This is a genomic window from Alkalibacterium olivapovliticus, from assembly GCF_003003275.1.
In the GTDB taxonomy this organism is placed as follows: domain Bacteria; phylum Bacillota; class Bacilli; order Lactobacillales; family Carnobacteriaceae_A; genus Alkalibacterium; species Alkalibacterium olivapovliticum.
In genome coordinates this window covers 1-57,671 of record NZ_PVTO01000005.1, presented here as the reverse complement: position 1 = coordinate 57,671, position 57,671 = coordinate 1, and the positions used below count along the sequence as shown (strand labels likewise).

The window sequence follows — 57,671 nt, the reverse complement described above, 5'->3', positions numbered from 1 at the left end:
AAGACCAAACAGCAGAACACCGAACCCAATCAGTGAATGCCTTATCGATACCCAGTCGATCGTCGGGTTACTCATCGGCAGAACATCTGTCAACGTCAATAAAGCAATGGGGATCACTAAAATCGATCCGACAAACAGGCCATAGAAAATAAAATGCCATGAGAGCGTGTCGACTATCCAACCGCCCATAGCGGGTCCAAGAGTTGGCCCTAAGCCCAGTACGACGCCCATCAGCCCTAGAGCACTCCCGCGCTTTTCAGGCGGTGAAACAGTTAATATGATTGTCTGCATAAGAGGAATGACCATCCCTGCCCCAACACCCTGAAGAAGCGTTCCGAAGAGCACGACAATGAAGTGGAATCCGAGTCCCGCAATAAAAGACCCGATCCCGAAAATGATCATCATCAGAATAAACAAATTTCGGGAACGGAATTTGTTCATTGCGAAGGCAGTGATGGGCACCATAATCCCTTTTACGAGAGTATAGCCTGATACTGTCCACTGGCCTATAGAAGGTGAGACATTTAAATCATTTATCATCGTCGGTAAGGCCGTTTTAATAGCTGTCTGATTCATGATCACCATTAGAGATCCTGCAAATAAAGCAGTGTAGACCATCCAGTAAGGCACCTCATTATTGTCACGTCTGTCAAGCTGTCTTGTGATGAGACGGATGCCTTTGCGTCCCCATTTCGTTTGTCTGATATCCACGGTCTGCTCCTTTAATTAATTAGTTCTGTTCTGTGGGTTGATATGCAAAAAAGGAAATCCTGATCGATTTCCTTTCTGATTTACTATAAACTAGCGTCTTGAAAGAACGAATGCAACTAGGCAAGGAGTTCTGTTAATTTAAAGACTTTTTACGTTTGATTTTGCCGTCCCATTTTGAGTATCCGTCTTTCAGCACGTATATATTATCGAAGCCATTTTTCTTCAGCAGAAGCGCTGAACGGTAACTGATTGTTTTCTTGTCGTCATAAAGGTAGATCGGCTGATCTTTGCGCAGTTCTCCAAAGCGTTGTTTCATTTGCATGTACGGAATGTTTCGAGCCCCTAATATGTGACCCGCATCAAAATCATCTTTTCCTCTAACATCGACAATTTGAACTTTACGCATATTTTGCTTGAATTCATCATTTTCAATTGCAGTTGCTGCATTTTTACGTCTGAAAAACTGAACTAATTCCCAGATTCCCCACGCGATAATACCGATCCATAATATAATTGTTACTATTGTCCAAGTATCCAATAAAAACTCCCTCTCTATTCCCTATTCATATAATAGTTTACAGTAGACAGAGTAAAAATTCTAGTCTATTTTTATGAGGGTCCATTAATTAATGACTGCATATCGCCGGAACGAAGATCAATAATATACTCATATCGCCACCCGAAGAGAACATGACGTTCATCCGGTGAGAGTGAAACAGGTGCATCGTAAGGCAGTTCAACTATATCTTCGGTCGATTCATCGCTGAAATTAAGCTGCTGAAGCGAATAGCTTCCCAACTCTTCTTCCAGTGCTACGGATTCCTCTGCTATTACCCCCAGAATCGTCCCATTACGATTGGCCTGTGTCATGTGCGGTTTCATTGGTTCATTGTTCATAGAAACCTTAGGAATGGTTATAACACTGTCCCCTACAAGAAAAGGGTATTCATGAAAGAGGTAAACTAGATTTTCATTGATATCAGAAGGCACCACTCCGATAAAGGTGTCATCGTGAAGAAAAAAATCCCTCACATCCCGATTAATAATGATATCAGTGTTTTCCTCCCGAATATCACCAACGTATAAATGACGACCTTCCAGTTCATCGACATAGACATATACGTTTGATGTATACCAATGAGGATAAAGTGAAGCGATGGGTCGCTGCTTTAACGAATTATCGGATAAGTCCCAAATCTGAACCAGAATGGATTCAGTTTCTTCTTCAACATTATAGTCATAATGAGATAAAAAAATCAGTTCTGGATTGACTGAGTTCCAGTCCAAAGTTACATATCCGCTGTAGTTGATTGAAAGGGTGTGGCTTATTTCTCCATCTAAATCAATAATGTTTAAAAAAACACCCTCATCGGACACTTCCTGAAACAGAATCTGCTGATTGTTATGACTGATTTCTACACTTAAGAGATAACTTTGATCTTCGTATATTAAGTTGCTCTCGCCCGTAAATAAATTATGTGTGGAAAGATCATGAGACTGATGATCGCCTTTATGAACAAGCAGAGTTTCTCTGTCGAGCCATCCAACTATTTTCTGAAAAGATTCGTATTCCACATCAAGCAGCTGCAGGACTTCTTCTGGTTCATCACTTTCATCAGCTTCATTTTCAGAAGATCTGCAGCCAAAGAAAAAAAGGCAGCAGGCAGCCAGTACGAAACACAAATTAAACCTGTGTTCTTTAATACTGGACATCATGCTCACCTCTTTGTGTAGTTTTATATTACTAATATTACCACACGTTAACATCTTTATTAACTTATATGCTTATATACCGATTCATTTAAGACTAGTGAACTAGCGCCGATTACCCCGGCATCATTGCCAAGCTCTGCAATACGAATATTTGTATGTTCACGGATCGTAGGGAACGCATAAACACTGAACCGCTCTCTGATTTTCTCTGCCAGGAATTCACCTGCTTTTGAGACGCCGCCACCAATGACGATAGTGGAAGGATTAAGTAAATTAGCGATATTACCACAGGCCAGTCCTAAATAATCACTGATTTCATCGACAACAGCTGTTGCAAAAACATCGCCTTCTCTTGCAGCATCCATAATCATTTTTGTATCGACTGTTTCTTCACCCAGTATCTGACTTTTTAAAGCTGACTCTTTTGGATAATCAACTGCACGGTCTTTCGCAACTCTGACCACACCGGTTGCGCTGGCGACTGTTTCCAGACACCCATTCTTTCCGCAGGTACACTCATATCCCTCACGGTCAACTGTCATGTGTCCTATTTCGCCTGCCGCTCCAATCGCGCCATGAAGCAGCTGATTATTCATGATCACACCACCGCCAACTCCAGTACCGAGAGTAACGAATACTACATTAGGTTCATTGTGACCGGCACCGATCCACTGCTCACCAAGCGCTGCCACATTCGCATCATTATCAATAAAAAAGGGAATGCCGGTCGCCTGTTCAATTTGTTCTTTAACGGGCTGTATGGTAACCCAATTCAAATTATAAGCGCCAATAACTGTTCCTTCATGACGATTAACGGTTCCTGGAGACCCCATTCCGATTCCGATAAAGTCTTTAGCCGTGTATCTGTGATCGCTCATGTACGTTTTTAACGAATTAATGATTGAGGGCGTAATATGATTCCCATTATCTGTTATGTCCGTTAGTATGCTCCATTTGTCTATCAGTTCACCTTTAGTCGATACGACTGCGAATTTGACTGATGTCCCACCTAAGTCGATACCGATAATCTTTTTTTCTTCCAACTGTTTTCCTCCTTATTAATTAATTGAATAACTGAGTGATAGGGATGTACCGTGCGTATCCTATTAGTATAAAAAGCGCAACTACCCCGACATAAATTAGTGCATATTTTATCTGCTGCTTTTTGTTTCCCCATGCTCTGGGAGCAGAAATAGCGTAAGCAAGAAGGTATCCACCGATCAGGCCACCTACATGCCCAGCCATATCGATACCCGGACTCATAAGGCCGAATACTAAATTAAGAACAATCAGCAGCGAAAAATTTTTCGCCATCGCCCCTATCTGCATGTTTGAAGGAAACAGTTTGCCTAAAACAAGAGTCGATCCGAACAGACCGAACAAGGCTGTACTGGCTCCAGCAGAAATACTGGTATTAAAGGCGAAACTGGCTGCATTCCCAGCTATTGCGCTGAAGACATATAACAATAAAAATCGCCAGTGACCAAAAATAGATTCAAGCTGAATGCCAAGAAAATAAAGGATCAATGCATTGAATAGCAAATGTGTGATGCCAATATGCAGAAACATAGGGGTAATCAATCTGTACCAGTCACCTAACACAATCAGCTCATTGACTTTTGCGCCTAAACGGACAAGAACTAATGAATTTGTACTGCCACCCAATACCTCCTGAAGCAGATACATAAACCCTGTTATACCGAGCAGTCCATAGGCGATAAGTGGTTTTCTGTTCCATCGTTTAAGTTTCATCTCTGTTTGATAATTCACAATTTTAGCTCCCTTAAATCTTTAAGAATAGTATAGCACACTCTTAACAGTCAACCAATTTAGAAAATGTGTTTTTAAAGTGAAAAAAAGCATTAAAGGGACACTTAATCACATACCGGAGTATCTGACACTTCCCTAAAATGCTTTCGGTTTATTCCATGTTACCGTCAAGATCTTTCTTGAATTCTTTGGCTGCCTTCAGGTTGGCATCTTTTCGGTTTTCATCTGCAACAGGATCCGGTTTGTCTGATGTCGAGACATCCATATTGCTCATCTCACTTGTTTCTACTGCAATTATATGAGCAGGATTGACCAGCACTTCTTTGCCGTTTACTAGATGAACCTTTTTTAGCAAATCTCCAGACTGGTTATTCTGACTGAGAGACTCGTGAAGAGATGATGGAGAGCTGTTGACAGTATATGTTTTTCCGTTGGCCATGTAAATAACTGCTGTATCGGACATGTATTTCGCTCCTTTATCTTTAATAGATTCATTTTACCTCAAAGATAAAAAGATGCAAAATCTAACGAACGATCGCTTCGATCAGCTGTTCTCTGTTCATATCAGATTGGACAGTATATCTGCCCGGTCGTAATCGTCTAAACAAATTATTTTCCTCCATATACCGATTGAACCCGTGGAAATCATCAATCAGACCAAAAGACTCAAGTTGAGACGCCACAACACTGCTGGGTTCTCCTTCATTAACGACTACGACATATTCCATCACAGACGGTTCTACTTCTTCTTCGGCTGCCTCTTCTGTTTCTTCTTCTGAATCAGTTTCTTCAGCTTCTTCTAAAGTATCAAATTCTTCCGTCTCTTCAGAATCTGAAGTCGAGTCAGTTTCATTCTCCTGCGCAAGACGAGTATTCTCAGATAAAAGTTGCTCATTTTCCAATTCGAGTGTGACCACTGTATCTTCAAGATATCTGATTTCCGCTTCCAGTTCGTCTGGAATATCCTGATTTGTGGCACCAGTTTCTGCCGGAGCAAAAGTACTCAGAGCAAGCAGGAGCAATCCTGAAAATAAAAAGCCTGATGCTAAAAGTCGTACATTTTTCTTAGACATGTTCCTCCACCTATTCTCTTTATGATTGAATGCCTTCTGTAATATAATCATTGATCACTTCTTGAACAGAAGATTGTGACAAGTCTAACTGTCTGGCAATTTCTTTTGTTGCAACACCTTTAGTGAACAGCGTAATCGTATTGTCTTTCATTAAGCGTGTCATCAAAGTAGACTTCTCTTCTTCTTCGACGGTCATACTCATTTTTGATTCCAGCATATGTATCCGTTCATTCAAATCATAAACTGTTTTAGTCACAGCTAACGAAAATGACTCCAGTTCTTTATACGCAGCGTCTTTCTCTTCTTTTTTTATGAAAGAATAACTAAATAAAACGCCTGATATGACCAGCAGCACTCCTGCAATCATCCATATTTCCATATTGACTATCCCTCTTTTCTTATCGTGTCTGAATTCATTCAACCTATAAAATAGTATCATACTTTCATGATTTGTGAAAGATTATAAAAAGCAGAATACAGGGAGGCCGGTGAGAATAGATGCTGTCTGAAGTGCTGACAATCCGCCTCCTACTAATAAAGTAGCAGCGACGACGCCTTCCATAACGGCCCAGAAAATACGCTGAGGGACCGGGGAATCCAGCTTTCCACCTGATGTCAGGTGATCAACGACTAGTGACCCTGAATCCGAGGATGTGACGAAAAACACTATTACTAAAATAATTCCGACAATCGATAAAACCGTAGACAACTGTAGATTTTCTACTAAGGCAAACAGGGCTAGTGATTCATCAACCGAAATAATGGCAGTTAAATCATTTATACCATTCAGCTGCTGGAATATAGCTGCTCCTCCAAATACACTCATCCATAAAAATGATATAGTCGTTGGGATAATAATCACTCCGACAATAAATTCCTTTATAGTGCGTCCTTTGGAAATGCGGGCGATAAACATCCCAACGAAAGGAGACCAGGAAATCCACCATGCCCAATAAAACACTGTCCAGGTCCCCTGCCAGTTCGTGTCTCTGAATGTTTCAGTCCATAGACTCATCTCAAGAAAATTTGCCATATAATAGCCAATATTTTGGGTGAAGCCGCTCAGGATATATACAGTTGGTCCGGCAATGAGTACAAAAAGTAAAAACACTCCGGCTAGTACCATATTGATTTCACTCAGCCGTTTCACGCCTCCATCGAGTCCCATAACAACTGATATGGTTGCAAAACCAGTGATGACCGCTATCAGTATGACCTGAGTGGTCGTATCGATACTGATACCGTAAAGGTGATTTAATCCTGCATTGACTTGAGCAACACCTAATCCCAGTGAAGTCGCCAGCCCCATCAATGTCGCAAGTACAGATAAAATATCAATCAGGTTTCCCCATAATCCATAAATCTTGTTTCCTATCAGAGGATAGAAAAGAGAACGGATGGTTTAAGGTAACCCTTTATTATAGGAGAAAAAGGCTAAGCCCAGTCCGACGATCGAGTAAATCGCCCACGGGTGAATTCCCCAGTGAAAGAAGGTAGAAGCCATAGCCGCTTGAGCAGCGCTCGCAGAATTAGGTTCAATTGCGCCAAACATAGGCGAGGGTTCTCCCAAATGTAAAATAGGTTCAGCTACACTCCAGAACAGCAGACCTATCCCCATACCAGCACTCAACAGCATGGAGCACCAGGCAAAGCGGGAGAATTCCGGCTTTGCTTTCTTTCCACCAATCACAATCGTACCGTAACGGCTGAACGCAAAGTATAGTGCAGCTGCAATAAAAATATTGGCTGCAAATATCATAAACCAGCCGGTTGTATTGGATATCACATCCAACGCATTTTCAAAAAACAACTGAGCTTCCTGTGGAAAAATAAGGGTGATCAATATGAATGCAACTAGAATGATTGAAGAGGTAACAGTGACTTCCGGATGGATATCGAACCCATAGCCTTTCCAGTTCCGCTCACCTACTTCTTCTCACCCTTCTTCATCAAAAAGTGACACTGTCGGCTTAATTGATAATCCTTTAAACGGTTTCCGGTTTTTAATTGCTTCTTTTCGGGCGGACACTTCTTCTTTACGGAGTTTTTTGGCTAATAGGCGTTCCGATTCAAGACGTCTGTCAAATTCAGTCTCTTCCCTGGTCGGTCTCCGTTTCTTTTCATGCTTCTGTTTCTTTATATCCATCGAATCCAGTCCCTTCAAAATATAAGAGTTTTAGACCAGTTTGGCTGATAGTGATTGTTGTTCTTTCAGCACAGCTAGTCTGCTGATACCTCTATCATAATAAATCTGAAGCCAATAATCTATTCATTACAACTATAATTAGGAAGACTCATATTAGACCAAAACGTTTTAGCCGTTACCCTACTATTTTCAGTTGTAAGAATATTTTCAACAGAAAAAAGATGAATCGTGACAATTTTAGCTTGATAATAAAAAAAGAGTGGCATTTTATAAAAAAACGTGGTATTCTAGTCAAGGCGAATGGCTAGACACCTACCATGTTTGATAGCCTTCAAAACAGGATTACTAGGAGGGACAATCATGCGAGTAAACGTTACATTAGAATGTACAGACTGCAAAGAACGCAACTACCTAACATCTAAAAATAAACGTAACAACACAGAACGTTTGGAAGTTAAAAAATATTGCCCACGCGAACGCAAAACTACATTGCACCGCGAGACAAAATAATTTCTCAAACTAAAAAAAAGAAAGATGATTACAGTCATCTTTCTTTTTTTTACATTTAAACAGTTTGTTATTTTATAAATAAAGCATAACAAAAAAGAGATGACCGAAAATTAGGTCATCTCTTTTTGTATTGAAAGGCTGTATGGATTAAATTTACTCTTCTCCATTATCCTCTTCAACAAAGTCTTCAAGTTCTTCTATTGTCTCAGTAGGATCTGCTACATCCTCCTGTGCGTAATCGCCTACTTTAAAGTAAGCATCCATCACCTGTCTTGCAGCACGCTGGTTTTCCTGATTTGATCGATTCTGGTTAGGTAGGTTTGGTACGACAACCGCGACAGCTATCTCAGGATTTTCAAATGGTGCATACCCAACATATGTCAGATTCGTAACGGAATCTGTGTTTCTACCTAGATCATCATCCCAGTAAAATGTTTCTGCAGTTCCGGTTTTACCAGCTGCAGTATAGTCCGTATCAGCAAAATGAACCCGTGCTGTTCCCTGACTGCCGTTTATTACTTGATAAAACCCTTGCTGAACTCTTTGAAGAGCCTGCTCGTCAACATTGACATGATTCAGGATTTTAGGTGGTATTTCCGTCTTCAACGCACCAACCCGCCCCGTTTCCGTATCGGTGTCTCGTATTTCAGACACTAAACGTGGAGCGATACGTGTTCCGTCGTTTGCAATAGTTGAAATGTATTGAGCCAGCTGCATTGGAGTGTAGGTATCATACTGTCCGAAGGAGAAGAACAAGGCTTCACCCGGGGAACTTCCCGGACCAGCCAGTCCGGTTTGTTCACCGGGCAGATCGATTCCTGTCTGAACACCTAAGCCAAACTGATTAAAGTATCTTCTCTGTTTTTCTAATAATGATCGACCATTAATATTCAAAGAACCTCCTGAAGTGAAATTCCATTCGCCACCCATACGCATAGCCAGTGTGGACATATAGACGTTGGATGAGCGTTCTAAAGCAGTAATGTCATTCATATAAACATTATTATTGCCTGCATAGTTGAATACAGAACGAATAGGCGGACTCTCTCTTACTCTGATCGGTGTATCTAGAATGGTGTTGTTACTGGAGTCAAGCACGCCATCCATTGAAGCCGCAAGTACTGAAGCCCCTTTTATAGATGAGCCCATAGCGAAGCTTTTGTTGATATTACCTAACGCATCATCAACGACTTCGCCGTTTACAATTTCTTTACCTGTCATCGCAAGGATATCTCCGTCACGTGGATCCATTGCAACAATATAAATGCTCTCACTCAACCCTTCTCGTTCAGCGAGCGAATTCAAAGCAATTTGTTCAACTTCTTCCTGGAAATCAATATCCACAGTTAAAATAAGGTTATCACCTTTTTGACCAGAGTACTGCTCTATCTGATTAATGACATCTCCACGACTGTTTGTTTCAGATTCGAGACGGGATTTAGTTCCTCGAAGAACAGATTCATACTGCTGCTCGATTTGACTAGTTCCCACACGATCGTTTCTAGAATACCCTTGAGCAAGTAAGGTCCTTAATCTGCTTTCCGGTATCCCATTGTCTTCTGATGAGACAGCACCAGTTATACTTCTCATCATATTTCCCTCAGGATACGTTCTGACCCAATCTGTACCCGTTGCGATTCCAGGAAGAGCGTCCAGGTTTTCACTGATTTGTGCGATTTCTTCTTGAGTGACGTCTTCATTTTTGATATTGACAGTACTTAATGCATAAGCTGAATTCATTTTCTTGAAAACAGCTGTAGCGACTAGTTCTCGCTCGGTCAACTGTTCGATTTCCTCATCGCTGACACTATCAAGCATGGCTTGATAGGCTTCTGTTCCATCCAGTTGTAATTCTTCATCTGTCAGTCGTGAACGAATCTCTTCCTGATTATTGGCAATAAAGAAATCCTGCAGATCTCTTCTGGTTAAATCAGCTCCAGATTCAACTGCATAATAGGGCTCTGAAGGCATACTGATATAAGCAGCTAGATCATACGCCAGTTCGGTCATTTGACCAACTGGTATGTTTCGTCCCCTTGTATAAGTAATGGTATGTCTTGCTTCATTTCCTACCAATCGTCTCAAATTCGCATCAAATATCTCACCACGTGGGACACTTCCGGTAATAGTCGTGCGTTCCGTCCGTTCTACTTCAGCCTGGTACTCATCTGCACGTATAATTTGTAAATAGCCTAAGCGAAGAATCAAACTAGAGAATAATAAAAATACAATAAAAAACAGTAAATTTAAGCGAAAAGGGATATGGGACTTTTTCTTATCTTTTCTTTTTTGAGCTGGTGTTCTCACTCAATTCCCTCCTAATAATATGACGCTATTATATGTATTTAGGAAAAGTTTAATTGTTCCATAGTTTAAACTGTTCATTATAATAGTCTGGGTAACCAGCTATCAGTTTACCAAATACTTTCAGAAAATACTACATTTCCAGGCAACATTCAGACGGTGATGAATAAACAGTCATTAAATAGTCAAAAACTGTTCCGTTCTGATTCAAATCTTGTCGTTTAAATAAGCTGCTTTCTACCTGACATTGACCATTTAGTAATCAATAGGTCATGAAAAAATCTTCCTCCTGGAGTTGACCACTCCAGAAGAAAGATTGTTTTAATCGGTATCCGATTATTTAGCTGATTTAAAGCGTTTAGCTACTTCATCCCAGTTGACTAAGTTCCAGAATGCTTGAATATAGTCTGGACGCTTGTTCTGGTAGTTCAAGTAGTAAGCATGCTCCCATACGTCAAGCCCTAGAATCGGTGTTTTACCTACTGAGTATGGAGAATCCTGATTAGGAGTATCCATCACTTCCAATTTCCCATCAGAAACAACTAACCATGCCCAGCCTGAACCGAAACGAGTTGCTGCCGCTGTATCAAACTTCTCTTTAAAGTCGTCGAATCCGCCAAATGCATCATTAATGGCATCAGCTAATTCGCCTTCTGGTTTGCCCCCACCGTTTGGTGACAAAATTTCCCAAAAAAGTGAGTGGTTAGCGTGTCCGCCCCCATTATTTCTCACAGCTGTTTTAATATCTTCAGAAACAGAGTCCAGTTTTTTCATTAAATCTTCAATGCTCAACTCAGCCAGTTCAGGATGGTTTTCCAGTGCCGCGTTTGTTTTAGTTACATAACCAGCATGGTGCTTGTCATGGTGTAAATGCATTGTGTCCTCATCGATGTGTGGTGCTAGTGCGTCATACGCATAAGGTAATTCTGGTAAAGTGTATGTCATAGTATACATTCCTCCTAATAAAATTTCGTACACTTCTATTTTATCACTTATGATTATTTTAGCAAATAAAATCACTCTCTTTAAGTAAGTATTTTTAAGATCAGCTCAACCGCAGGGATAATTTATTTTCGGTTCCACGTAAGGTAGGTCAAAAGACTGATTGCTTTTTAGACCATTAAACCGTAAACTGTTCTTTATGATATAACATAGATAAGGAAGGTAAATTGTGAAAGAATATATTCGAATCGGATTCAAAGATCCTAAACAACTAGTACGCGCAAGAAGTATGACAAGAAAGCAATTATTAGCATACTTTGCTTTACTCACCTTTATCCTCACCTTTTCAATGACGTCTGTTTTAACTAACGTGATGACGAATTTGCAGGAGGATGGATCTGAAATAGCTGAAACGATACCCCCCTTTACTATTGAAAACAATCAGCTGATTGCAGAAGAAGACCAGGAATCATACGTTCATCAGACAAACTCCTTTCTTCTCTTTTTTGATCCGAACGGCGCGATTCAGACTGAAGAAATTGATACAAATCTGGAACGGCTGAATGTCCCTATCGGTATTGGGTTAATGCAGGATGAGTTCTACCTGAACGTGACAGGTCAGACGATTCCAGTCTCCTATGAGCAACTCGATGGCGTTGATCAGGATAGGTTTATAGACTTGCTGTCACAGATCGGCAGCTTATCTCCCCTTGTCATTCTGCTGATGTTTATTGTTGCTTACCTTGCAAGCGGGTTCGTTCTCTTGTATGAATGGCTGATTGTTGCATTATTTGCCAATATACTGGTGACCTTACTGCGTCTTCGTTCTCCATTCAAAAAGAATGCTCGAATGGCTCTAGTGAGTTTAAGCATACCGACCTTATTACTCTCCATCATCGAAGCATTCGGCTATATTGTACCGTTCGCTTTCGAACTTAAACTCGGGTTCACGATTTACTTCTTGTTTACATCTTTAAAGACATTAGTGCCTGTAAAGAAAAATAACAACGATCAATAAAAAACAGCTGCTGCTCCCTATTTAAACCTGGGAGCAGCTGCTGTTTTTTTACTGTTAATCGTTATTATTCTGTTTCAATCGTCTTGCTCGTTTTTTCTTCTCTTGTTTTACGCGTTCGATTTTACGTTTATATCCAGGTTTTACATTTTTCTTAGCTTTCTTTCTCATCCCGTGTAAAGTCGGATCAAAAGAAGATTTTGAATCTTTCGGTTTTCTCTTATCTCGTCGATTACGGTCAAATGAATCCACTATTTCACCATTTTTGATATCTTTTGGTTTAAAAGCAATTCCCTTTTTCTCAATGATATTAATATCTTCTTCATCATCAGGCCCGTACAAAGTGATTGCTGTCCCAGGTAACTGATTACGTCCCGTTCTTCCTACTCGGTGAACAAAGTAGTCCAGGTCCTGAGGTACTTCAGCATTAATAACATGCGAAATCCCTTCAATATCGATTCCTCGAGCAGCTAAATCCGTTGCGACAACGTACTGATAATCCAGATTCTGGATCTGGCGCATGACGCGGCGACGTTCTCTTGAAGGGATTCCTCCGTGAACGACTGCTACATTCAATCCTTTTTTCTTAAGGGCCAGAGAAATTTCATCCACGTGTTCTTTTGTATTTGCGAATATTAAGGCTAAATAAGGTTGTCCTAATGTCAGTAAATTATAGATGAGGTCGACTTTATTTTTCCCTTTTGTTGAGATCAGCCAATTATCAACTGTATCAGCAATAACTAGTTCATTATCAACTTCAATATTGAGTGGGTTATGCATGTATTTTTTCAGGAATGGCTGTAATTTCTGAGGAATCGTTGCTGAGAATACCAGCATCTGCCCTTTTTTTGCCATACGAGAAGCTATTTTATCGACATCTTCAAGGAATCCCATGTCGAGTGTCATATCTGCTTCATCTACTACCATGTAAGGTGCAGTGTGCGTCAAAAGTGAGTTTGATGTGATCAAATCAAGTAAACGTCCAGGCGTTCCAATAACGACGTGAGGTTGTTTATTCTGTAATTTACTGATCTGACGATTCTTATCTGTTCCACCAACAAATAATTGAACGTTCACTTCTTCTTCTGAATGTTCAGCTAACTGGAACGCAGCATTATATAACTGTTCCGCGAGCTCACGACTCGGAGCAGTGATTACAATCTGTACTTCCTGTTTGCTCGGGTCTAATTTGTTAAATAACGGGAGCAGGAAAGCATGTGTTTTTCCAGAACCAGTCTGGGATTTTCCAATGATGTCTCTGCCTTTTTTCACTTCTGGAATAACCTTTTTTTGTATGTCAGTCGGTTCAGTGAACCCTATCTCTTTGATCGCTTCGATCAAATAAGGGGATAATTCAAATGGTTCAAATGGGTGTGTCATATTCTATTCCTCTTTTCTATTCTCTATGCATTGTACCAAAGGTTAAGCTTTCAAGCTACATTTAATTAAAATAGTGGACAGTCACTAGCCAAATGTTCACTCATTCTTCATTTGCCCTGGAAATAGAAAAAGAAAAACAATCCAGACAGACTGGAATATGTTAAAATTCCTGACTGATCCAGATTGTTTTATTTTTAATTTATTCCCTTTAACGAATGACTTGTGACTCTATGTTTTATTTAATCAAACGGATACTCTCTTGGTTCTTCCTGCACAGAGATCCATTTCCATGTGGTAAATTCATCAAGTGAATGTTCACGACCGAATCGGCCGATACCTGATGCTTTTTCTCCACCAAAAGCAATATATGGTTCGTCATTAACACTCTGATCATTAATATGAACCATACCTGTTTCCATTTTTTCAGCAAATGCAAAGGCTCGTATTTCATTGCTTGATGAAACAGCCCCACTTAAGCCTTGTTCTGTATCATTGGCCAGTTCTAAAGCATGCGCTTCATCTCTAGCTGGAATCAGCGTAATAACAGGCCCAAACATTTCATTTTGAGCTGTAGACATATCGTTAGTTCCTTTTAAAACGTAAGGAGTTAGAACGTTTCCTTCTCTTTTTCCTTCAAGCAGAACTTCTGCCCCTTCGCCTTTCGCTGTTTCGACTTCTTCCAGTAAGCGCTCAACCTGGTCGCCATCAATCAGTGGGCCGATCAGCGTGCCTTCCTGCGTTGGATCTCCATGTTTCAGTGATTTAGCTTTTTCAACGAATTTGTCAGCAAACTCATCAAAGACTGACTCATCTATAATAATTCGATTGGTTGCCATACAGATTTGACCACTATGCATGAAGCGTCCGTAAATAGCGCCTTTGACAGCGGTGTCGATATCTGCATCATCGAGAACGACCATTGCGTTGTTTCCGCCAAGTTCCAGTATCGTTTTCTTGACTTCACGTCCGCACACTTCACCGATCTGTTTCCCGATACCAGTTGAACCAGTAAATGAAATAACATCTGGAACAGGGTGTTCATAGAACGCGTCACCAATTTCAGAAATTTTCGGATGAACGACCTGCAGGACACCTTTAGGCAATCCGGCTTCTTCGAATATCTTAGCAATGACATTCCCACCACTAATCGGCGTCTGATGACCCGGTTTTAACACGACAGCGTTACCTGCAGCGAGTGCAGGGGCTACTGAACGCATCGACAGGTTCATTGGGAAGTTAAATGGGCCAATGACGCCTACCACACCTGCAGGCTTTCTCGAAACATAATTCTTTTTACCTGGAATCATGGACTGATTAACAATCGTTTCCATTTGGAAAGGAAACTCTGCTGCCAGATGCATGATTGCAATGACGATGTCAATTTCCAGCTGTGCTTTAGCCACGGTAGAACCGGCATCTTTAACCAGCATATCTGTGATTTCTTCTTTTCTATCTTCAGTTATCTTGATAGCTTTTCTAATAATCGCTGCTCTTTCAAATGGTCCAGTCTTTTCCCATTCTTTCTGATGTTTTTCTGCACTTTTATAGGCTTTGTCTAAATCCTCGTATGAGGCTGCCTGAACTGTCGCATAGACTTCCTCTGTGTAAGGATCAATCGATTCGATTACTTCATCACTGCTGCCTTTGACCCATTCTCCGTCAATATAGTTCAATTCAAGATTATCGTATTTACTCAATTACCTCATCCTTTCATATTTCGTTACTATTACCTTATCGCAAACGTTTTCGATTGTTCAAATGATATGATTAGGCTATGATAAGGAAAGACTTCTTTCACAATAAAGTTGAATGCTAATCGAATTAAAAGTAAAATAGATAATAGAATGTAACCGACATGCTATTTACATGTAGAAAAGAGGAAACTAATGTCTGAAGATACGAAAGCATTATTCATCATTTTTGGAGCCACTGGAGATTTGGCTCACCGTAAACTATATCCCGCAATTTACCGTCTTTATAAAAAAGGCATGCTGTCAGAATCTTTTGCAGTCATCGGCACTGCCCGGAGAGACTGGTCAGATGAACATTATCAGGAGGTTGTCCTCGATTCAATCGAAGACCTGATTGACTCCAAAGAGCATGCAGAATCATTTGCGAAGCATTTCAGGTACCAGTCCCATAATGTAAAAGACTCAGAGCATTATCATACGCTTAAAGAATTGGCAGACACACTCGATGAAGAGTATGCAATAGAAGGAAATCGTATTTTCTACTTGTCCATGTCCCCTAGTTTCTTTGGAACGATCACTCACCATTTAAGAGAACAGTCACTTGTTACAGAAAACGGGTTCAACCGTGTCATTATCGAAAAACCATTTGGAACAGATTTTGACAGTTCCAAGGCATTAAATGACGAAATAAATGATTCTTTCGATGAAGATCAGTTGTACCGCATTGACCACTATCTAGGAAAAGAAATGGTTCAAAATTTACTGGCCATGCGATTTTCCAACCGCCTCATTGAAAACAGCTGGAATAAAGACAGCATCTCTAATATCCAGATCACTTTAAGTGAAGACCTTGGGGTTGAAGAACGCGGGGAGTATTACGATAAAAGTGGAGCACTTAGAGACATGGTACAAAATCATATGCTGCAGGTCGTTAGTCTTTTGACCATGAAAAAACCGGCCTCTTTTACCACTAATAACGTGCGCAAAGAAAAACTGGCTATTCTCAAAGCCCTTAAAGATCCTAAGGTAACACAGGATGACAAAACTGAATTTGTAAGAGGTCAATATGCTCCTTCAGAAGATGGGAAAACTAAAGGCTACCGTCAGGAAGAAAAAGTTGATCCTGACACTTTAACCGAAACATTTGTTGCCGGAAAATTGACCATTGATACAGATGAATGGCGCGATGTGCCAGTCTATATTCGGACAGGAAAACGGTTATCTGAAAAAACCTCTCGAGTGGATATCGTGTTCAGATCGACAGAGTCAGACTTATTCAGTGATCAGCCTACTTTACTATCTGTTCTGATCAGCCCTGATGAAGGCATTGAACTGACTTTGAACAATAAAAAAATCGGTCCCGGTATGCACCTGGAACCGACTCAACTATCTAATTTGCGTTCAGAGGACACTGTCAAGGACAGTCCGGAAGCGTATGAAAAACTGATTTTGGATGTGCTAAATGGGGACGAAACGCACTTTGCACACTGGGGTGAAGTGGCAACATCCTGGAAATATGTTGATCAGATTCGTAAAGAATGGGATAACATGACTGAGTCAATTCCCTTCTATCCTGCTTTGACTATGGGGCCCAAAGAAGCAGATGTTCTTCTGGAGCAGCAAAATCATAAATGGATTTTTAAAGGGTAAACTATAATAGCCTGATCAGACACTTGCAATCGCGTCTGATCAGGCTATTTTTATAATTTACTCGTATTTAAGTCCTCAATACTATAAAAGAATGCTTTCAGCTGTTCTTTGATGAGGGGAATCATAGCTTCTTCATCATTTTCAATCTGCAGAACCAGTTTAGGTTCATGCAGACTCATACGCAACAGAAGCCAGCCATGACCATAAGGGGATCTGATCTGACTTCTTATCCCTTCCAAATTATCCTCCACTACAGCAAAGCCGTCTGTCTCTTTCAACCACAGTGCAAACCGATTCAATATATCCATACCAATATCCCTGTAGGCTGGCGTTTCGATTACAAATCTGATTTCTTCAGTTTCGGCCGGCTGACCAAGTGTATCGATCAGATCGGTTACACTTCTGCCATCTTTAGCCATTTCAGCTTCTTTAGCAATGATCTTAGCGGCAAGATAAGCACCGTCATCCAGGAAGAAGTTTTCTCTGATTGCCGCATGTCCACTCGTTTCGATTGCCAGATCACAGTCTATTCCCTGCTTATTCAATTCGATCCCGCGGTTGATTACATTACGGTAACCTGAAATATAACGGTCCACTTTCCCATGTTTATTTTCGATAAAGGTAATCAAATGGTCAGATACAGGCGAATTGGTAACAATCGTTGTTCCTGGATTTTCTTCAAGAATAATTGCACCAATCAACCCAATCAGACTATTGCGGTTGATACTCTGTCCTCTTCTATTCACGATAGCTGAACGGTCCACGTCAGTATCAAAAATAATTCCCAGGTCTGCACTGTTCTTCAAGACAGCATCAGAAATGCTTTTCATTGCTTCTTTATTATCTGGATTTGGTTCGTGATTTGGAAAAGTGCCATCCGGATTCAGGAATTGGCTCCCATCAGTATTGGCTCCGAGGGGCTGTAATACTTTTTCTGCAAAGAATCCTCCTGCTCCATTTCCAGCATCCACTATGATTTTACGGTCCAAAAGAGGCTGGTCAGTTTCTGAAACATTTAACACTTTGCGTATATTAGTGACTAAGTCGGCTGCATAGATGGATAGTAAGTCCTTCTGCTCAACTTGCCCTTTCTTAGAGTCTGCAGGAAGATTAAGCGGCTGATCAGCTAGGGTGAGGATCGATTCAATGTCCTCGTGTTCAAGACCCCCTTTTTCAGTGAAAAATTTCAGACCATTATATTCCATCGGCAAATGACTTGCAGTAATCATAATGCCAATATCTGACTTGAAGTCATCATACTGTGTAGACATGAATAATGCGGGTGTCGTGGCCATTCCAGCGTCGATCACAGTCAGCCCAGCTTCGGTGAAGACCTCCGTCAACCAGCCTTTAATAACCGGACCTGTGAGACGGCTGTCATGTCCAATGGTTATGACAGTTTGCGCTGGTTTACTGCCATCCTTATCACTCCACCAGTTGATTAAGCCGTTAGCGATCGATTTGATTGTTTCGACAGTTAGATTTTTACTATTTTGTTCAGTGTCGATGGCAAATCCTCTGATATCAGATCCATTCTGCAAAGACAGTAAATTTGTTGTCATTCTGTACTTCCTCCAATAATTGTATTAGTTTATCCAACATGTGCACTCTTTAACTATAATAAGATTAGTAGGCGTTTGCAAGCGTCATATTGCATAAAAAAAAGAGACCCCTCGAAAGGAATAACCTATTTATGTAGACACAAGCCTATAAATGTAGGTCAACTTTCTGCAGCAGTCTCCTGATTTCAATCTGTTTCTGATAATATGCGGTCAAAATAAGTATAAATGTGTTGTGCATCTTCATTCGTTTTAGAGATGAGGATAATTGTATCGTTTCCAGCAACCGTTCCGACGATTTCCGGGAACTCGATATCATCGATCAACGCACCGATGACGTGTGCATTACCAGGTAAAGTAACAACGATATTCATAAACTGAACACAATTATAGTCCGAAACGACGCTTTTGATGGTAGAACTAAGTTTGTCTTCCATTGTCATCTGATTGTTCTGATAAATGGTGTATTTCGTCCCACCAGTTGAACTGTTCGTTTTGACCAGGTTCAGCTCCTTGATGTCTCTGGAAATAGTTGCCTGTGTCGCTTTAACGCCCTTAGCCTGCAGCTGATGCAGCAATTCCTCTTGAGTGGAAATATCATTGTTTAAAATGATTTGCTTGATCAACATTTGTCTTTCGGTCTTTTTCATTGCATTTCCTCCTTTTCCTGAATATTAGTAAATATTAGTGCATATTAGTAGTTATAGTATACTGTATTTTCATTCGCTTTTCATTAATTATTACTCAGAATTGGGAATTAATAACATAAAGGTTCACAATCTATCCATAAATCAGTAAGTATTGCTACTAAGCTCCAGCTTTGCTATAATACAAGTGCTAATCATTATAGTAAACAAAATCGGCTATGATTTTTGACTATTCAAAAACCAGCCCTTTTTTTATGCTTAGATGACTTGAAGCTGGTCACACAGCTACTTATATTACTTAGGAGGTCTTTTTCTTGGACTATAGACAACTGATCGCTGAGGCGATCCATACTGAACTGCAGGATCATCTGGAATTAAACGAAATCAATCTTCTACTGGAGAAACCTAAACATGCTGAACATGGGGATATCGCCTTCCCAACTTTTCAGCTGGCCAAACTATTAAGACAAAACCCGGCACAAATCGCTTCTGAATTAGGCGATAAAGTCACTTCCCCACTGATTTCAAAAACGGAAGTTGTCGGACCCTACATCAATTTTTACCTGAATAAAGAATCTGTTTCACAGGCTGTCATCAATGAAGTGATTGTTGATAAAGGAAATTACGGAAATCTATCAATTGGGAACGGCGGAAATGTCCCAATCGATATGTCATCACCAAACATCGCGAAACCGATGTCTATGGGTCACCTGCGATCAACCGTTATCGGTAATGCTTTATCGAATATCCTGGAAAAAGTGGACTTCTCCCCTATCCGTATAAATCACTTAGGTGACTGGGGCACTCAATTCGGTAAACTCATCACTGCTTATAAAAAATGGGGCAGCGAAGAAGTAGTCAAAGCTGAGCCGATCAAAGAGCTCCTTCGACTCTACGTCAAATTTCACGATGAAGCGGAAAATGATCCGGAACTTGAGGACGAAGGACGTGCCTGGTTCAGACGCCTTGAAGAAGGCAATGAAGAAGCCGTCGCTATCTGGAAATGGTTCAGAGAAGAATCACTTAAAGAATTTGAAAATGTCTATAAACGCTTGAATATTGCCTTTGATTCATATAATGGTGAGGCTTTTTATAACGATAAAATGGCAACTGTCGTTGACCTGCTCGATGAACACAAACTGCTGACCGTCGATCAGGGAGCACATATCGTTAATTTGGATAAATATGACTTAAACCCGGCTCTGATCAGAAAATCAGATGGTGCTACACTCTACATGACAAGAGATTTAGCTGCAGCACTATACAGAAGAGATAATTACGACTTCTCTCAGTCCCTGTATGTAGTCGGACAAGAACAGGCAAATCATTTCAAACAGTTAAAAGCTGTTCTTAAAGAACTTGGTTTTGACTGGTCTGATGATATCCATCACATTCCATTCGGTCTGATTACGAAAGATGGTAAAAAACTGTCAACACGTAAAGGTAAAGTTGTATTACTGGAAGAAGTTCTAAACGAAGCTACTGCATTGGCCCTACAGCAGATTGAAGAAAAAAATCCTGATCTGCCAAACAAAGAACGTGTAGCTGAACAAGTGGGCGTTGGCGCTGTAGTTTTCCATGACCTAAAAAATGATCGATTGAATAATTTCGACTTTACAATTGAAGAAGTGGTTCAATTTGAGGGTGAAACAGGTCCTTACGTTCAGTATACCAGAGCCCGTGCGATGAGTATAATGAGAAAGGCCGGTATCCATGGGGTATCCCCTTCTGAACAGCATGCATTGAGCGACGAGTACAGCTGGGAAGTAGTCAAACTGCTCCATGATTATCCTAAAACAATCAAACGTGCTTATGAAAACTACGAACCGTCAATTATTGCTAAACACGCTATACAGTTAGCACAGGCGTTCAACCGTTTTTACGCAAATGTTCGAGTCCTGGATGAGCATCCTGAAAAAGAAGCCCGACTCGCATTAGTTTTTGCCATTACCGAAGTACTAAAAGAGGACCTTAGAATACTTGGGGTTCAAACACCTGATGAAATGTAAGCTTTAACCTTAAAAAGCGTTCTCCTGAAGTTATAGACTATCTAGTCTGTGACTCTGGAGGACGCTTTTTGTATGTCTCCTGCTGTTTCTTTCTGATAAGAACTGATTTAGACATTTATCATTCAACTCAAGATATGCCAGAAGATGAGCAATGCCTAAATTACAGTAAGGATGCAGCTCAAAATTATTTCCTGACCAGTTGAATATAATCGAACAGACTGCCTTCAGCTCGATTTATTTTATACTATGAGTTTAAGGTAGTCAGTCTCACTAACCTAAACTCGACAGCAGTTGACAATTCAGTTTAAGATAATCAACAGCACTAACTGCATCTCACTATACTTTTCTGCTGCGTAAGCAGCTAAAGGTAAATAGAACTCAACTGAGATAGGATACACCAACGAGTTACACTGATGCCTCACCTTTTGAGACAGAAATGGCACACATAAAAAAACTACCCGCCTAAAGACGAGTAGTTACGTACTATTTACTTGAGCTTATCATTATCATAAGTGTGGACCTTCTCTAATTGAGGGAAATCCTGTTGTCTCAAGGCTTCATAAATTAGGATGTTCGCTGTATTGGATAAATTAAGTGAACGGACATGCGTGTCATCCATTGGAATACGCAGACACTTTTCCGGGTTAGCACGCATGAATTCTTCAGGCAGGCCAGTTGTTTCTTTACCGAATAAGAAATAGTGATTCTTTTCAGTGTCCGTAAAATCAACATCTGAATACACTTTTTCAGCAAACTTTGAAATTAGGTATAAAGGATCATTGCCGACTACCGCGAGAAATTCTTCCAGATTGGCATGGTAGTGAATACTGACCGCTTCCCAATAATCTAGTCCCGCACGTTTCAGGTATTTGTCATCTGTCTTGAAACCCAACGGCTCGATCAGGTGCAACTGGGTATTCGTTCCCGCACACGTTCGAGCTATATTTCCTGTATTCGCAGGAATTTGAGGTTCAAATAAAGCAATATGATTGGTCACTACGTGTCTCTCCTCTTTGATTCAATTAAGTCTAGGCGTTCTTTAAGTTCTATGATAGCTTCAGTGAACTCAGCTACGGTCTCTTCATCAGTTTCTTTAAGGACAGACTCTTCCAGAAAGTCCAAAACGTCCTGATTGGGACGCTTTTTGGTAATGGTGGCAACCGCCCAGGCTGCCGTCCCCCGTATCATTGGACGGGGGTCATTTTCGATTACATTAAGTAAATCCGGTACTGCGGAGAAATCTCTATAATTTGCCAAAGCAATAATAGCATTACGCTGAAGAGGTTTCTTCCCTCTCCACGATCCTGCCATATCGCCAAAGTCTTTTTTGAAATCCTTATTGGAAATTGTGAGTAGCGGCTTCAGTTCGGGTGTTGTGTTGAACGGTTCAGGCTCCATCTCCTCATGAAAATGAGAGTCGATCCCTTTATTATAGGGACAAACGATCTGACAAATGTCGCATCCGTAAATAACGTGGCCCATTTGACGGCGGTACTCTTTAGGCATATACCCTTTAGTTTGCGTCTGATATGATAGACAGCGCTGAGCGTTCATTCGGCCGTCACCAAGTAAAGCATCTGTAGGACACGCATCGACACAGCGTGTACAGTCTCCACATCCGAATGAGACTTCTTCGTCAGATTCAAATTCAATATTCGTAATGATTTCACCCAGGTAGACGTAAGAGCCAAATTCTTTAGTGATCAGCAGCCCGTTTCGTCCGATAAAGCCCAGACCGGCTCTTTGAGCAACCGCCACATCTACCAGTTCGCCCGTGTCGACCATCGGTTTAAAAGAAACGTCACCTTCAGCTTCAGAACGGATATAGTCAATCAGCTGATCCATTTTTTTGCTTAATACTGTGTGGTAATCGGTCCCCCATGATGCACGGGCAAACTCTCCTCGCCTCTCCCCTTTGACTCTGGGAGCCTTGTCTCTCATTTTGGAAGGATAAGCCAAAGCTATCGCAATGATCGATTTAGGTTGATCGAATATTCTTTCAGGGTAGATCCGTTCCTCAATCACTTTATGCTCGAAACCGGAGTGATGCCCTTTTTCCTGCTGAGCATGCAGTTTAGCTTCTAAATCATAAAAGGGATCAGCATGAGTAAACCCGATTTTATTAATGCCTAAATCCTCAGCTTTTGCCTGGATTTTTTCTTTAAGCTCCTGGTTCATCTCATGCATCTCCTTTCATGTCCTATTTGTTTAGGGCGATTTCCGCCAGTCGATTACACAATTCATTGTATGATATACCGTCAGCTGCAGCTTCTTGCGGGAAGAGGCTAGTCGGAGTCATGCCAGGTAACGTGTTGGCTTCGATAAAGTAGATTCGTCCATCATTTGATACAATAAAATCAATACGCGCATAATATTCAAGACGTAAAGCTCTAAATACTTTAAGGGCAATGTCTTGGATCTTGCTCGACACTGTGTCATCCAGTTCAGCCGGACAAATTTCGATCGTCGCCCCTTCCTGGTATTTGTTTTCATAATCATAAAATCCGGATTTCGGAATGATTTCGATCAAAGGCAAGGCTTTGTCTTCCAAAACACCGACTGAGAACTCACGGCCTTCAATTTTTTCTTCAATCAATACTGACGACGAATATTTTTTTGCATCATGAACAGCATTTTTAAGATCCTCTTTATTATCAACGATGTAGACCCCAATACTTGACCCGCTCGCATTTGGTTTGACAACACAAGGAACGTCGCTAGTCGGCTCATCACCGTGTTCCAGCACTTCCCATTCGGGTGTCAGTATATCCTGAGCAGCCATGATTTCTTTAGACAAGATTTTATTCATGGCGATGGCACTACCTAAATAGCCAGCACCTGTATAGGTTATGTCATATAAGTCAAAAACGGCCTGCAGTTGCCCGTTCTCACCGAGTTCTCCGTGCAGGGACAAGAACACCAAATCAGCCGACTGACAAATCGGAATAATGTTTTCCCCAATCATTTCGTTAGGTTTTTCTTTTTGCGCTTTTAATGCGTCTAAATCGGGTATCTGTCTTTTTACTGTATACTCATATTTATCTTTTTTTAGTTTGGAATAGGCTTCTTCAAAACTTGAAGCTGCTTGTGTGCCGAAGTATAAATCCAATAGAATGACCTGATGGCCGTTTTCCATCAAAGCATTTGCAATTAAACTTCCGGAACTTAATGAGACTTCTCTTTCATGGCTGTAACCGCCAGCTAAAACAACAATATTCATACTATTCTCCTCCTATACTCTTTATGTATTATACACCAAGAACAGACTTCAACATATTCTTTTGAGCAAAAAATATGATGAAAGCCCTATTTTAGTGCGCAAAAAAAAACGTATTGCCTCGGTGACTAGCACTGCGAAACAATACGTTAATGAAGCCTTTGAAAATTCACGTTTTTTTATCAGCTTCTGATGGGTTGACTGATAAAAACCAATGAACCAAATTAGCTTATGCAGTATATCTTAGCACTTCCTGTATAATAACACAAGACTTAACGCTATATCTCAAGTATAAATAGTTGACATTTAGTAATTTCCATTCACAATTCTGTAATATCTGCTTTTATTCTCCTATTAAAATCAGTAAATCCACTGTAACTTCATTCAACTTTGTGATTATTTCCTCATATTCTTTGTCAATATGCCAACCCAAAGGCGTCATATTCATGAAATCCTCTACCATATCTTCAAAAAGATCGACGGTATATGTGATCGTTATCTTTTCTACGTCATCAAAATGGTCTTCAAATTTTTGAACGACCCGTTCATTTGAATACGGGGTTTCTTTTTCTTTTTTCAGCGCTCTCAGTTCTTTCAGATAATCAGGATTGGGGACGACTTTTATGACCTGCCCGTCTTTCTTAAGCAGCCGGTCAAATTCGCTGTAATTAGACGGTGACAATATATTCAGGATGGTATCATACTGACCTGAGGCAAATGGGGAATGAGCCAGATCTGCCACGGCAAAAAATACATCTTCATAAGACCCAGCCGCCAGATTAATGCCTTCTTTAGAAATATCAAAAGCGATGATTGGGCCAGTGATCCCCTGTCCTCTTAAGTAGGCGCTGTGAGCTCCCTCACCGCAGCCGACGTCAAGTAATGTCCCTTCAGGATGTTTGATCACTGATCTGATTGCTTGAAGCAGAGGATGCCAGAATCCGCTCTGAGCAATGCGCTGCCTTGAAAGAAGCATATTGCGAGTATACTCTGACTGAGCCGGTTTCATCAGTAAGTGCAGTGTGCCTTTTTTTGATAGATCAAACCGGTGATCTTTTGAACAGGTTATATGATGGTCTTCAACAGTCACAAATGGTTCACTGCAAACGGGGCACTGAAACAATTGACGATGCTCCCTCACAAAACTCTCGGCCTTATCTATTTTCTTTAACATACAAGTCCTCTTTTCGATTGCTTTTAATAGACGAATCTTCTCTCTCATGATATAACGAAAGTATAAGATTTGAAAGGATGATTCAATTATGCCATGGGATTTATCAGATTACCCAGATTCATTCAAAAACTTCGACCACGTTGTCAAAAAGAAAGCCATTGATATTGCCAATGCTTTGCTGGATAACGGGTACGATGAGGGTCGAGCCATCCCCATTGCAACAAAACAGGCAAAAGAATGGGCCGACAATGCATCTGAAGAAGAACTACGGTCATATAAGCATGGAGAGGCACCGAAAAAAGAAGACGAACACGATGATAAATCTAATGAAGAGCTGCTCGATAATGATGTGATGGTCTACTATGAAGAAGATGAATGGAAAGTGCGTACCAAAGACGCCAAACGGCCAGATTCTACATTTGACAACAAGAACGATGCCGTTAGTCGCGCAAATGAAATAGCTGACAATAAAGAGTCACAGGTCATTACTTTTACTAAAGACGGAAAAAGACAATAAAATAAAATGCACGTATGAGTGAGAGACTTCGTCACTTCAATACGTGCATTTTTTGACTTTATTGACGGTTTACACACGCAGCAGGGGCATACTCATACATCTTGGGCCGCCTCGTCCACGTGACAGTTCACTGGAAGGTACTTCTATCACTTTAATGCCGTTTTCTCTCAGTAGCTGATTGGACACATAATTTCGATTATAAGTCACGACAACACCCGGTTTGACAGCCAACGTATTGGATCCGTCATTCCATTGTTCTCTTGGCGCAGCGATTGGGTCTCCGTTTCCGCAAGGGATCAGATTGATTTCAGGTACGTTCAGGACATCTTTTAAAATATTGCCTAAATCTGTATGGTGCGTTACCTTTAGGGCTCCTTCTACTTTAGAAGGCTCAAGCATATAGATCGACATCTTTTTATCCATGTCCTGTATGCCTGGGTGTATGGTGAATGCATCTTTGTCCACCATCGTAAAGACCGTATCCAGATGCATCATTGCTCTGACATGAGGAATTTCGATGGCCAGGATTTTCTTGATTTTACTTTGTTTTGAGAAGAGCGAGTGAGCCAGCTCTTCAATAGCATGTCCAGTCGTGCGTTGAGACACACCTATTGCCAGAACCTCTTCACTTAAAACGAGGATATCTCCCCCTTCGATCGTTGTATCTGAATACCGGTCGCGCCATATCTCAAGTTTTTCTGTATTAAAATCAGGATGCTCTCTGACGATAGTCTCCATAAATAGAGATTCCCTTTTTCTTGCTTCATATGTCATTTTATTTATTGAAATACCCTCACCTATTGTAGATGCAATATCTCTTGTGTAATAAAGATTAGGCATCGGCTGCATCAGAAATAAAGACTGGTTCTGTCTGTCAGCTAACCAGGCAAGAGATGAGGACTTGATGTCGAGCGCATCTGTACGGATACCCGCCATCATCGTATCGACCATCTGTCTTGTATCCATAGCCAGCAGGTATTCTGAAAGAGCCTGTCTGACATCGTCCACCTGAATACCTGATTCTGTTATCAGCTGATCAGTTATTTTCTGATGACAGTTACCCGTATCGATCGCCTCTGTTACAAGTTCTTCCAGGTAAAGAACTTCTGTTCCATTATTTTTTAAAGCATGTGCAAATGCATCATGTTCGTCCTGTATAATCGGTAAATATGGAATGTCATCAAACAGTAGATCTTCCATAGTATCCGGTATCAGATTTTCCACTTCTTTCCCCGGGCGTTTAAGCAGTACCGTTTTTAACGGATCAATTTCAGAATTAATATTAAATAATCTTGACATAAGAACCTCCAGATAAAGCATCGTTATAAAGTATAGTTATCAATTTTTTGTATAAATATCCATTTTCATGCAAACGAATAGAGAAAAGACAAGCTTCTCTCTACTATATAGGTTAGTCTGTTATGCTTTCTTCTTCAACGAACACGTCAGGCGCTTCTGTATAGTCCGGTGCAGGCGCAACATTTTCAGGAGTGCGTTCATACCGAATCGGTTCATCGTTGAATTCATTATCAGCCATTTTCTGATCAAGCCACATTTCAGTTCCCAATACTGCCTCGTCGAATTTGACGACTGCTTTATTTTTAGTATCCTGAGCTTTATCTTTCAAGTCTCTCTGAAATTCTTCACCTGATTGTGGTGCAAATAAATAAGCAGCGGCTGCACCTGCTAGTGCGCCAAGTGCCATTCCAAATCCAAAAGTCTGTTTTGACATCTTATTTTCCTCCTAGTCGATCAGTATTTTTTCTAAAGTGACCATTTCAATACATACACACAAAGCTTCCATCGCAATTTCCAAATCATCCAGTTTAGCAAAACTTGGAGCTAGACGAATACTGTTGTCTCTTGCATTAATACCATATGGATAAGCCGCATTGGCTGGTGTCAGTTCGATACCAATGTCTTTCATTCGTTGAACGATTTCTGCTGCACAGCCATCTTGTGTGGTCAAATGAACAAAGTACCCACCGTTGGGTTTAGTCCACTTTACAAAAGACGAGCGTTCTCCATGGAAGTAGGCTGATAATATCGCATCTACCCACTCAAACTTCGGAGCCAATATCTCTGCATGTTTACTCATCAGGTCATCAATCGTTTCACGATCTTTTAAGAACAGAACATGACGTTTCTGGTTAATTTTATCGAAACTGATCAGCTGTTTGCTGAAATCCAGAGCCAGTTCATTCATTCGTTTAGTTGAAGCCCCAATAGCTGCAACGCCTGAGCCAGGGAGTGTCATTTTAGAAGTGGATACGTATTGAATAACCCGTTCCGGATTGCCTGCTGATTTACAGGCTTCTAGTATATCCTTGGCTTCTTCTTTTAATTCACTTAAATGATGAACAACGTAAGCATTGTCCCATAAAATGACAAAATCTTCTGATGCTGAATGCATCTGAGCCAGGCGGTCAACGACTTCGTCTGACACGGTCTCCCCAGTCGGGTTATTGTAAGTGGGAACGATGAACATGCCTTTGATCGACGGGTCCTGAGAAACAAGTTTTTCAACTGTTTCCATATCTGGACCTTTACCAGTCAATTCAACTGGAATCATTTCTATCCCAAGATGTTCCAGCATAAACCAATGGCGGTCATATCCAGGACTTGGACAAATAAACTTGACAGTCTCTTCTTTAGACCAAGGGTTACTTGCTGTGTACATTAGATGATTCAATGTAGCATACATCAGCTGAAGACTTGAATTTCCCCCTACGAATGTTTCTTCAATAGTGGTATTCAATAGTGTACCAAAGAGCTTTCTTGCTTCCTCTATACCGAATAATCCACCGTAATTTCTAATATCTAGCTCATCATCACTATACCAGTTTTCAATCTTTGTTTCATTTATTAATGCTTCAGATAACTTTAACTGGTTAGTTGAAGGGATTCCCCGAGCAATTGTAATCTCAAAGGGTCTTTCTTCATATAAAGCATACTGTGCTTTGATATGATTCAAATGGTCTTCCATTTCTTCTTTATTCATAAAAGCGCTCCTCTCTCAGACCTTCTCTAACAGGAAGGCAGATAACTAGTAATAATTATACCTTAAGTGCTTCAGGAATGAAAACGATTCAGTGCCTTAAGGCTTATTTTCTGTAGTCTGGTTTTTTATGATTTCAGACACTTTGTAAATACAATCATTATGATCGTGTGCTCGAGCCGGACACTGATATCGGCCAAAGAAAATCATCCGGTGATGCGCTATGCTCCATAAATCTCTCGGCAGTTTCTCCATAAGCGCCTCCTCGACCTGTCGCACATTTGCCTCGGGTGAGCAGATGGAAAATCTTTTACTGATACGTTCAACATGGGTATCGACTGCAATAGCCGGTTCATCAAAAGCTACACTCATGACAACATTAGCCGTTTTACGTCCAACTCCAGCTAGGCTTTCCAACTCTTTATGGGTGTTGGGCACTTGACTGTCAAATCGTTCGACTAGGTCTCGTGCACATTTCTTAATGTACTTGGCTTTATTACGGTATAAACCAATTGTTTTGATTTTATCCATAATGTCATCTAAATCTGCCTCCATGAGCAGCTCGGGCGTGGGATAGGCCTCAAAAAGACGAGGGGTAGCTTTGTTGACGCCCACATCAGTTGTCTGTGCACTTAATATGACGGCAATCAAAAGCTCGAAGGCATTTTTATGGGTTAGTTCAGCTTTAGCATCCGGAAACAGTACGCCCATGGCTTCGATAAGTTTAGTGGTCTCGATTGAATTTAATAAGGTTACTTCTTTAGACACGTTTTGATCTCCTTACATTAAAGTCTCTTTATTTATCAGTAGAATCTTTCAACCAGTTATACATCGGAACAGGTTTCTCGTTTTCATTTGCATCTTCATTGGATGAGTTCCTGGACTGATTCTGACGATGGCGTTTGGATTCTTTTTCAACCTGCTCTTTGGTCTTGATGTTTTTCTTTTCCCATGTCAAAAGAATCCGATCAATGTATTTGAGACTGTAGACCTGACTTAAAACGGCTTCTCTAAGAGCTGCTTCAATCAGTTCAGAAGAATAAAGATCCTCTTTGATCCACATTTCAAGCGTCTGTATTTCCATTGCTGACAGTCCCCTGCCGAACTCTTCTTCAAAAAGGCGATAGAGATCTTTTGAGGTTACGGCTTCTTTTTTAGATTCTTTTGTTTTTTCAACCTCATCCATCAAATAAATCAGCCGTTCATACAACAAATCGAAGGAAAACTCATCTTGAGATTTTCCTTCTTCATCAGAACTGGTTTCGATAGTAATAACGCGTTTGGTCATAAGCTGATGGATGGCTTTATAGGCTTCTTCTCGCGATACATCCAGTCGATCAGCCAACAACTGACTGTCAGGGAAGCGCTGGCCAATTTCAACCAGTGACATCAGCTGAATCAGAACGACCAGGTCGTTGCTGTTCAGTCCCAGTTCTCTATAGTACATCAGCAGTGTATTCGGAATTGTGGTGTTCCCAGCTTTTATCCACTTTCTAATTGTTAAATCTGACATGACCCTACTCCTTTACTCTAACGTGAATGAAAAAAGGATTGGGAATGATCACCCAATCCTCTTATTTTAATTCTAGCACACCTTTATGGGTAAATACGATTTAATAAACGTGGGAATGGAATAGCTTCACGAATGTGTTCTGTTCCACTCAACCATGTGACGACACGTTCGAGTCCTAGTCCAAATCCTGAATGAGGCACACTTCCATAATTACGCAGATCAAGGTACCATTCATACTCTTTCGTATCCAGTCCAAACGCTTCAACCTGTTCACGTAAGGCATCATAATCGTCTTCACGTTGAGACCCCCCGATAATTTCACCGTATCCTTCAGGAGCGATCATATCAGCACACAACACGATATCTTCACGGGTTGGATGAGGTTTCATGTAAAACGGTTTGATCGCTTTTGGATAGTTCAGAATAAAGACGGGTTTATCATACTGTTCAGCAATAAAGGTTTCTTCAGGCGAGCCAAAATCTTCTCCCCAAGTGACGCTAAAGTCGTTTTTATTTAATAATTCAACTGCTTCATCATACGAAATACGCGGGTAAGGAAGTTGAGTATACTGCTTAAGCAGTTCTTTATCCCGTTCCAGTACGTCCAGTGAATGATCACAGTGATCAAGAACACTTTGGACTAAATAAGCGACATATTTTTCCTGAACTTCAAGCGAGTCGTCCTGGTCCATAAAGGCCATTTCAGGTTCGATCATCCAGAACTCGATTAAGTGACGTCTTGTTTTCGACTTTTCAGCTCTAAATGTCGGGCCGAATGAAAATACTTTTCCTAAAGCCATAGCGCCAGCTTCCATGTACAATTGACCACTTTGAGACAAGAATGCGTCACGGTCAAAATATTCTGTGTGAAATAATTCAGTCGTGTTTTCTGCCGCACTACCTGTTAAGATGGGCGGATCAACTTTAACAAAGCCTTCCTGATTGAAGAACTCGTAAGTTGCACGAATGATTTCGTTTCTCACTTGCATAATGGCATGCTGTTTAGATGAACGCAGCCATAAATGACGGTTATCCATCAGGAACTCAGTCCCATGTTCTTTAGGTGTAATCGGGTAATCAACTGCATCCCCAATGATTTCGATGGTTTCGATATGTATTTCATATCCAAATTTTGACCGGCTATCTTCCTGAACTGTCCCTACGACCCAGACTGAACTTTCCTGAGTCACATTTTTAGCAGTTTGGAATACCTCTTCTTCTACTTCACTTTTAACAACGACACCCTGGAAAAAAGCTGATCCATCACGCAGATTTAAAAACGCGATTTTACCGCTTGAGCGCTTATTTGCAATCCAAGCTCCAATCTTTACTTTTTCTCCTACATGCTTGTGTGCATCGATGATTTGAATTTTGTTCACACTTGTCATCTCCCTAATTAAATATTGTCGATCGTTTGGATCCATTCGCCTGTTCGCAGATCGATGACATAATAGCCTAAGCGATCATTTTCATTGCGGTAGCTGACTTCCCATATCGGTCGGTCGTCTATCATACCAATACGCGCATTGAGAATTTTAGCAGGCTCCCTTGCTTCTCTGGTCATTCGTATCGCTTCTTGTTCTGACAGCGCATTTTCTGCAGACAAAGAGGTGATTTGTCCACCTGACTGTTGAACGATGTATAGGCGGTTCTCTCCATCTTCATTCTGACCGGTTATCGTCAGGTAGGTTTCCGTACCATTATACCAGTAGAATTCCTCAACTTCGCTGAGGCTGGTGCGTTCAGCTACATATGCAATCGTATCGGCTCTTGCACGAGCATAGGGCTGACTGGACCGTTGATACAATACGGTTGATCCGACGATCAGTGCGCTCATCAAGATAACGAGTCCTATAATAACTTTTTTCACGTGACTCTCCTCATTCTATTTCCTTTGTCTTCAACTTCTCTAGTATAGCAAATGAGATTCAATAAATAAATAACTCGCTGTGTTATTCTTTATCTTCAATGGATTTAAAAAAGAGTTGGCTCTCTTCTATGATCGTTTCCAGGGGTTCTTCTTCGATTGTCAGACCAGTAGGCAGAGACTCTATAAAAGAAGAAGCGTAACTGGATTCAATAATACGTCTATCTAGAATAATCCAGATTCCTTTGTCTTTTTTCGAACGAATCAGTCGCCCGATGCCCTGTTTAAATTTCATCACAGCACGTGGAAGCAAGTCATGTACAAATGGATTCAAGCCTTCTTCAGTCAGCATCGCATGCCGATTTTTGACTAATGGCATATCCGGTGAATCAAAGGGCAATTTCGTCAGCACTACTATTTTGAGCTCTTCCTCTGGGAAATCGACCCCTTCCCAGAAGCTGTCGGAACCTAACACCACTACTTCCTTAGATTTTTTTACCTGTTTGGCTATTCTGACAGGTGTTCCAGAGATATTCTGAGCCAGTATCGTCTTATGATGAAGACTGGATTTTTTCTGCAGAATAGAGTAGACTGCCTGAATTGTCTCTTGTGAACGGAACAGAATCAAGGCATTTTCATGAGTGCCTTTCAAGATAGCTTCAATTTGACCAGCCAATTCTGATGCGTAGGCTGCCTTTTTTGAATGGGCTGCAGTATAAGTTTCCAGCGGCACAAAAATCCGACCTTGCTGACTGAAATCATATGGCGAGTCAAAAGTTGAATACTCTGCCTGTTTGATATTCAGTGCCTGTTCAATATAGAGAGTCGATTGTTTAACGGATAAGGTACTACTTGTCAGGACCAGATGAGGTACAGCATTTAACGTGTTCAGTATAGCCGTCTTGCTGTTCTGATCATATCGATAAAAAGTTAAGGTCTGCTGAGGGGATTTAGAATAAAATCGGCACCCTGTCAGACTCCCTTTCTGATTTTTAAAGAACAGGTGATCCAATGTTTCGGAGGTAAGCTGAATCCGGTCAAGCAGAACTTGCAGTTTCGTCAGTAAGCGTTTAGCTTCCTTTGATAAGGTTTCAGGCTCGGTATCGAGAGTAAGGGTCATCTGATTCCCAATGTATACCAGCTCGTCAAGCGTAGATTTCAGCCTTTTGCTGTCTTTCTTTATGATGAGAGGTAACGTGTTCAGATCAATCGCTTTTTCTTTCCATTCGACAACTGAGGAATCAAACGCCTGTGAGTAGTTGAACCAGTCGATCCATTGGGTGGACCAGTCTTCCCATTCTTCACTCAAAACGCTTGAAACAGATTCCAGGGTCGTGATCTGATAGGGTTTGATGTGCTGACTTTCCTGTTTAGACAGTTCGCTGATAAGCGTATCTTCTCTATCCACTGACCCAATCGTTTTCAAGTCACGAACCAGAGTATTTGCTCTTAAAGTAAGTGTGGCACTTTGGTCAATAATATCTGGGAAATGGTGAGCTTCATCCAAAATGATTGTTTCCGACTCCAGAATCGGATCTGCACTCTGCCAATCGGACAACAGAAAGGCGTGATTAGTCACAATGATTGAGGACTGCATCAGCCGTTTCTGTCTGCGCGACATAAACTCGACTGATTCAAATACCTCCATGGCACGCAGTTTCTGAGAGGGTTTGACTGCCTGCCAGAAAGGATGAGGTGTTCGCGTCCCAATACCTATTTCTTCCAAATCGCCCTCGGTTGTTTCCGTTAACCAGACAAGAATCTTCATGCAAAATAATGCCTCGGTATCTGTATCAGCCGTATTTCGCCATTTTCTGTAAAAAGAGGATAGTGACAAATAATGTGAGCCACTTTTTGCTAACGCAAAAGATTGACTGAAGTCCAGTCGATTGTTCAGGTAAGGCAACGTTTCTTCGACCAGCTGCTTCTGCAGAACTTTAGTATAAGTGGATATAATGATTTTCTCTTCAGGTGTTGCTAAGTAAAAGACAGGAAGGAGATAGCCGAATGTTTTTCCAGCTCCTGGAGCTGCTTCAATCAGCTGCTTACTGGAAGGCGTTTTTATTTTCAGATAATTGAATAATGTATTCATCATGGCAGACTGATTAGGCCTGTCTTCTAATTCGAGCTGCTTCAAAACAATGTGTTTGTCTATGTCGGTATATGGGTATACCGGTTTTTTTCTGTGAAGGATCTGTTCGTTAATGGGTTCAGGTTTTCTAATAGCCAAGCCTTCAACAACCATCAGTGAGTCGTCTAGGTCACCAGGAGCGTTTTTCATGGCCTCAAAAGATTCCTGGAAAAACAGATGCGTATCAGCTGTTGTCGCTCTTGATAGTTCAGCAAGGGATTCAACAGTTACCAGTGGCAATCTGCTGATCTTTTCATCTAATTTAGACAATAAAAAAACCGTCGCTTCTGCGTCGAATAAGGCATTGTGAGCTTGATTTAATGAATAGCCTAGAGAACTAGTCAGTTCTTTCAGCTGATAACTGTTTTCAGCTGGAAACAGGATCTGAGCCATTTGAACCGTATCGATTGCCGGAATCGTAAGCGGGGGCAAACCTGCTCTGACCAGACACTCATTTAAAAACTGGAAGTCAAATCCGACATTATGCGCAACGAATACAGTATCTTCCAGCAGCTGATAAACGATATGCGCTATGTCTTCAAAATAAGGAGCAGTCGCGAGATCTTTAGAACTGATACCTGTCAAATCACGAATCTTCCGACTGACCTTCCGAGACGGATTAACAAAGGTATCAAATGATTCCACGATTTTATTGTTCTTGACCAGTATACAAGCGAACTGGATCATGCGTTCATCTCTTCCGATACTGGCACCAGTCGCTTCAATGTCGACAACGGCGTAAAGCTGATCTTTTCTCATCTGTCCCCTTCTCTCTGAATCATATCTATCAGGTTCGTGAATTATATATACTTACTTTCTTTCAGCCATTCTAAAATAGCCTGCTGCTCATTTGGGATAGCTCCCAGGACAACGGCTTTCTCGGCCATACTAATTGCCTCACCAAGCCAGCGGCCGCCTCTGTTGTTGGTTTTTTCCATAATGATACGTCCGTTTATGTCCAGTTCATCACGCGACTGAATGGGGAGCGTATGGATCAGATTAGCGGCTGCCCGCTTATCACATGGCAGTTTCAGCAGCTCCAGTAAATCTTCCGTTTCCCAGACAATGGGCGGGGTAAACGTGTAGACCTTATAATGATTTAATGGGGAGTGATGGCGATACAGTATCAATTCAAGTATACGAGTGCTTTCTGTAATCAATTGATTGGACAGCTTCCAGTGTTTCAGAAAGGCTGCTCCTTCTTTGACCTGTTGAATACCCAGGAAATATAGGAGTAAGGCCCAGACATGGCGTTCTTTTTTTACCGGTCTTGGAAATAAGGAAAAACGTCTTAATGCAACTTTCCCATGACTCATTCCCGGACAATACTGATAAAGATTAGTGGTAAAAAAGGCTTCCATCCCCTGAAGGACATTTTGCCCCATTGCCATCTTAACGAATTCGACCTGAATACGTTCTACTGCTATGTTCTGTAATAAGTGGGCATTGACCACGATGGCATAAAACGTATCAGCTTCAAGCTGAAACCCTAACTGAGAAGCAAAACGGACCGCTCGCATCATACGCAGTGCATCTTCATGAAATCGCTCTTCAGGTTTTCCTACCGCTCTGATAATTTGTTCTTTCAGATCCCTTTCGCCATTGAAAAAATCCTGAATCACACCGTCATTGTCCATTGCAAAAGCATTGATGGTCAGGTCTCTGCGCTTCAAATCCTCTTTTAAAGAGCGCACAAAAGTGACCGAATCAGGACGTCTGTAATCTTGATACGTCGATTCGGTCCGAAATGTGGTAACTTCATAACTTTCATCGTCCATTAAAACCATTACAGTGCCGTGTTCAATTCCTACATCGACAGTTTTCTTGAAAAGGCGCTTGATTTCTTCCGGAAAAGCACTAGTTGCAATGTCCACATCATTTACTGCTTTTCCTAGTAACGCATCTCTGACACTGCCTCCAACAAAATAAGCTTCAAATCCAGCTTTTTGTAGAGTCTCCAGCACAGGTAATGCTTTCTTGAACTCACCTTTGATCGGTACTTTCATACTCATAGTGTCGGAATAGTTCAGCTGCTTCAGACTATTCCTTCTCTCCTTTATGTCTAACGTTCATCTGTCAATTTTCCGTCAGTGCGTTCAAAACGGTAGGCATCTCTATCATGAAACTTAGTCATGACCGTTTCAAAAGACTCGGACAAATCGATATCCAAGGAGTTAGCCAGACTGATCAGAACAAATAAAACATCCCCTAACTCCTCTTCCACCTTTTTATCCACTTCGGTTGCTTTCTTCTGTTTTTCGCCGTACTGATGGTTCACTTCACGTGCCAGTTCGCCTACTTCTTCTGTTAATCGAGCCAGCTGACCCAAAGGAGAAAAGTACCCGGACTTGAATTGGCCGATGTACTCGTCGACTTGTTTTTGCATATCTGTCATGTCAGTCATTTTGGTTCTCCTTTAAGCGGTCAAGATGATGAAACACTGTTTTCCATTTGATCTTCGATGGCTTTCAGTTCGGTTGCTAAGGAATAAAAATCATCCCGATTATCTGTCTCGAGAGCCCGATCGATATCTTCCAGTACTTGCTGACGCTGTTTCTGTAAATAAAACGCATCGACGGCTTCATCGACCTGTTCATCGATATCATGTCCCACACGGTCGTTCCATTTAGAGTAAGGATTATCTTCCAGTATCGCTACATATTCAGGTGAAAGGAGTGAATCTTGAAATAAAAGCTCGATATATAAATCTGTATGCCAGTTCAGTCTGACTTCATGAAAAGCCTGTTCAGGATGGTCAAATTCCTGTCCGTCTTTATAGAAACGGAAGGCTTCATCCTCTGTTCCCACGGTAGCCATTTTAATGCCGCGAGGAGTTTTGTCTGCTTCTTCGACAAACTTAGTCTTGTTCAACACAATGTCATGATTGAGTAAATAATTGAGTATCCACATCGATTCTCTGCGTTTCATCTGATATCTCTGTAGAAACCATTTGAGAAATTTCTTCTTATCTTTCAACTGTACGCGACTATACATGAAAACTCCCCTCCTTTTCTATGCTCATCTATAGTATACCAAAATTACAGGCTGTCTTCATACTTAATCCACTCAATGACTTCATCGTCATCCGGGTTAATTTTAATATAGCGTTTAGCAGTATTCAGAAAACCTTCTTTATCGCCGTCTTCTCTTAAAAAGACAGCATAATCTTTCAAAAACTCAGCATTTTCTGATAAATAAATAGCCGCTTTATCATAAAGTTCACGCGCATCTTCGAACAGTTCCTGCTCGTTGTAGGCAATCGCCGCATACCAGAACAGCTGAGGGTCTTCTTCTCCACTATCCAGTTTAGGGGTAAAGATTTCCAGCGCTTTTTCAAATTTCAACTGATTAAACAGTAATTGTGCGTACTCCAATGTGAGCGTGATATTTTCAGGATCAAGTTTGATTGCTTCCTGAAAATAACTATCTGCTTTTTCCAGATGTCCGAGACTCTTAGCTGCGTTTGCGCCCATAGCATAGAGTGAGGCATTCTGCTTGTCATAGAAAAGCCCTTCCTCAACAACTTCAAGAGCGTGTTTTTCGTCTGCTTGTTCAATGTATCCTTTACCTAAATAGGTATAGACTGTAGTATAACTAGGGTCTGCTTCTTTCACTTTAAAGAAATACTCGTTGGCTTTGTCATAGTCTTTTTTCTGGAAGTAAACCAGTCCCAGCTGGAACAGGAGATCGATTGTCTCATGAAGCTCAATTGCTTCATTAAAATAATCGATGGCAGATTCCAGATCACCAATGGCTGCGTAAGCATTTCCCAGGCGTCCATTCAAACTGGTTCCTGCGAATTCTGTCTGTTCTTTCAAAATCAGCTGTTCATAGTGTGCAATGGCTTCTTTGTATTTACCTGCTGTAAACAGAAGCTCTCCTAAGGCAAAGTCAATAACTGGTTCATCCGGCAGAAGTGTTTTCGCCTCTTCCAGTTTTTGCTGGGCAACTTCTGGTAATTCAAGAACCTGATAATAGTCAGCTGCAACCAGCAGTGCCTGTGGATAAAACGGACTGTCTTCTTTTATCTGTTCGATCCATTCAAAAGCTTCCAGTTCGTTGCCTTCTTCGATCGAAATTTCAGCAAGGGTCAATTTTAATCCCTCTTCTTGCGGATTTAATGCCAGCAAATGCTGCACCACTTGTTTGGTTTCGTCTAAAAACCCTAGATCATAAAGTGTTTCGACTAATGCAAATAAATCCTCATCCGGATCGTAGGCAATTGCTTTTTTTAATAAGTCATCAGCTTCTGACAGCTTCTCGTTTTGTAACGCTTCAATCATTTCACTTGAATACGACACGTTAAGATTCCCTCTTTTCCACCCTCTGTTTTCCCTATCTTATCATACATTGAGACCCATTTACTATATGAAAAAAACAGTTTAAACCCATGTCGCGGTTTAAACTGTTTAAGCTATTAGTTAACTGAAGTAACATGATAATACAAATCGATTATAAGACTTCCAGATAGAATATCCTCACTATCGCGCTGATAAGAAAATGTCTGACTGTTCCATAACCGGTCCTGTTCAGACAAATCTGAAAGCAGACCTCGTAAACTTGCGGCCGAAGTGCTCTCCATATCGATTTGATAAGTCGAGGTCATAAACAGATCACTCAAACCTTCAACGGGCTGCTGTTCATTCAATTGAGACATCTGTAAAAGCCTGACATCATTTGATTCGGCGATTTGTTCGAGCATAACGATTGCTTCATTGATACGTTCACCACTAGGAATGAATTCACTTGAGTTCGCGTATTCTTCTTCCAGTTCTGTCCGCAGGGTATCTGAAGGCGGAAAGGTATTCAACAGGACTTCCTGGTCAGTTACCAGTTGAGAGGATGTGTCTGCGGTAACTTTTACTGGTTCAATAAATAGACGATTACCATAGTAAAATAAGGCGACCAGTACCATAAGAAGCGTCAGCAGGATAAGAAGTGATTCTCTATTCCATTTTAATGTCATTCTGCCGCCACCTCTCTCAATAAAGCTTCATTTAGTTCAAGCGTCAGATCGATCAGAACCGTCTCTTCTTCCTGAGTCTGCTGTTCAAGACGAATCAAATTGACTCGACTGATATACGGAATCTGTTCCAGATCAGCTATGAGTTCACTGCTATCGTCTATTCCATTATGGTCGACTTGAAGTAACACTTCATTCGTTACAGTCAATTGAAAAGAAACAACGACTTCTTCGTCATCTGAGATAATGCCTGCAATATCTTCTGTTAAGAATACAATCGGATAGTGTTCGTTTTCCAAGGCAACTATTGCCTGATTGTTTTGAACAGTCATTTGCTCGATCTGTTCCATTTCTCTGGACAAAGCAACTTGTTCTGATCGCTGTTCTAAAATCTGAAGGTTGGAAGCATCTTGACGAGTATGAACACCATGCATGATTACAAAATATATACTAATGACGATTACACCGACAAAGAAAAAGAGAACCATGAAATGAGGCAGGACATTCCGTTCTTTTCGCTCGAAGAAATTTAACTCAATCATTTGCAACTTCTCCCTCACTTAAATCTTCTGTCTCATTCCTCATTGACTCTTTTTTTAAGAAATTTTTAGTTACTTTATCTGACTTGTTCTCCTGTTTGAACAGCGTTGCCTTTTTTTTATTTTCTTTCAAAGACAAGCCATATAAAGCAGCATCCGCCTGAGTCAGCCCTGCTGGCAAATCCAGGGAATGAATTGTCACTGAAAACCGGTCATTCAGCAGGTCTTTTAATCGGTCCAGATCCGGGAAATAGCCGGACAAGACGATATTTGTAATACTGCCTTCGCCATCCATAACAGAGTACCGATAAAACTCCATAAAGCGTTCCAGACCATTTAATTGTTCTTCCAAAAAGTCTGCCAAGTCACTTTCGGCAATCTTCCACTCCCATTTCCCTTCTTTAGTCAGGTTCCAGGCATCTGTCAGACGAGTCGAACGGGTGTGTCTATTAAATTGAGGAATGCCTTTATGAAAAACCATAATAGATGTATCGATTGGGTTCCACTGAAGCATCATAATATGAGCGTCTTCGGAAAAGGTAACTTTACTTTGACTGGACAGCACACGGTACATACACAGTGCAGAAATATCAGCCACTTCAGGCTTAAGCGATACATTCTCCAATAAACTCAGATAGTTTCGAACCTGATCCCCTGGGTAGGCAGCAATAAACACTGTCTGGGTTGTTTCATCCTTGCTGATGACCTCGAAATCGATACGCGGATCATCGAAAGGCAATCGTATAGACTGGTTGATATGTAAATGCAAATAATCTTTGATCTCGTTATAGGACAATTGTACTGGGATTTTTTCTTCTCGGATCGTTACAAAATCATCAGGTAAAATGATCGAGACTTTCGCATTTTTCCATTTCTTTTCTTTAATAAGCGAATCCAGTCTGGCCTGAAGTAAAGACACATTGGTCACTTTACCTTCCTGAATAATAGCGGTATCGAACACCAGTTCATCTTTCTCTACGATTAGTTTCTTAGAAGCATCCATAACAATGTATCGGATACTACGTTCCAGAAATTGAATCAGTAAAATCGGTTTACTTTTAAATAACATTTGAATTCCTCCAAAAAGAATCAATGAGTAAGTGGGTGTTTAAAATAACGACAAGTACCAGCTGATGATTTGTTCACCAGTAAAAAAGACAGTCAGAGCAGCCAGTCCAATATACGGACCGAACGCGATTTTTGTTCGTTTACCAACTTTCTTGACCCGCATAGTAATCAGTCCACCCAGTGTTCCATACAAAGTGGATAAAAAGAACAACAGCAGAAACTGAATTGGTCCAAATATGAACCCAAACAAAGTGAAGTATTTTAAATCGCCTATCCCCATTCCTCCTCTAGAAACCAGTATCACCAGAAATATAAGAACAAAAGCTAATAAGGATCCCATTAAGGTCAGCCAGAATGGATCTAGAGGAAAAAAGAAGCGATAAACTAAAAATAATGGCGTGAAAAACAACAGCAGGCGGTTAGGAATTTTTTTGTAGGCCAGATCAGATACTGTGATCGGAATAATCAGGCTGACAAGCAAAAGACCTAAAACCAGTTGATGGCTCCAGCCGTATTGCCAGTAGCTTAGTACAAAAAGAATGCCTGTCCCCAACTCCATTAAGGGATATAAAATGGAAATCGGTTGGTGACATTTCTTACACTTCCCTCTTTGCACCAGATAAGAAAAAACGGGAATCAGTTCTGTCCATGTCAGCGTTCGCTCACATGTGTCGCAGTAAGACCGGTTTTCTTTAAACAATGTCTTATTGGGGACGCGTAAACCCACCACATTGAAAAAAGAACCGAATATCAGTCCATACGTGAAAAAGATAAAGCTCAGTAATAGTTCCATTTTGTACTCCTATGTAGTAAGAAAGACCCTTGGGTAGGGTCTTTCGAATGATTAACTATTTTGTCACCTTTCAGTGATGTCGTAGGTATAAGCATCACCATCGCCACCACTTCTAGTTACAGTAATAGTATCAGATAAGTTTTCACTGTCTCGTACCTCTATATATCCACCAGATTTTAAAGTCCCCACGGTTACACTTCCACCATGCGCTTCATCAGTAGTGGTAAAATACAATCTAGCAGCATCGATTACTAGTGCATCTTCTGCTTCATTTGCTCCACCTTGAGCTCTGTCAATAATGTTACCTATAGCAGGGATTGCGATAGCAACAATTATTCCTAAAATAACGATTACCGCCAATAGCTCAACTAGTGTGAATCCTTCTTCTTTATTCATTAATTGCTTGATTTTGTTTCTCATTATTATTCCTCCTATAAATTTTCGTTCTTATGCATAAAAATAGTAAAATAGGATGAGCAGGTCTTGAAATATGTAGTTCATCTAATCCTAATTCAAACTAAATTAGTGCACAATACGTGTTTGGGATTGTCAGCAGACTGTTATAAAGCCTTATTTGATAAGCTTTACGACAATTTACTATGATTGATTATAACTTACTGTTTGTGAAATTACAATCGTTCTCGTTAATAATTCATGAATATTAATTAAAATGTGTCAAATAAACTGAACATAGGAACCACTATCGACAGCACTATAAGCCCCACTATTACTGCTAGAAATATAATCAGGACAGGTTCGATCAGCGACTGCAGTTTATCGGATGCTTCTTCCACTTCTTGGTCATATACACCAGCCACTTTACTTAACATTTCATCCAAAGATCCGCTTGACTCTCCTACACGAATCATCTGAATAATCAGTGATGGAAACACCCAGTGCCCTTCCATAGGTTTTGCTAGAGACTCACCTCTTTCTAAAGACGTTTTAGATTCAAGTAACACGTCTCTGACTACACGATTTCCCACGACACTACTCGTTACTTCCACTGCCTGGAGAATCGGGACCGAACTGTTCAGCAAGGAACTAAGCGTTTGTGTCATACGTGCCAGTACTGCTTTCTGAACAAACGATCCGACAATAGGAAGTTTAAGTACCATTTTGTCTAGTAAATAAGCACCCGTCTCTCTTTTTTTAATCTGAACAAAGGCAACTGCCAGACTCAGCAGTAGTCCGATAAATAGCCACCAGAACTGTTGAATAAAGCCACTGAATCCTAATACCATTTGCGTGATAAGCGGTAATTCTCCACCAAACGAGGAAAACAAGTCTCCGAAAATCGGAACGATAAAGACCAGCAAAAATACAGTAATGATAATTGCGAAGGAGGCAACGACGATTGGATAAGTCAGTGCAGTCGATACCTTCTGTTTGATCCGATACTGCTTTTCAAAGTAAGTCGCCATCCGGTTCATGACATCTTCCAGCTGACCACTGATTTCACCTGAGTGGATCATCTGAACCAGTAATTCAGGGAACAGCTTCGGATACTTTTTCATCGAGTCAGATAAGGCTATGCCTTCTTTAACTTCGACTGAAATAGTCCCTAGAGCTTCTTTTAAAGCTTTACTGTCTGTCTGTTCAGCCAGAAGATCGATCGAATCGATCAGCAGAATACCAGCCTCCAATAACGTAGAAAACTGTCTTAAGAACAGGACAAACTCTTTCTGCTTGAGCGGTTTTCCGATGTAAATATCTCTATACAAAAATGAGTTCAAGGGCTCAACTTCAAAAACGATCAGGTTCATTTGAGCCAGCTCTATGACTGCAGCTTTCTTGTTGGTGCTTTCAAGTCTGCCCTTTAGAACTTTTCCTTCAGATGTCTTAGCCTTATACGCATACGTAGCCATATTTTACCCCCTCTTGATTACTTCCCACTGATATAAGGGAGTAATTCCATTTCGCTGATCTGTTTCTCAGCAATCAGCTGCTTCATACTCATTTCCATTGTATGCATTCCCTGATCTTTGGAAGTCTGCAGAACATTTGGAATCTGGTGCATTTTTTCATTTCGAATCAGGTTTTTAATTGCCGCATTGTTGATCAGCAGCTCAGTTGCGGCCACACGGCCAGGCAGGTTCAAAGTAGGGAATAATCTCTGAGATAACACTCCCAGGAGAACATTGGCCAGCATTGTCCGTACCTGATTTTTCTGATGAACTGGGAACACATCTATAATACGGTCGATTGTTCCGGTCGTATCCTGTGTGTGTAACGTACCCAATACCAGATGACCCGTTTCAGCTGCGGTAATGGCTGTCTGGATTGTATCCAAGTCCCTTAACTCCCCCACCAAAATCACGTCAGGATCCTGACGCAGACTTGCACGTAGACCGTCTTTAAATGATAATGTGTCAAAGCCTATTTCTCTCTGCTCAATAATAGACTGATTATGGGAGTGCAGATATTCAATAGGATCTTCAAGTGTAATGATATGGCGATTCATTTCTTTATTCATATAGTCGATCATTGAAGCCAGTGATGTACTTTTTCCACTTCCGGTAGGCCCCGTTACTAAGATAAGACCGTGGGTTTTTTTGACCAGCTCTTTTAATTTTTTTGGAATGCCCAGACTGTCGATCGATGGGATATCTCTGGGTATCACACGAAAAGCCAGGGAAACAGCACTACGCTGATGAAAGATGTTAACTCTGAATCTGGACACACCCGGTATTCCATAAGATAAATCCACTTCTCTTTTTTCTTGAAGCTCGTCCCACAATTTATCGGTCAGTATTGCCCGGGCCATTTCGATTGTATCATCCGGCATAAGTCTACCTTCTTTTTCAGGTGTCAGTTTACCGTTGATTCTAAATATAGGAGCGGATCCTGCAACCATGTGAACATCTGATGCTTCCAGTGCATTTGCTTTTGTCAGTAACGCATTTAATTTTTCCATTATGTCAATCCTTTTATTCGTCAGCTGAAGCGACTCTTAATACTTCATCTAAAGTAGTTTTTCCTTGCTTAACCTTTTCTAATCCATCATCTATCAGGAAGCGAACGCCTCTTTTCTTGACGTACGTTTTGATCTCCTGCATTGTTGCCTGGTTCATCATCTGCTGCTTCATCTCGTCATCAACAACGATGAGTTCATGAATAGCCATACGTCCGCGGTAACCAGTATGACGACAGCGGTCACACCCTCGACCAATCGTCACTTCGTCAATTGTCTGACTTCGTCTTTCGAAAACATCTTTTTCGATAGGACTTGCTTTTCTTGTATATGAACAGTCTTTACAAACCGTTTTAACTAGACGTTGAGCCATTACACCACTCAGTGAAGAAACGACCAGATAAGGTTCTATTCCCATGTCAAACAGACGAGGAATGGCCTCAATTGCACTATTAGTGTGAAGGGTACTAAATACTAAGTGACCTGTTAAAGATGCACGAATACTGATGTCAGCCGTTTCTCTGTCTCTTATTTCTCCGACCATTATAATATTGGGGTCTTGTCTTAATATTGAACGAAGGCCAGCAGCAAATGTCAGGCCGATTGGTGCATTAACTTGGACCTGATTAATACCTTCCAGCTGATATTCAACTGGGTCCTCTACAGTTACAATATTGCTTTCCGGACTGTTTAATTCGTTTATGGAGCCATATAGCGTGGATGATTTTCCTGAGCCGGTCGGTCCCGTCAGCAAAATCAGGCCTGCTGGCTGCTTGATAAGTTTCTCGTAGGCTCTCAAAGTATCGTCCTGGAGTCCTATATCCTCAATTTTTTTAAACACATTGGACATATCCAGAATACGAATAACGACTTTCTCGCCAAAAACGGTCGGCAAAGTTGAAACTCGCAGGTTTACTCTTTTCTCCATAACATCCGTACTGATACGGCCATCTTGAGGTAGACGAGTTTCAGTAATATTAAGCCCTGCCATAATTTTAATACGCGCAACTAGTGAGTTCATCAGCGTTTTAGGTAATGTTCTATCTGTTCTTAAAACACCATCAACTCTATAACGGACACTGACAGCACTCTCTTTTTGATCTAAATGAATATCTGACGCATGCATCGCTACACCCGTTTCGAGTAACTGGTCAAATATACGAACCGCAGGCGCATCTTCACCTTCAATGTCTTCAATAGCCACATCGTTACTGTCATAAAGTCGATTAATAGTCTGAAGGATATCATCCTTAGCCGCAATAACAGGTTGCACAGTATAACCAGTGGACAGTTCCAGATCTTCTATGGCATAGAAATCCAAGGGGTCATTCATTGCTACAATCAAACGGGTATTTTCTCTAGATATTGGGAGCAGTAGGTTGGATCGTGCAAAATCTTTCTTAATAATATCAATCAGACTCTTATCAATGGGATATTGATAGAGAGACACACTTTCAAGTTTTAATTGGATTTCCAAGACATCAAGTAATTGTTTCTCTGTTATGTATCCTTGATCAACTAGAGCATCTCCCAGTTTCTGATTATTTTTCTTTTGCTCGATTGTTTCAACGATTTGCGTTTCGGTTATAAGTCCCGCTTCTTTTAATAAATCGCCTACTTTTTTTCGTTTAGTCTGGGCCATGAGAACACCTTCCTTATTATCTTCGTTCTATGATCGGATTCGCTTTAATGACATCCTCCGGCGAAGAAGTATCTTCCTTTACTGAATGATTCAAAAATGGAAAATCATTTAATTCATAGGGCTTATATTCAATTGTTGCGCCACCACTAATATTAAACTTATTGGCGAGCACGACACCAGTAATTTTTCCATTAGGTGCATTAACAGTCGCGTTAGGAGCATATAAGAGGATATTGTTAGACGACCCTCCACTAATAGTGATTGGTGCGGAGGCTCTTGAAAAAATTGACCCAGTTATATTTCCCGATGCAGTCAGTTCAAGTTCCGCCCGGTCATTGAAAAGAGAGCCATTAATAGCTTGAGAACCGGATAAAGATACCTTTGAATTCCCGAAATAGAACATGTTCATCTGACTCAGTTTACCTCCACTATTAATTGTACTTCCGCCTCCTAGGGTGATACTATTAGTTACGTAAAAATTAATCTGCCCTTGATCCGTTATATTGATTGATCCTTGAGAAATATTTAGATCTTTAACGATTATATTTATGGTCTTATTATTAGTCTTAAGATTTAATTTATAGTTCGAACTAATATTTACAGTATCAATATATATATCCTTAGTTAAATCCATTGTATAGTCAGCCACCAAATAATTATTTACAAAAACACTATTATTCCTTTGGACATCATGTCTGTTGCTATCTCTATTAACTGTTCTATTTTCAATTGGAGAAAAATTTGAAATGGGAGGAACAGCAATATTTTCTATAGCTTTATTATATGCACTCCAATCATTAGTAACTGAATCTACTCTCGTTCTATTTTTAAAACCTTGAATGATAGTATCTCCACTAATTGATTTATAAATACTATCATTTACTATAGGAACAAATATGTTTGAACTGTTAGAAGTAACTGTACCAGAATTACTTATCGTAAAAGAACCTGGCTGGTTGGACTTCAAATAGATATCGCCAATTATATTCCCATTTGTAAAGCTGATATCGCTGTTAACAATCAAACTTGCATTGGCTGGCAAAGCAGGCAGCCCACCTAGTGTAGTTTTTTCTACCCAAGTCACATCAAACATTTTTTCGACTACCCTATTCTTATTATCGACTTTTCCTTCAGATATTAAAGTATACGTTTTGGTGTTACTGTTTTCTCCAGGTTCAACCTTAATACTGACTACAGCTTTTGGAGAATCACCAAACTGATTACTGAATCCATCAATTGTTTTACCGTTGATCGAACTCGAAGTCGAATCTATTTTCTGAAAAAAACTGGCCTGATTAGAACTATCATCATAGGCACTTAACACAATCGATTTCATCTCTTCGTAAGTCTGATTAATACCCGCTTCAGCGATGTAATAAGCAGAAGTCGTATCCCGGTTCACACTGCTGAGTCTAAATCCGCCAATCGTGATTGCACCTAATGATGCGCCCAGAACAGACAATACCAATAGAGTCATTAAAGCCAGTATCAATCCGCTGCCTTCTTCATTCTGGAAAAAATAAATCTGTGTATGCTTCATGCTTATCACCTCCTGAAGTATATGGTCGTTTCATACTCTTTTGACTGGTTTTGCCTGTTATCTGTGCTTGAAATTGTTATGTGTACCCCATCTGGAAGCATTTCTGGGACAAATCTTCCAACTCGATTTGATAAAATTTCACTATTTCTTGTAAGAGTAGAATTACTGAAAGTATAGGTTATGTCATCCGCTCTCAAAGTGGCACCTTCTACTGTGACGACCTCAGCACTTCTTACATCCCTTGAAATCATAGACAGACTATACCTCAAATCATTTGACTGACTGGCAGATTCTGTCTGATTAATAAACTGGCTCTGACCGAAAATATGGACCGATCCTACCAGTAAAATAACAACGGACAAGAGGGCTATACTTGCCAGAAGCTCAACTAACGTAAAGCCTTCTTCACTTTTTTTCCATAGTTTCATTATAGATTCCTCATTCGAATGCAAGTCTGTTCTCGAGTAAAGCTTGTGTAGAACCGTTTTTTCTGACTGTTACTATTATAGTGTATAAATTATCTATGTTAGCAGCTGAACTACTTGTCCTGACACTAGTTTCTATATGATAGCCGTTTTCGGCAGAACGTGTTTTGATCACCTGGCTGGAATTACCTTCGAAATTATCCTGGTTTCTTAATTCCTCAATAGTCAATGTTTGAGAATAATGAACCATCAATTCCATCTCTTCCTGAGCAAGGAAAGTTGCTTCATTGATATCACTGGCTCTATTATTCGTACGAGCACCTTGGATGAAAAAAGACAGAAAAGCAGTCACGATAATCGACAGGATAGTTATCGCTGCCAGGAGTTCAATTAGGGTCACACCTGATTCTTCATTCAATTTAACTGGTTTCTTTAACTGCATTCTGATAACTTCCTTTTTTTGCGATCGTTACTCGGTTCCGCCCTTTTTGTTTGGATCCGATGTACATGGCTTTGTCAGCTGTTGTAATCAGCTCGTCCGCTTCTCTAGCATCTTCAGGGTAGGTTGCGACACCTAAGCTCGCTGTAACAGATACACTACTGCTCGTAGTGTTTTGAATCGACTGGCTTATGGTAAAAGAATGACGGTCAATCTGATTTCGTATACCTTCTGCTAGTTCCCCGGCTTCTTTTTTAGAATATCCGGGAAGAAGCAGGACGAATTCCTCTCCACCATACCTTGCAACTAATTGATTCGAAATAACGCTACTTTCAAGTAGCCGTGCAACTTGTTTCAGTATTTCGTTACCCGCTTGATGGCCATAAGTATCGTTCGTCAGTTTAAACCGATCGAGATCCATTACAATCAGGGAGACAGATTCTAAAGATCCAGCTAATGCTTCTTCTAATTTCTTGGAGAACCCTTTTAAATTAGGTAAGCTGGTAAGATAATCTGTTTCACTGTTCAATTCTAACTGCTCATAATAAACAGCATTATCCAAAGCTACTGCAAAATATTGATGAAGTATCTTAATCAGAGAGACAATCATATCATTGTACATATTTTTCGTCCGATGACTGAGTAAAATGAGTTCTGTCACTTCATTATTAGACAGGACGGGAAGAACAAGCGCACTTTCAGCAGGATACGTGATGTCATTTATGCAGTATTTTTTCCAGTCAGATGATCGGCTAAAATATAAAATATCTTTAGCCCATGTGGCCTGCTTCAAGATAGATTGGTTATTTACCAAAAATGCTTCTTTCATCGTTTCTATCCCTTTTGTCTCCTGATAAACAACGATTCGATGTAATTCTTCTTCTGGTGAAACTGTGAAATAGGATAAAGCATCTACTGGAAAAATTTGGGCAAGTGATTTTACATAAGTCTCAATGACTTCACTGCGCCTCTTTTTCTCAGTCAGATTTTTAGCCAAACTATTTACTTTCTTTAAATATGTACTGTTCATCTTACTTTTGTAGAAGAAATTCAGACCAAGTGTGATGGTTACAAATGGGATTGCACCAATCAAAGCGCCTATTATACTTAACTCTTCAACTAAATAAATTAGTATAAATGACACGGGTACCGTGAACAGGCAAGTAATTATAGAAAATTTCAAATGACTATCATACAGTTTTATTTCTTTATTTCTGAAGTAATAGCGACTGATAACGTATAGCCCCAATTGGTTTCCGATCAAATGAACGAACATATAAATAACCAGTAGAGTCAGACTATGATTATAAAAAGAAAGTGGGTTTATATATGGATTTAAGAGATAATAAGACCCAGCAGATAAAACTGATAATAGTTGAAACATTAAAAGGTTTAGAGGATACCGGTAATGTTCATCTGCTTTTATATTTGACCGAATCATTAATGCTATTAGAGCAAGAGTAGTTAAGACCAGTTCTGCAAATAATCCGAATAGGACAAATGTAGACAGTGATACGCCATTAATCAAAAATAAAATGGTATCTTCTGTCTGAATGGGATACAAAGCCACAATGATACTAAGTACGACAAAAATACTGAACTCAATCGTCATAAAATCAGGCGTCTCAGGCGAAAAGTGATATACGATGTAAAACAGTAAAGGCGAAAAAACTAGATAACTTATCCAGATCAACCTTTTTTTCAGTGTCGAGATCATCTACCATCCTCCAGTAGCAATTGTGAATGCTTTATCATAAAATTCTCATTATTGTTAGTTTAGCCTTTATTAAATTACTAGTCAATCCTTTCCAATTTAAAGTAAATTGTGAACTAATCTCATATTGCCACGGTTTTAAAACGATACCATTATATTGTATCCATTTATGTTAATTTAGTGTTATATCACTTGTGTGAATACTATTCCCGCAATAATTTGTTCACATTACAGTGCATAAATGCTAAAAAAATCTCAACAAAGATGAAGAAGATTAAAATAAAATCTGTAGTCATACTTTATTGAGATTTTTTTAGTTCAAGCCATCTGATAAACTTAGGTGCGTTAATTTAGATACTTCAGCTGGCAGGACTGGTTTGCTGTAATAATAACCCTGCCCGTACTCGCAGGCGTTTTCCTTTAAAAAATTGGATTGTTCAAGGCTTTCAATGCCTTCTGCAATAATTTTAAAATTCAAACTCTTGCCCATTTGTATCATGGTTTTGACTAATGCTGCTGTATTTTCCTTTGACACAACGTGGTCAATAAATGATTTATCTATCTTCACGATATCAATCAGAACATTATTCAGAACACTTAAAGAGGAATAACCCGTTCCAAAATCATCAATCGCAACATTGATACCAATACTATGCAGTTCTCTAATGACGCCATTAGCCTGTTCAACATTCTGCATAATACTTTCCGTGATTTCCACTATGAATTGACTGGCATCGACCTCATATAATTCCAGCACATTTTTAATGCGTGTTACAAAGTAAGGATCCTCAAACTGTAGGGCAGAAACATTGACAGCAATATGTAAAAACATTCCCTGTTTTTGCCATTCTTTTGCTTGTCTGACGGCTTCATAAATCACCCAGTATCCAATTTCGTTGATCATACCGGTTTCTTCAGCTATTGGGATAAATTCACCTGGTGACACTAAACCGAGTATAGGATTTTCCCACCTAAGTAGCGCCTCCACTCCATAAATCTCACCATTCGTCATTTCAACTTTCGGCTGGTAGACCAGGTACAATTCATTATTTAAAAGGGCTTCTTTCAGTCCGAATTCTATGCGTCTTTTACGTTCGATTGCGGCAGCATCATCTGTCATGAATAAATGATAATTATTTTTTCCAGAGTGTTTAACTTTGTACATAGCGATCTCAGCTTGTTGGAGCAATGCCTCCATATCCTGAGCCGTTTCAGGATAGCGGCTGATCCCTATACTGGCAGTCACATAAAAGGTGGAGTGATTAACTTTAAAGGGTTTTGTAAACAGATCAACTATGTCCCGCCCTATCTGCAAAGTTTGTTTTTCATTCACACCATCAACAAGAATATAAACCTCGTCTTCACTTTCTCTGGCGATAACTGCACGGTCACCCAGTAATGTATGCAATCGTTCAGTAACTTTAATCAAAACCTTGTTACCTGCATCACGTCCATGAAGCTCGTTAATTATCCTGAAACGGTCAATATCCAAAACGAAGATAGATACTTCAGCAAAAGAATCTTTGTTAGTATGAGCAGTCAATTTTTCTTTAAAGTCTTTCATTAATTTTTCACGATTAGGTAATTTAGTCAGCATATCAAAATATTTGATCTGGTTTATCTGGTGCTGTTTTTTCTGAATTTCTTCCTGAAGGTACTGTTCCTTTTTATTACCTGAAAAAAATGTCTGTTTTATTGCCGATACCCATTTTTTAACAGATTGTCTTCTGTTATTCCCGTCTGGATATTTAAAGGGGTCACTCACGATCGAGTAAACATGAGCTGGCTTGAAGAATCGTCTGGTCAAAATGTAAACGAGTCCTAATAGTGCTATTGCCATCATGTATTCCAGCAAAGATTGGTAATTTGGCTGGAGAGTACTTATATTCAAAAACCATCCATGGGTGTTTACCATACAATTCCGTGCTCCTTTTTCATAATGTAACCCAACTTCGATTACATTATGCAAGTTCATTACGAGAAAAGCCTTATCACTAGTCTATCACAACATGTAAGCAGAACACTCTGAAATAAGACCGAAAAAATAGTTTATTTTTAGGACTGTAAGATATAGTTCACATTAATTCAGAGTTTTATTCAATTATAACTTTTTCCAATTCTTTTACTTGTCCTGTGATATCATGAATTTCGTTCGAAATCAGTGAAATATCATTTGCCGTGGAGCCAGTAGATGCTGAAATCTCTTCAGTTGTTGAGGCATTTTCTTCAGAAGATGCTGACAGACTCTGCATAATATCAATCAGCTCATCCGTTTTAACTTCCATTTTCTGACCCGCTTCAGCGACTTTAGAAATAACCGTTTCTAATACTAAAATAGCTTTCGACAGTGAATCGAATTGCTTATTCGTATCATTTAAACTGCCTTGTTGTTCTCTGGTAATATCTCTAAGATTACCAACTGCTCCAACAGCTTCTTTAGTTTGACTGGTTAAGTTGCTGATGACTTGGACAATTTCTTCATTAAATAGATGAGACTTTTCAGCCAGCTTTCTTATTTCTTCTGCTACAACAGCAAACCCTCTGCCTTCTTCACCCGCTCGTGCTGCTTCAATTGAGGCATTGAGCGCCAGCAAGTTCGTTTGTTCAGAAATGCTGGCAATTTCTGTTGATGCCGCTTCGATTTTGGAAACAGATAGTGAAGTAGATTGAATCATTGTTTCAATTTCCTTAACATTATCAATACTTAAATTAGTATTGCCCGTTAAGGAGGTTAAATTCTTCATGCTGGATTCCCTTAACTTGCTTGCTTCATGAGTCTTTTCAGTTAATTTAATCATGTGCTTTGATTGCTCTTTCAGCAAAGACCCGAGATCATTGACATGAATAGCTCCATTCTCAGTATCTTCCGCCTGACTCGATGTCGAACTGGCAATATCCTCTATTGCACGATTGACTTCGTCTGAAGCTTTTACTATGGAGGCACTCGTTTTATCAAGTGACTGTGCACTATAGCGAAGGTGTTCGATTGTTGATTGAGCTGCTTTAATAATGGTACTCATGTGATCAGTCTGAAATGCAGAATGTGCGGATTCTTCTTCTATTTTTGCTATCAAACGTTCTCCACTTGAGACCACCACGTATCCTGCAACAATGGCGAATAGATAAAGGACGCCCATGATGCCCTATTCCAATGTATCAGTTATCATTGTAAAGTCTAAACTGATGATTAGTCCAAGGTTTACCAATCCTAAAATTCCCGATAACACTAATACTTTTTTGTCCAAGTAGAGCAATGAAAGGATTAGGTATAAAAAAAGTACTGTCCAGGCCGAACGAGTATGTAAAGTTATGTTAATGGCGATTGGTAAAGTGTACATAAGAAACACTGTAATAAACTTTCCTGATGTTTTTTCACCAAGTAATCGATAGGATACATACATGAACGTACAGATAATTGCAGTATATAAAACAAACGACCAGAAATTCTCAGAAGGTATCCAACCCATCATAGAGAAGAGATAGACAACTGGATAAGCACTCATCATCATTCCCATTATTAAATAGGTTAATACTTTATTTGCCTTATCATTAAATAGATCTTTCATACTCTTCTTCTTTGTAGATGCTTCACCAATTAATTCACTTGCTGGAAATACAACTGACTCCATCCCTATCACTCCTTGTATAGTCTACCTAGTTATTACTATCGGTTATTTCTCCTGATTATTAACACCTATTTTTCAAAAAAAGAACAAACAAAAAAAGGTAGATAGTTAACTATCCACCTTTTGATTGGCTAATCTCCAACTCTATTCTGTCTGCCTGCAAGTATTGTCTGATTACCTTCATAATCTTTCTCAATAATTCTTAAATCAAATGACTCTTCGAAATTTTTTTTAGTCATAATGTGCTGTATAAGCAATTGTCTTGACTGATTCAAAGAGCGCATGTACTCCGGATATATCTTTCTGCATATAAAATACCAGTTGCCAGTACCCTCTATACAAACCTTCAGAAAAGTCGTTATACCGATAAAAGACCGTTCCTTCGTATTTTTCTGATGTTTCCTCTTGCTCTAAGGGTTCGTCAGACTGTTTAATGATGACGTACTTGCCTGGTAGAGAGGCTAATCTTTTTTCTAATAAAGCCTTATAATGCAGTATATGGATAGCAGTATTCGGATCATTGATACCTGGAGATACTGCTCTCAACGCAACTTCCGTTAACTTGGAACGGGCATAATCCGGATCATAGAGAGTTGATTTTTGTTCTTCATAACTCAAACTTCTATTAACCGATTCAGTTAATTGGTCAAGATCCTCTTGCTTCTGGTTGGTTTTAATTTCAGCAACAGGCTCTTCTTCTGCCACAAAATGGCCAACGCGTATATAGACTTTTATGAGAGCTTCTGTTTTCTGGGCACCTTTTTTTAGCTCTTCAAAATCTATGTGCTCAATATAGGCACTTTGAACTGCATTAATGGTATAAGTATATAAGAATTCTACTTCCGGCAAATGTTTAACCGTTTTGTATGCCTCAAAGCGCTTGACATAATCGTCATACACTTTGTTCGCATCAGAATAGAGGTTATGAATCAGTTTTTCCAGCTGGACAAATTGAGAGCTTGAGTAAACAAAGCGTGTAAACATAATAACTGATCCGAAGGCGTAAAATAAAGCGACTGTGGCTGAGATAACAAGAAATTCATCTTCTGAACTTCTCATGAAAAAGAGTGAAGATAAACAATAGATGAATCCGCCTAAGAAGATACCCAGCGTCTGCATGGAGGTTTTATTTAGTAAAAAGTTTTCAATAGCTCTGGGACTGAAATTCGAGGTATATAAAGTAATAATGGTCAGCATCGTCGCAAAGGTAAAAGTAGCGACAGAGAACAATGATCCTGCTAATAAGCTAAGAATCTCTCTGGCCAGATTCACACTAGTCAACGTCCAAGTCGGGAACTGATCAAGTACAGGAATCACTCGTGTATCCAATGAGATCACAAAAACTGCCAATAGAAAGGAAAATAATACACTTCCTCCTAATGTTACCCAGATTTTAGTCTCTTCTATATTAAGGTTCCATTGTTCAATCATAATAACCCTCCATCTGAACATATCAGTCTGCATTAAATACTGTACATCATTAGTATACAGTTATTTTTGAATAAAATGGTCCCTATTGCTTAATCATTTTACTGATGATCCGATAGTAAGGATACTAAATAACGAGCGTTGTTTAAATTTAGAACATAGAGGATTGATTGAATGAATAAGAATAAATTAATGATTGGACTGGCAAGTATAACATTTTCTTTGACGATGCTTGTCCAGGGGTTTCATCGGTTAAACATATTGGGAGAACACGATCACACTGGTGCAGCTGAAGACTTGGCAACTTTTAATCTCCCCTCTTATTTCACTGCTGTAAACAGTCTTTTTCTAGCACTTCCCTTTATCTTACTGACCTTGTCCTTTATATTGCATATAAAACGTCCTACTTTTAAATACCTTCCACTACTAGTGACATTGACTTTGACCTTTTCTATTATCAGTATGATAATGGGGGGGAATGGAGCTGTTGAATACCATTTCGGCATTTTTATGGTACTGGCCACTATGGCATACTACAATTCAATCCAACTCGTCATATTAATGGCCGGATTATTTGCTTTCCAGCACTTACTGGGATATTTTTTCCCTCCAGCAACTTTATTTGTATACGGACCAGGTGACTATTCATTCTTGATGGTTGTTATACATGCAGTGTTTGTTGTATTGACATCTGGAGCCGTTATCATGCAGATCATATCAAATAAAAAACAAGTGAAAGATCTGGAAGCTATCAATTACGCCAGCGAGCAGACGATACAGTCAATTATTGAACAGCTGGTTGGCACAAGTAATCAGGTAGATGCAACAGCACGGAAATTAGCATTTAACGCCTCCTCTACTCAGTCCAGCAGTGAAGAAGTCAAACACTCAATACTGAAAATCAGAGATGGATCCAAGAAACAGGTTACTCAAGTGCTGAACAGTCAAGAAATACTTGACTCCTTCTCGAAAGCAATTGAAGAGATTGAATTGAATTCAAAAAACATTGTCTCTTCTTCGAAATTGATGACCACTGAATCAACCGAAGGATTCAAACTGGTCGAGCAGACAACCGAGGAAATGGGTAAGCTATCAGAAGCTTTTAATCATGTGAAACAGATGGTTTCCTCTCTGGATTCTCGTTCCAAAGAAATCGATAGTATTATAACAGTTATTTCATCAATATCTGAGAAAACGAATTTACTGGCATTGAATGCAGCTATAGAAGCCGCCCAGGCCGGTGCTGCAGGAAAAGGATTTGCGGTAGTTGCTGAGGAAGTCAGAAAACTATCGAACCAGACAGATGAAGCCGTCACAAAAGTCGCCATGATTATTAAAACGATCCAGTCTTACAGTAATCAGGCAAGTGAATCCGTGAGTTTCGGAGAGACCAAAATGGCTGACAGTATATCGAGCGTCGCTGAGACTGAATCAAAATTCCAGTCCATACTGGAAGCCGTACAGACGTTAGACCGGGATATTACAAAAACTGCTGCAACCTCAGTCTCCATCTCCTCCAGTTCCCAAAAAATAGTGGAAGCATTGGATCTGATGCAGGAAATTGCAGAGGAAACAGCAGATATTACCGATACGACTGATGAACAGTCAGTCAAACAGCTACAACTCATTAAAGAGACGACAGAAATTGCCCAGTCTTTGAGTGTTGAAGTGGAGAAACTGAATCCACTGATTAATAAACTTCAAGGAAGCACAATTGAAGAAAGCGAAGTTGAATCAAATACGTTAATTAAACCTAAACGATTCGGACACAAGAAAAAGACAGCTGTATCTCCAGTTTAAACGTTCATAATAGACAAAAGACTTCCTGCGCTATTTGGCAGGAAGTCTTTTGTTGCTTGTGCGCCCGGCATGGGCGATAACTTGGTGGTGAAAGTCCACTACAGACTTGGCAGTAGGAACTGTTAGCGAAAGACAAGGGTGTCCGCCGTGAGGCGGAATCTGAAGGAAGTCGGACGCAAATGCTTGCACTGACGAACAGAAACTTCATACCAAGGCTTAATAGAACGGATGAGCTTGCAAGAC

The 57,671-nt window shown here is 40.2% G+C and carries 53 protein-coding genes and 1 pseudogene (1 of these 54 running past the window's edge); 6 read left to right on the top strand and 48 right to left on the bottom strand.

Features of this window, described 5'->3' with window-relative positions; translation table 11 throughout:
• The 10 genes and pseudogenes from CLV38_RS03810 to CLV38_RS13840 form a co-directional block, all read right to left on the bottom strand.
• Nucleotides 1-711: the 5' portion of an MDR family MFS transporter gene (locus CLV38_RS03810; RefSeq protein WP_106191743.1), read on the bottom strand. The gene continues 774 nt to the left of window position 1, outside the view; the window shows 711 of its 1,485 coding nt (coding positions 1-711); the start codon lies at nt 709-711; its stop codon lies beyond the left edge, outside the window.
• 133 nt (nt 712-844) lie between these two features.
• Nucleotides 845-1,249 (bottom strand): rhodanese-like domain-containing protein, encoded by a 405-nt coding sequence (locus CLV38_RS03805; protein ID WP_106191740.1) that lies wholly within the window; start codon nt 1,247-1,249, stop codon nt 845-847.
• Between the two features lie 71 nt (nt 1,250-1,320).
• On the bottom strand, nt 1,321-2,427 hold the full coding sequence (locus CLV38_RS03800; RefSeq protein ID WP_170068805.1) for a YqgU-like beta propeller domain-containing protein: 1,107 nt from the start codon (nt 2,425-2,427) through the stop codon (nt 1,321-1,323).
• A gap of 56 nt (nt 2,428-2,483) precedes the next feature.
• Nucleotides 2,484-3,467 carry an ROK family glucokinase gene (locus CLV38_RS03795; RefSeq protein ID WP_106191735.1) on the bottom strand — a complete coding sequence of 328 codons (984 nt, stop codon included), beginning with the start codon at nt 3,465-3,467 and terminating at the stop codon, nt 2,484-2,486.
• Nucleotides 3,468-3,486: 19 nt separating this feature from the next.
• On the bottom strand, nt 3,487-4,194 hold the full coding sequence (locus tag CLV38_RS03790; RefSeq protein ID WP_170068804.1) for a rhomboid family intramembrane serine protease: 708 nt from the start codon (nt 4,192-4,194) through the stop codon (nt 3,487-3,489).
• Nucleotides 4,195-4,345: 151 nt separating this feature from the next.
• Nucleotides 4,346-4,657, bottom strand: a complete 312-nt coding sequence (locus CLV38_RS03785) for a hypothetical protein (RefSeq protein WP_106191733.1) — start codon at nt 4,655-4,657, stop codon at nt 4,346-4,348.
• Nucleotides 4,658-4,718: 61 nt separating this feature from the next.
• The gene (locus tag CLV38_RS03780; RefSeq protein ID WP_106191730.1) at nt 4,719-5,267 is read right to left on the bottom strand and encodes a hypothetical protein; all 549 of its coding nucleotides are present in this window, start codon (nt 5,265-5,267) and stop codon (nt 4,719-4,721) included.
• 19 nt (nt 5,268-5,286) lie between these two features.
• The gene (locus CLV38_RS03775; protein WP_106191727.1) at nt 5,287-5,646 is read right to left on the bottom strand and encodes a helix-turn-helix domain-containing protein; all 360 of its coding nucleotides are present in this window, start codon (nt 5,644-5,646) and stop codon (nt 5,287-5,289) included.
• 81 nt (nt 5,647-5,727) lie between these two features.
• Nucleotides 5,728-7,161, bottom strand: a pseudogene (locus CLV38_RS13850) (BCCT family transporter).
• Between the two features lie 42 nt (nt 7,162-7,203).
• The gene (locus CLV38_RS13840) at nt 7,204-7,413 is read right to left on the bottom strand and encodes a hypothetical protein (RefSeq protein ID WP_211295412.1); all 210 of its coding nucleotides are present in this window, start codon (nt 7,411-7,413) and stop codon (nt 7,204-7,206) included.
• A 360-nt stretch (nt 7,414-7,773) separates the two neighbouring features.
• On the opposite strand from CLV38_RS13840, the gene rpmG reads away from it, so the two are divergent.
• Nucleotides 7,774-7,923: a 50S ribosomal protein L33 gene (gene rpmG / locus CLV38_RS03765; protein WP_106191725.1), complete on the top strand. Its 150-nt coding sequence runs from the start codon at nt 7,774-7,776 to the stop codon at nt 7,921-7,923.
• A gap of 153 nt (nt 7,924-8,076) precedes the next feature.
• Here the strand turns inward: rpmG and CLV38_RS03760 are convergent, their stop codons facing one another.
• Nucleotides 8,077-10,230, bottom strand: a complete 2,154-nt coding sequence (locus CLV38_RS03760; RefSeq protein WP_106191722.1) for a penicillin-binding transpeptidase domain-containing protein — start codon at nt 10,228-10,230, stop codon at nt 8,077-8,079.
• 333 nt (nt 10,231-10,563) lie between these two features.
• Complete coding sequence (locus CLV38_RS03755; protein WP_106191719.1) at nt 10,564-11,172, bottom strand: superoxide dismutase; 609 nt, start codon at nt 11,170-11,172, stop codon at nt 10,564-10,566.
• A 226-nt stretch (nt 11,173-11,398) separates the two neighbouring features.
• On the opposite strand from CLV38_RS03755, the gene CLV38_RS03750 reads away from it, so the two are divergent.
• Nucleotides 11,399-12,187, top strand: a complete 789-nt coding sequence (locus CLV38_RS03750; protein WP_106191716.1) for a DUF1189 domain-containing protein — start codon at nt 11,399-11,401, stop codon at nt 12,185-12,187.
• A gap of 54 nt (nt 12,188-12,241) precedes the next feature.
• Here CLV38_RS03750 and CLV38_RS03745 read toward each other — a convergent pair whose 3' ends face one another.
• Together CLV38_RS03745 and CLV38_RS03740 are read right to left on the bottom strand one after the other, a co-directional pair.
• Nucleotides 12,242-13,564, bottom strand: a complete 1,323-nt coding sequence (locus CLV38_RS03745; protein WP_106191713.1) for a DEAD/DEAH box helicase — start codon at nt 13,562-13,564, stop codon at nt 12,242-12,244.
• A gap of 239 nt (nt 13,565-13,803) precedes the next feature.
• Nucleotides 13,804-15,261 carry an aldehyde dehydrogenase family protein gene (locus CLV38_RS03740; RefSeq protein ID WP_106191711.1) on the bottom strand — a complete coding sequence of 486 codons (1,458 nt, stop codon included), beginning with the start codon at nt 15,259-15,261 and terminating at the stop codon, nt 13,804-13,806.
• Nucleotides 15,262-15,450: 189 nt separating this feature from the next.
• Here CLV38_RS03740 and zwf point away from each other — a divergent pair, with 189 nt between their 5' ends.
• Nucleotides 15,451-16,905 (top strand): glucose-6-phosphate dehydrogenase, encoded by a 1,455-nt coding sequence (gene zwf / locus CLV38_RS03735; protein WP_106191708.1) that lies wholly within the window; start codon nt 15,451-15,453, stop codon nt 16,903-16,905.
• Nucleotides 16,906-16,955: 50 nt separating this feature from the next.
• On the opposite strand, the gene CLV38_RS03730 is transcribed toward zwf, so the two are convergent.
• Nucleotides 16,956-18,467 (bottom strand): phosphohexomutase domain-containing protein, encoded by a 1,512-nt coding sequence (locus CLV38_RS03730; protein ID WP_106191706.1) that lies wholly within the window; start codon nt 18,465-18,467, stop codon nt 16,956-16,958.
• A 185-nt stretch (nt 18,468-18,652) separates the two neighbouring features.
• Nucleotides 18,653-19,114: an arginine repressor gene (gene argR, locus CLV38_RS03725; RefSeq protein ID WP_106191703.1), complete on the bottom strand. Its 462-nt coding sequence runs from the start codon at nt 19,112-19,114 to the stop codon at nt 18,653-18,655.
• Nucleotides 19,115-19,425: 311 nt separating this feature from the next.
• On the opposite strand from argR, the gene argS reads away from it, so the two are divergent.
• Entirely contained in the window at nt 19,426-21,120 is a 1,695-nt protein-coding gene (gene argS, locus CLV38_RS03720) for an arginine--tRNA ligase (RefSeq protein ID WP_106191700.1), read from the top strand.
• A gap of 487 nt (nt 21,121-21,607) precedes the next feature.
• On the opposite strand, the gene trmL is transcribed toward argS, so the two are convergent.
• The 4 genes from trmL to CLV38_RS03700 form a co-directional block, all read right to left on the bottom strand.
• A complete protein-coding gene (gene trmL, locus CLV38_RS03715; RefSeq protein ID WP_106191697.1) occupies nt 21,608-22,117 on the bottom strand; it encodes a tRNA (uridine(34)/cytosine(34)/5-carboxymethylaminomethyluridine(34)-2'-O)-methyltransferase TrmL in 510 nt (169 codons plus the stop codon).
• The gene (gene queG, locus CLV38_RS03710) at nt 22,117-23,298 is read right to left on the bottom strand and encodes a tRNA epoxyqueuosine(34) reductase QueG (RefSeq protein WP_106191695.1); all 1,182 of its coding nucleotides are present in this window, start codon (nt 23,296-23,298) and stop codon (nt 22,117-22,119) included. The genes trmL and queG overlap by 1 nt, the downstream gene beginning before the upstream one ends.
• A gap of 22 nt (nt 23,299-23,320) precedes the next feature.
• On the bottom strand, nt 23,321-24,340 hold the full coding sequence (locus CLV38_RS03705) for a D-alanine--D-alanine ligase family protein (protein WP_106191692.1): 1,020 nt from the start codon (nt 24,338-24,340) through the stop codon (nt 23,321-23,323).
• Between the two features lie 340 nt (nt 24,341-24,680).
• Nucleotides 24,681-25,511, bottom strand: a complete 831-nt coding sequence (locus CLV38_RS03700; RefSeq protein ID WP_106191690.1) for a methyltransferase domain-containing protein — start codon at nt 25,509-25,511, stop codon at nt 24,681-24,683.
• Nucleotides 25,512-25,599: 88 nt separating this feature from the next.
• Here CLV38_RS03700 and CLV38_RS03695 point away from each other — a divergent pair, with 88 nt between their 5' ends.
• Complete coding sequence (locus CLV38_RS03695) at nt 25,600-26,028, top strand: DUF2188 domain-containing protein (RefSeq protein WP_106191687.1); 429 nt, start codon at nt 25,600-25,602, stop codon at nt 26,026-26,028.
• Between the two features lie 69 nt (nt 26,029-26,097).
• Here CLV38_RS03695 and arcA read toward each other — a convergent pair whose 3' ends face one another.
• The 28 genes from arcA to CLV38_RS03555 form a co-directional block, all read right to left on the bottom strand.
• Nucleotides 26,098-27,327, bottom strand: coding sequence for an arginine deiminase (gene arcA, locus CLV38_RS03690; protein ID WP_106191684.1), 1,230 nt, complete (start codon nt 27,325-27,327; stop codon nt 26,098-26,100).
• Nucleotides 27,328-27,439: 112 nt separating this feature from the next.
• Complete coding sequence (locus CLV38_RS03685; protein WP_106191681.1) at nt 27,440-27,760, bottom strand: YtxH domain-containing protein; 321 nt, start codon at nt 27,758-27,760, stop codon at nt 27,440-27,442.
• A 12-nt stretch (nt 27,761-27,772) separates the two neighbouring features.
• Nucleotides 27,773-29,029, bottom strand: coding sequence for an aspartate aminotransferase type Ic (locus tag CLV38_RS03680; RefSeq protein ID WP_106191678.1), 1,257 nt, complete (start codon nt 29,027-29,029; stop codon nt 27,773-27,775).
• 96 nt (nt 29,030-29,125) lie between these two features.
• A complete protein-coding gene (nth, locus tag CLV38_RS03675) occupies nt 29,126-29,794 on the bottom strand; it encodes an endonuclease III (RefSeq protein WP_281260038.1) in 669 nt (222 codons plus the stop codon).
• A gap of 28 nt (nt 29,795-29,822) precedes the next feature.
• Nucleotides 29,823-30,539 carry a DnaD domain-containing protein gene (locus tag CLV38_RS03670; protein ID WP_106191675.1) on the bottom strand — a complete coding sequence of 239 codons (717 nt, stop codon included), beginning with the start codon at nt 30,537-30,539 and terminating at the stop codon, nt 29,823-29,825.
• Between the two features lie 83 nt (nt 30,540-30,622).
• Nucleotides 30,623-31,918 carry an asparagine--tRNA ligase gene (gene asnS, locus CLV38_RS03665; RefSeq protein WP_106191673.1) on the bottom strand — a complete coding sequence of 432 codons (1,296 nt, stop codon included), beginning with the start codon at nt 31,916-31,918 and terminating at the stop codon, nt 30,623-30,625.
• 17 nt (nt 31,919-31,935) lie between these two features.
• Nucleotides 31,936-32,409 carry a cell wall elongation regulator TseB-like domain-containing protein gene (locus tag CLV38_RS03660; RefSeq protein WP_106191670.1) on the bottom strand — a complete coding sequence of 158 codons (474 nt, stop codon included), beginning with the start codon at nt 32,407-32,409 and terminating at the stop codon, nt 31,936-31,938.
• A gap of 82 nt (nt 32,410-32,491) precedes the next feature.
• On the bottom strand, nt 32,492-35,296 hold the full coding sequence (locus CLV38_RS03655; protein WP_106191667.1) for a helicase C-terminal domain-containing protein: 2,805 nt from the start codon (nt 35,294-35,296) through the stop codon (nt 32,492-32,494).
• A 41-nt stretch (nt 35,297-35,337) separates the two neighbouring features.
• Entirely contained in the window at nt 35,338-36,549 is a 1,212-nt protein-coding gene (locus CLV38_RS03650) for a CCA tRNA nucleotidyltransferase (protein ID WP_106191664.1), read from the bottom strand.
• A gap of 50 nt (nt 36,550-36,599) precedes the next feature.
• Nucleotides 36,600-36,941, bottom strand: a complete 342-nt coding sequence (locus CLV38_RS03645; RefSeq protein WP_106191661.1) for a nucleotide pyrophosphohydrolase — start codon at nt 36,939-36,941, stop codon at nt 36,600-36,602.
• A 20-nt stretch (nt 36,942-36,961) separates the two neighbouring features.
• On the bottom strand, nt 36,962-37,531 hold the full coding sequence (locus tag CLV38_RS03640; protein WP_106191658.1) for a ReoY family proteolytic degradation factor: 570 nt from the start codon (nt 37,529-37,531) through the stop codon (nt 36,962-36,964).
• 44 nt (nt 37,532-37,575) lie between these two features.
• A complete protein-coding gene (locus tag CLV38_RS03635) occupies nt 37,576-38,838 on the bottom strand; it encodes a tetratricopeptide repeat protein (RefSeq protein WP_106191656.1) in 1,263 nt (420 codons plus the stop codon).
• A gap of 116 nt (nt 38,839-38,954) precedes the next feature.
• Nucleotides 38,955-39,503: a hypothetical protein gene (locus CLV38_RS03630; RefSeq protein ID WP_106191653.1), complete on the bottom strand. Its 549-nt coding sequence runs from the start codon at nt 39,501-39,503 to the stop codon at nt 38,955-38,957.
• A complete protein-coding gene (locus CLV38_RS03625) occupies nt 39,500-40,042 on the bottom strand; it encodes a hypothetical protein (RefSeq protein WP_106191651.1) in 543 nt (180 codons plus the stop codon). The genes CLV38_RS03630 and CLV38_RS03625 overlap by 4 nt, the downstream gene beginning before the upstream one ends.
• Entirely contained in the window at nt 40,035-41,108 is a 1,074-nt protein-coding gene (pilM, locus tag CLV38_RS03620; RefSeq protein WP_106191648.1) for a type IV pilus biogenesis protein PilM, read from the bottom strand. The genes CLV38_RS03625 and pilM overlap by 8 nt, the downstream gene beginning before the upstream one ends.
• A 39-nt stretch (nt 41,109-41,147) precedes the next feature.
• The gene (locus CLV38_RS03615; protein WP_106191646.1) at nt 41,148-41,900 is read right to left on the bottom strand and encodes a prepilin peptidase; all 753 of its coding nucleotides are present in this window, start codon (nt 41,898-41,900) and stop codon (nt 41,148-41,150) included.
• A 63-nt stretch (nt 41,901-41,963) separates the two neighbouring features.
• Complete coding sequence (locus tag CLV38_RS03610) at nt 41,964-42,320, bottom strand: type II secretion system protein (protein WP_106191644.1); 357 nt, start codon at nt 42,318-42,320, stop codon at nt 41,964-41,966.
• A gap of 245 nt (nt 42,321-42,565) precedes the next feature.
• Nucleotides 42,566-43,768 carry a type II secretion system F family protein gene (locus tag CLV38_RS03605; RefSeq protein ID WP_106191641.1) on the bottom strand — a complete coding sequence of 401 codons (1,203 nt, stop codon included), beginning with the start codon at nt 43,766-43,768 and terminating at the stop codon, nt 42,566-42,568.
• 17 nt (nt 43,769-43,785) lie between these two features.
• The gene (locus tag CLV38_RS03600; protein WP_211295411.1) at nt 43,786-44,817 is read right to left on the bottom strand and encodes a type IV pilus twitching motility protein PilT; all 1,032 of its coding nucleotides are present in this window, start codon (nt 44,815-44,817) and stop codon (nt 43,786-43,788) included.
• Between the two features lie 13 nt (nt 44,818-44,830).
• Nucleotides 44,831-46,456, bottom strand: a complete 1,626-nt coding sequence (locus CLV38_RS03595) for a GspE/PulE family protein (RefSeq protein ID WP_106191635.1) — start codon at nt 46,454-46,456, stop codon at nt 44,831-44,833.
• A gap of 16 nt (nt 46,457-46,472) precedes the next feature.
• Entirely contained in the window at nt 46,473-47,996 is a 1,524-nt protein-coding gene (locus tag CLV38_RS03590) for a pilus assembly PilX N-terminal domain-containing protein (RefSeq protein WP_106191632.1), read from the bottom strand.
• A gap of 5 nt (nt 47,997-48,001) precedes the next feature.
• Nucleotides 48,002-48,424 (bottom strand): type II secretion system protein, encoded by a 423-nt coding sequence (locus CLV38_RS03585; protein ID WP_106191629.1) that lies wholly within the window; start codon nt 48,422-48,424, stop codon nt 48,002-48,004.
• Between the two features lie 10 nt (nt 48,425-48,434).
• Nucleotides 48,435-48,863: a prepilin-type N-terminal cleavage/methylation domain-containing protein gene (locus CLV38_RS03580; RefSeq protein WP_106191626.1), complete on the bottom strand. Its 429-nt coding sequence runs from the start codon at nt 48,861-48,863 to the stop codon at nt 48,435-48,437.
• A complete protein-coding gene (locus CLV38_RS03575) occupies nt 48,841-50,577 on the bottom strand; it encodes a sensor domain-containing diguanylate cyclase (protein WP_106191624.1) in 1,737 nt (578 codons plus the stop codon). Before CLV38_RS03575 ends, CLV38_RS03580 begins: the two co-directional genes overlap by 23 nt.
• Before the next feature lie 310 nt (nt 50,578-50,887).
• Nucleotides 50,888-52,489, bottom strand: a complete 1,602-nt coding sequence (locus CLV38_RS03570; RefSeq protein WP_170068803.1) for a putative bifunctional diguanylate cyclase/phosphodiesterase — start codon at nt 52,487-52,489, stop codon at nt 50,888-50,890.
• A 178-nt stretch (nt 52,490-52,667) separates the two neighbouring features.
• Nucleotides 52,668-53,711 carry a methyl-accepting chemotaxis protein gene (locus tag CLV38_RS03565; RefSeq protein WP_106191619.1) on the bottom strand — a complete coding sequence of 348 codons (1,044 nt, stop codon included), beginning with the start codon at nt 53,709-53,711 and terminating at the stop codon, nt 52,668-52,670.
• A 6-nt stretch (nt 53,712-53,717) separates the two neighbouring features.
• Entirely contained in the window at nt 53,718-54,203 is a 486-nt protein-coding gene (locus tag CLV38_RS03560) for a hypothetical protein (protein ID WP_106191616.1), read from the bottom strand.
• Between the two features lie 228 nt (nt 54,204-54,431).
• Nucleotides 54,432-55,631 (bottom strand): DUF2254 domain-containing protein, encoded by a 1,200-nt coding sequence (locus CLV38_RS03555; RefSeq protein ID WP_170068802.1) that lies wholly within the window; start codon nt 55,629-55,631, stop codon nt 54,432-54,434.
• A 171-nt stretch (nt 55,632-55,802) separates the two neighbouring features.
• Here CLV38_RS03555 and CLV38_RS03550 point away from each other — a divergent pair, with 171 nt between their 5' ends.
• Complete coding sequence (locus CLV38_RS03550; RefSeq protein ID WP_106191611.1) at nt 55,803-57,428, top strand: methyl-accepting chemotaxis protein; 1,626 nt, start codon at nt 55,803-55,805, stop codon at nt 57,426-57,428.
• Nucleotides 57,429-57,671 lie beyond the last annotated feature (243 nt).

Coding starts and splice junctions, on each gene's coding strand:
- CLV38_RS03700 (WP_106191690.1), bottom strand. CDS start 25,511: ATGTTAAAGAAAATAGATAAGGCCGAGAGTTTTGTGAGGGAGCATCGT.
- CLV38_RS03600 (WP_211295411.1), bottom strand. CDS start 44,817: ATGGAAAAATTAAATGCGTTACTGACAAAAGCAAATGCACTGGAAGCA.
- pilM (WP_106191648.1), bottom strand. CDS start 41,108: ATGTTATTTAAAAGTAAACCGATTTTACTGATTCAATTTCTGGAACGT.
- CLV38_RS03775 (WP_106191727.1), bottom strand. CDS start 5,646: ATGGAAATATGGATGATTGCAGGAGTGCTGCTGGTCATATCAGGCGTT.
- arcA (WP_106191684.1), bottom strand. CDS start 27,327: ATGTCAAGATTATTTAATATTAATTCTGAAATTGATCCGTTAAAAACG.
- CLV38_RS03785 (WP_106191733.1), bottom strand. CDS start 4,657: ATGTCCGATACAGCAGTTATTTACATGGCCAACGGAAAAACATATACT.
- CLV38_RS03595 (WP_106191635.1), bottom strand. CDS start 46,456: ATGGCCCAGACTAAACGAAAAAAAGTAGGCGATTTATTAAAAGAAGCG.
- CLV38_RS03630 (WP_106191653.1), bottom strand. CDS start 39,503: ATGACATTAAAATGGAATAGAGAATCACTTCTTATCCTGCTGACGCTT.
- CLV38_RS03705 (WP_106191692.1), bottom strand. CDS start 24,340: ATGAATATTGTTGTTTTAGCTGGCGGTTACAGCCATGAAAGAGAAGTC.
- CLV38_RS03590 (WP_106191632.1), bottom strand. CDS start 47,996: ATGAAGCATACACAGATTTATTTTTTCCAGAATGAAGAAGGCAGCGGA.
- CLV38_RS03550 (WP_106191611.1), top strand. CDS start 55,803: ATGAATAAGAATAAATTAATGATTGGACTGGCAAGTATAACATTTTCT.
- CLV38_RS03560 (WP_106191616.1), bottom strand. CDS start 54,203: ATGGAGTCAGTTGTATTTCCAGCAAGTGAATTAATTGGTGAAGCATCT.
- CLV38_RS03730 (WP_106191706.1), bottom strand. CDS start 18,467: ATGACAACAAATTTACTGTCTTTGCAGAATGGATCTGATATCAGAGGA.
- CLV38_RS03670 (WP_106191675.1), bottom strand. CDS start 30,539: ATGTCAGATTTAACAATTAGAAAGTGGATAAAAGCTGGGAACACCACA.
- CLV38_RS03565 (WP_106191619.1), bottom strand. CDS start 53,711: ATGGGCGTCCTTTATCTATTCGCCATTGTTGCAGGATACGTGGTGGTC.
- CLV38_RS03685 (WP_106191681.1), bottom strand. CDS start 27,760: ATGTCAAAACAGACTTTTGGATTTGGAATGGCACTTGGCGCACTAGCA.
- CLV38_RS03570 (WP_170068803.1), bottom strand. CDS start 52,489: ATGGTAAACACCCATGGATGGTTTTTGAATATAAGTACTCTCCAGCCA.
- CLV38_RS03655 (WP_106191667.1), bottom strand. CDS start 35,296: ATGAGAAAAGATCAGCTTTACGCCGTTGTCGACATTGAAGCGACTGGT.
- CLV38_RS03780 (WP_106191730.1), bottom strand. CDS start 5,267: ATGTCTAAGAAAAATGTACGACTTTTAGCATCAGGCTTTTTATTTTCA.
- CLV38_RS03645 (WP_106191661.1), bottom strand. CDS start 36,941: ATGACTGACATGACAGATATGCAAAAACAAGTCGACGAGTACATCGGC.
- queG (WP_106191695.1), bottom strand. CDS start 23,298: ATGAACCAGGAGCTTAAAGAAAAAATCCAGGCAAAAGCTGAGGATTTA.
- CLV38_RS03555 (WP_170068802.1), bottom strand. CDS start 55,631: ATGATTGAACAATGGAACCTTAATATAGAAGAGACTAAAATCTGGGTA.
- CLV38_RS03585 (WP_106191629.1), bottom strand. CDS start 48,424: ATGAAACTATGGAAAAAAAGTGAAGAAGGCTTTACGTTAGTTGAGCTT.
- CLV38_RS13840 (WP_211295412.1), bottom strand. CDS start 7,413: ATGGATATAAAGAAACAGAAGCATGAAAAGAAACGGAGACCGACCAGG.
- CLV38_RS03695 (WP_106191687.1), top strand. CDS start 25,600: ATGCCATGGGATTTATCAGATTACCCAGATTCATTCAAAAACTTCGAC.
- CLV38_RS03580 (WP_106191626.1), bottom strand. CDS start 48,863: ATGCAGTTAAAGAAACCAGTTAAATTGAATGAAGAATCAGGTGTGACC.
- rpmG (WP_106191725.1), top strand. CDS start 7,774: ATGCGAGTAAACGTTACATTAGAATGTACAGACTGCAAAGAACGCAAC.
- CLV38_RS03680 (WP_106191678.1), bottom strand. CDS start 29,029: ATGAATAAAGAAGAAATGGAAGACCATTTGAATCATATCAAAGCACAG.
- CLV38_RS03640 (WP_106191658.1), bottom strand. CDS start 37,531: ATGTATAGTCGCGTACAGTTGAAAGATAAGAAGAAATTTCTCAAATGG.
- CLV38_RS03605 (WP_106191641.1), bottom strand. CDS start 43,768: ATGGCTACGTATGCGTATAAGGCTAAGACATCTGAAGGAAAAGTTCTA.
- CLV38_RS03575 (WP_106191624.1), bottom strand. CDS start 50,577: ATGATCTCGACACTGAAAAAAAGGTTGATCTGGATAAGTTATCTAGTT.
- CLV38_RS03650 (WP_106191664.1), bottom strand. CDS start 36,549: ATGAGTATGAAAGTACCGATCAAAGGTGAGTTCAAGAAAGCATTACCT.
- CLV38_RS03615 (WP_106191646.1), bottom strand. CDS start 41,900: ATGGAACTATTACTGAGCTTTATCTTTTTCACGTATGGACTGATATTC.
- zwf (WP_106191708.1), top strand. CDS start 15,451: ATGTCTGAAGATACGAAAGCATTATTCATCATTTTTGGAGCCACTGGA.
- CLV38_RS03755 (WP_106191719.1), bottom strand. CDS start 11,172: ATGACATACACTTTACCAGAATTACCTTATGCGTATGACGCACTAGCA.
- CLV38_RS03625 (WP_106191651.1), bottom strand. CDS start 40,042: ATGATTGAGTTAAATTTCTTCGAGCGAAAAGAACGGAATGTCCTGCCT.
- CLV38_RS03800 (WP_170068805.1), bottom strand. CDS start 2,427: ATGATGTCCAGTATTAAAGAACACAGGTTTAATTTGTGTTTCGTACTG.
- argR (WP_106191703.1), bottom strand. CDS start 19,114: ATGAAAAAGACCGAAAGACAAATGTTGATCAAGCAAATCATTTTAAAC.
- CLV38_RS03610 (WP_106191644.1), bottom strand. CDS start 42,320: ATGAGAAACAAAATCAAGCAATTAATGAATAAAGAAGAAGGATTCACA.
- CLV38_RS03745 (WP_106191713.1), bottom strand. CDS start 13,564: ATGACACACCCATTTGAACCATTTGAATTATCCCCTTATTTGATCGAA.